The sequence below is a fragment of the Mesorhizobium sp. B4-1-3 genome, from assembly GCF_006439355.1.
Classification (GTDB): domain Bacteria; phylum Pseudomonadota; class Alphaproteobacteria; order Rhizobiales; family Rhizobiaceae; genus Mesorhizobium.
Window position 1 is genome coordinate 163,226 of sequence record NZ_VFTG01000008.1, and the last position, 44,525, is coordinate 207,750.

At 64.5% G+C, this 44,525-nt stretch carries 45 protein-coding genes (1 of these 45 cut by a window edge); 26 read left to right on the forward strand and 19 right to left on the reverse strand.

Features of this window, described 5'->3' with window-relative positions; genetic code table 11:
• Together FJW06_RS30805 and sugE are read left to right on the forward strand one after the other, a co-directional pair.
• On the forward strand, positions 1 to 85 hold the 3' portion of the coding sequence (locus FJW06_RS30805; protein ID WP_140752416.1) for a hypothetical protein. 41 nt of this gene lie to the left of the window's left edge; only the last 85 of its 126 coding nucleotides appear in the window; its start codon lies beyond the left edge, outside the window; the stop codon is at positions 83 to 85.
• A 195-nt stretch (positions 86 to 280) separates the two neighbouring features.
• A complete protein-coding gene (gene sugE / locus FJW06_RS13540; protein ID WP_140752417.1) occupies positions 281 to 595 on the forward strand; it encodes a quaternary ammonium compound efflux SMR transporter SugE in 315 nt (104 codons plus the stop codon).
• Positions 596 to 666: 71 nt separating this feature from the next.
• Here the strand turns inward: sugE and FJW06_RS13545 are convergent, their stop codons facing one another.
• A complete protein-coding gene (locus FJW06_RS13545) occupies positions 667 to 1,095 on the reverse strand; it encodes a DUF6481 family protein (protein ID WP_140752418.1) in 429 nt (142 codons plus the stop codon).
• A gap of 232 nt (positions 1,096 to 1,327) precedes the next feature.
• Here FJW06_RS13545 and FJW06_RS13550 point away from each other — a divergent pair, with 232 nt between their 5' ends.
• The 5 genes from FJW06_RS13550 (at position 1,328) to FJW06_RS13570 (ending at position 6,476) form a co-directional block, all read left to right on the forward strand.
• Complete coding sequence (locus tag FJW06_RS13550; protein ID WP_140752420.1) at positions 1,328 to 2,404, forward strand: LLM class flavin-dependent oxidoreductase; 1,077 nt, start codon at positions 1,328 to 1,330, stop codon at positions 2,402 to 2,404.
• 106 nt (positions 2,405 to 2,510) lie between these two features.
• Positions 2,511 to 3,683, forward strand: a complete 1,173-nt coding sequence (locus FJW06_RS13555; RefSeq protein ID WP_140752421.1) for an AI-2E family transporter — start codon at positions 2,511 to 2,513, stop codon at positions 3,681 to 3,683.
• A gap of 87 nt (positions 3,684 to 3,770) precedes the next feature.
• A complete protein-coding gene (locus FJW06_RS13560; protein WP_140752423.1) occupies positions 3,771 to 4,607 on the forward strand; it encodes an arylamine N-acetyltransferase in 837 nt (278 codons plus the stop codon).
• Between the two features lie 3 nt (positions 4,608 to 4,610).
• Entirely contained in the window at positions 4,611 to 5,609 is a 999-nt protein-coding gene (locus FJW06_RS13565; protein ID WP_140752425.1) for an LLM class flavin-dependent oxidoreductase, read from the forward strand.
• A gap of 66 nt (positions 5,610 to 5,675) precedes the next feature.
• Positions 5,676 to 6,476, forward strand: coding sequence for an inositol monophosphatase family protein (locus FJW06_RS13570; RefSeq protein WP_140752427.1), 801 nt, complete (start codon positions 5,676 to 5,678; stop codon positions 6,474 to 6,476).
• On the opposite strand, the gene FJW06_RS13575 is transcribed toward FJW06_RS13570, so the two are convergent.
• Positions 6,466 to 7,485 carry a LacI family DNA-binding transcriptional regulator gene (locus tag FJW06_RS13575; RefSeq protein WP_140752428.1) on the reverse strand — a complete coding sequence of 340 codons (1,020 nt, stop codon included), beginning with the start codon at positions 7,483 to 7,485 and terminating at the stop codon, positions 6,466 to 6,468. The two genes, FJW06_RS13570 and FJW06_RS13575, sit on opposite strands and share 11 nt — an antisense overlap.
• 219 nt (positions 7,486 to 7,704) lie before the next feature.
• On the opposite strand from FJW06_RS13575, the gene FJW06_RS13580 reads away from it, so the two are divergent.
• From FJW06_RS13580 to FJW06_RS13620, 9 genes are all read left to right on the forward strand, one after another.
• Entirely contained in the window at positions 7,705 to 9,300 is a 1,596-nt protein-coding gene (locus tag FJW06_RS13580) for a sugar ABC transporter ATP-binding protein (protein ID WP_140752430.1), read from the forward strand.
• On the forward strand, positions 9,297 to 10,592 hold the full coding sequence (locus FJW06_RS13585; RefSeq protein WP_140752432.1) for an ABC transporter permease: 1,296 nt from the start codon (positions 9,297 to 9,299) through the stop codon (positions 10,590 to 10,592). The genes FJW06_RS13580 and FJW06_RS13585 overlap by 4 nt, the downstream gene beginning before the upstream one ends.
• Positions 10,593 to 10,610: 18 nt before the next feature.
• Entirely contained in the window at positions 10,611 to 11,579 is a 969-nt protein-coding gene (locus tag FJW06_RS13590) for a substrate-binding domain-containing protein (RefSeq protein WP_140752434.1), read from the forward strand.
• A gap of 461 nt (positions 11,580 to 12,040) precedes the next feature.
• Positions 12,041 to 13,957: a molecular chaperone DnaK gene (gene dnaK, locus FJW06_RS13595; protein ID WP_140752436.1), complete on the forward strand. Its 1,917-nt coding sequence runs from the start codon at positions 12,041 to 12,043 to the stop codon at positions 13,955 to 13,957.
• A 201-nt stretch (positions 13,958 to 14,158) separates the two neighbouring features.
• Complete coding sequence (gene dnaJ, locus FJW06_RS13600) at positions 14,159 to 15,286, forward strand: molecular chaperone DnaJ (RefSeq protein ID WP_140752438.1); 1,128 nt, start codon at positions 14,159 to 14,161, stop codon at positions 15,284 to 15,286.
• Positions 15,287 to 15,431: 145 nt separating this feature from the next.
• Positions 15,432 to 16,037, forward strand: coding sequence for a phospholipid N-methyltransferase PmtA (pmtA, locus tag FJW06_RS13605; protein ID WP_140752440.1), 606 nt, complete (start codon positions 15,432 to 15,434; stop codon positions 16,035 to 16,037).
• Positions 16,038 to 16,158: 121 nt separating this feature from the next.
• Complete coding sequence (locus tag FJW06_RS13610) at positions 16,159 to 16,749, forward strand: NAD(P)H-dependent oxidoreductase (protein WP_181178283.1); 591 nt, start codon at positions 16,159 to 16,161, stop codon at positions 16,747 to 16,749.
• Positions 16,750 to 16,772: 23 nt separating this feature from the next.
• Positions 16,773 to 17,456, forward strand: a complete 684-nt coding sequence (gene pyrF, locus FJW06_RS13615; RefSeq protein WP_140752504.1) for an orotidine-5'-phosphate decarboxylase — start codon at positions 16,773 to 16,775, stop codon at positions 17,454 to 17,456.
• A gap of 29 nt (positions 17,457 to 17,485) precedes the next feature.
• On the forward strand, positions 17,486 to 17,773 hold the full coding sequence (locus FJW06_RS13620) for a DUF1330 domain-containing protein (RefSeq protein WP_140752444.1): 288 nt from the start codon (positions 17,486 to 17,488) through the stop codon (positions 17,771 to 17,773).
• On the opposite strand, the gene FJW06_RS13625 is transcribed toward FJW06_RS13620, so the two are convergent.
• The 7 genes from FJW06_RS13625 to FJW06_RS13655 all read right to left on the reverse strand — a co-directional run bounded on the left by FJW06_RS13625 (position 17,770) and on the right by FJW06_RS13655 (position 25,712).
• On the reverse strand, positions 17,770 to 18,828 hold the full coding sequence (locus FJW06_RS13625; RefSeq protein WP_140752446.1) for a D-alanine:D-lactate ligase-like protein: 1,059 nt from the start codon (positions 18,826 to 18,828) through the stop codon (positions 17,770 to 17,772). The genes FJW06_RS13620 and FJW06_RS13625 overlap by 4 nt on opposite strands.
• A gap of 99 nt (positions 18,829 to 18,927) precedes the next feature.
• Positions 18,928 to 19,806 (reverse strand): SMP-30/gluconolactonase/LRE family protein, encoded by an 879-nt coding sequence (locus FJW06_RS13630; protein WP_140752448.1) that lies wholly within the window; start codon positions 19,804 to 19,806, stop codon positions 18,928 to 18,930.
• Positions 19,803 to 20,438, reverse strand: a complete 636-nt coding sequence (locus tag FJW06_RS13635) for a 2-dehydro-3-deoxy-6-phosphogalactonate aldolase (RefSeq protein WP_140752450.1) — start codon at positions 20,436 to 20,438, stop codon at positions 19,803 to 19,805. Before FJW06_RS13635 ends, FJW06_RS13630 begins: the two co-directional genes overlap by 4 nt.
• Positions 20,438 to 21,370 carry a 2-dehydro-3-deoxygalactonokinase gene (locus tag FJW06_RS13640; protein WP_140752452.1) on the reverse strand — a complete coding sequence of 311 codons (933 nt, stop codon included), beginning with the start codon at positions 21,368 to 21,370 and terminating at the stop codon, positions 20,438 to 20,440. Before FJW06_RS13640 ends, FJW06_RS13635 begins: the two co-directional genes overlap by 1 nt.
• On the reverse strand, positions 21,367 to 22,134 hold the full coding sequence (locus tag FJW06_RS13645; protein ID WP_140752454.1) for an SDR family oxidoreductase: 768 nt from the start codon (positions 22,132 to 22,134) through the stop codon (positions 21,367 to 21,369). Before FJW06_RS13645 ends, FJW06_RS13640 begins: the two co-directional genes overlap by 4 nt.
• Positions 22,135 to 22,398: 264 nt before the next feature.
• Positions 22,399 to 23,748 carry an EAL domain-containing protein gene (locus FJW06_RS13650; RefSeq protein WP_140752506.1) on the reverse strand — a complete coding sequence of 450 codons (1,350 nt, stop codon included), beginning with the start codon at positions 23,746 to 23,748 and terminating at the stop codon, positions 22,399 to 22,401.
• Between the two features lie 164 nt (positions 23,749 to 23,912).
• A complete protein-coding gene (locus FJW06_RS13655) occupies positions 23,913 to 25,712 on the reverse strand; it encodes a GtrA family protein (protein WP_140752456.1) in 1,800 nt (599 codons plus the stop codon).
• 127 nt (positions 25,713 to 25,839) lie between these two features.
• Between FJW06_RS13655 and FJW06_RS13660 the strand changes: the two genes are divergently transcribed.
• The 5 genes from FJW06_RS13660 to FJW06_RS13680 all read left to right on the forward strand — a co-directional run bounded on the left by FJW06_RS13660 (position 25,840) and on the right by FJW06_RS13680 (position 31,151).
• The gene (locus tag FJW06_RS13660) at positions 25,840 to 26,844 is read left to right on the forward strand and encodes a glycosyltransferase (protein WP_140752458.1); all 1,005 of its coding nucleotides are present in this window, start codon (positions 25,840 to 25,842) and stop codon (positions 26,842 to 26,844) included.
• 113 nt (positions 26,845 to 26,957) lie between these two features.
• Positions 26,958 to 27,332: a GtrA family protein gene (locus FJW06_RS13665; protein WP_140752508.1), complete on the forward strand. Its 375-nt coding sequence runs from the start codon at positions 26,958 to 26,960 to the stop codon at positions 27,330 to 27,332.
• An 80-nt stretch (positions 27,333 to 27,412) separates the two neighbouring features.
• Positions 27,413 to 28,354, forward strand: a complete 942-nt coding sequence (gene gshB / locus FJW06_RS13670; protein ID WP_140752460.1) for a glutathione synthase — start codon at positions 27,413 to 27,415, stop codon at positions 28,352 to 28,354.
• 188 nt (positions 28,355 to 28,542) lie between these two features.
• Positions 28,543 to 29,493 carry a glycosyltransferase family 8 protein gene (locus FJW06_RS13675; protein WP_140752462.1) on the forward strand — a complete coding sequence of 317 codons (951 nt, stop codon included), beginning with the start codon at positions 28,543 to 28,545 and terminating at the stop codon, positions 29,491 to 29,493.
• A gap of 128 nt (positions 29,494 to 29,621) precedes the next feature.
• Positions 29,622 to 31,151: a YifB family Mg chelatase-like AAA ATPase gene (locus FJW06_RS13680; RefSeq protein WP_140752510.1), complete on the forward strand. Its 1,530-nt coding sequence runs from the start codon at positions 29,622 to 29,624 to the stop codon at positions 31,149 to 31,151.
• A 111-nt stretch (positions 31,152 to 31,262) separates the two neighbouring features.
• Here FJW06_RS13680 and FJW06_RS13685 read toward each other — a convergent pair whose 3' ends face one another.
• The 9 genes from FJW06_RS13685 to FJW06_RS13725 all read right to left on the reverse strand — a co-directional run bounded on the left by FJW06_RS13685 (position 31,263) and on the right by FJW06_RS13725 (position 40,197).
• Positions 31,263 to 31,862, reverse strand: coding sequence for a TetR/AcrR family transcriptional regulator (locus FJW06_RS13685; protein ID WP_140752464.1), 600 nt, complete (start codon positions 31,860 to 31,862; stop codon positions 31,263 to 31,265).
• A 30-nt stretch (positions 31,863 to 31,892) separates the two neighbouring features.
• Positions 31,893 to 32,483 (reverse strand): DUF308 domain-containing protein, encoded by a 591-nt coding sequence (locus FJW06_RS13690; protein WP_140752466.1) that lies wholly within the window; start codon positions 32,481 to 32,483, stop codon positions 31,893 to 31,895.
• Between the two features lie 427 nt (positions 32,484 to 32,910).
• Positions 32,911 to 35,091 carry a malate synthase G gene (locus FJW06_RS13695; protein ID WP_140752468.1) on the reverse strand — a complete coding sequence of 727 codons (2,181 nt, stop codon included), beginning with the start codon at positions 35,089 to 35,091 and terminating at the stop codon, positions 32,911 to 32,913.
• 264 nt (positions 35,092 to 35,355) lie between these two features.
• Positions 35,356 to 37,377 (reverse strand): hydantoinase/oxoprolinase family protein, encoded by a 2,022-nt coding sequence (locus FJW06_RS13700; RefSeq protein ID WP_140752470.1) that lies wholly within the window; start codon positions 37,375 to 37,377, stop codon positions 35,356 to 35,358.
• A 134-nt stretch (positions 37,378 to 37,511) separates the two neighbouring features.
• On the reverse strand, positions 37,512 to 38,138 hold the full coding sequence (locus tag FJW06_RS13705) for a CDGSH iron-sulfur domain-containing protein (RefSeq protein ID WP_140752472.1): 627 nt from the start codon (positions 38,136 to 38,138) through the stop codon (positions 37,512 to 37,514).
• Positions 38,139 to 38,298: 160 nt separating this feature from the next.
• Entirely contained in the window at positions 38,299 to 38,670 is a 372-nt protein-coding gene (locus tag FJW06_RS13710; RefSeq protein ID WP_140752474.1) for an endonuclease domain-containing protein, read from the reverse strand.
• 209 nt (positions 38,671 to 38,879) lie between these two features.
• Positions 38,880 to 39,227: a hypothetical protein gene (locus tag FJW06_RS13715; protein ID WP_140752476.1), complete on the reverse strand. Its 348-nt coding sequence runs from the start codon at positions 39,225 to 39,227 to the stop codon at positions 38,880 to 38,882.
• 235 nt (positions 39,228 to 39,462) lie between these two features.
• Complete coding sequence (locus FJW06_RS13720; RefSeq protein WP_140752478.1) at positions 39,463 to 39,966, reverse strand: hypothetical protein; 504 nt, start codon at positions 39,964 to 39,966, stop codon at positions 39,463 to 39,465.
• Between the two features lie 9 nt (positions 39,967 to 39,975).
• Positions 39,976 to 40,197 carry a hypothetical protein gene (locus FJW06_RS13725; protein ID WP_246674605.1) on the reverse strand — a complete coding sequence of 74 codons (222 nt, stop codon included), beginning with the start codon at positions 40,195 to 40,197 and terminating at the stop codon, positions 39,976 to 39,978.
• Between the two features lie 417 nt (positions 40,198 to 40,614).
• Between FJW06_RS13725 and FJW06_RS13730 the strand changes: the two genes are divergently transcribed.
• The 5 genes from FJW06_RS13730 to FJW06_RS13750 are packed head-to-tail and all read left to right on the forward strand — an operon-like array spanning position 40,615 to position 42,667.
• Positions 40,615 to 40,956, forward strand: coding sequence for a MarR family transcriptional regulator (locus FJW06_RS13730; protein ID WP_140752480.1), 342 nt, complete (start codon positions 40,615 to 40,617; stop codon positions 40,954 to 40,956).
• Positions 40,949 to 41,212 (forward strand): sigma factor-like helix-turn-helix DNA-binding protein, encoded by a 264-nt coding sequence (locus FJW06_RS13735; RefSeq protein ID WP_140752482.1) that lies wholly within the window; start codon positions 40,949 to 40,951, stop codon positions 41,210 to 41,212. Before FJW06_RS13730 ends, FJW06_RS13735 begins: the two co-directional genes overlap by 8 nt.
• Positions 41,199 to 41,423, forward strand: coding sequence for a helix-turn-helix domain-containing protein (locus FJW06_RS13740; protein ID WP_140752484.1), 225 nt, complete (start codon positions 41,199 to 41,201; stop codon positions 41,421 to 41,423). The genes FJW06_RS13735 and FJW06_RS13740 overlap by 14 nt, the downstream gene beginning before the upstream one ends.
• Complete coding sequence (locus FJW06_RS13745) at positions 41,401 to 41,595, forward strand: Trp family transcriptional regulator (RefSeq protein ID WP_140752486.1); 195 nt, start codon at positions 41,401 to 41,403, stop codon at positions 41,593 to 41,595. Before FJW06_RS13740 ends, FJW06_RS13745 begins: the two co-directional genes overlap by 23 nt.
• A 10-nt stretch (positions 41,596 to 41,605) precedes the next feature.
• Positions 41,606 to 42,667 carry a CHAT domain-containing protein gene (locus FJW06_RS13750; protein ID WP_140752488.1) on the forward strand — a complete coding sequence of 354 codons (1,062 nt, stop codon included), beginning with the start codon at positions 41,606 to 41,608 and terminating at the stop codon, positions 42,665 to 42,667.
• 10 nt (positions 42,668 to 42,677) lie between these two features.
• Here the strand turns inward: FJW06_RS13750 and lepA are convergent, their stop codons facing one another.
• Entirely contained in the window at positions 42,678 to 44,483 is a 1,806-nt protein-coding gene (gene lepA, locus FJW06_RS13755) for a translation elongation factor 4 (protein WP_140752490.1), read from the reverse strand.
• Positions 44,484 to 44,525 lie beyond the last annotated feature (42 nt).

A 44,525-nucleotide genomic window follows, 5' to 3' on the forward strand; every position in this document is an offset into this window, starting at 1 on the left:
GCCGAAGAAGGATGCCAAGAAGCCCGCCGCAGCCCCGGCCCCGAAGGCGCCGCCGGTCAAGGCATTGCGCATCAAGGAAAAGTAAACGGCCGGATTCCGCCGAACGGCTCGATGCAGGCTTGAACCGGCAGCATGGCCGTGCTGCCGGTGTTTTGTTGATCGCAAAACAAGAGCACTTTATATCCAAGAGGCGAGGACGACCTCGCTTCTCCGAGAAACCGGCAGGGACGACCCGCCACACCAGGCATCCCAACCGATGCTGGAATGACGGAGCGCTTCGATGTCCTGGATATTTCTTTTCGTTGCCGGCCTTTTCGAGATCGGCTGGGCGATCGGCCTCAAATATACCGACGGCTTCTCCAAACCGCTGCCGACCCTTCTTACCATTGCCTCGATGATCGTCAGCCTCAGCCTGCTCGGCCTGGCGCTGAAGACGCTGCCCGTCGGCACGGCCTATGCGGTGTGGACGGGCATCGGCACCGTCGGCACGGCGCTGCTCGGCATCTGGCTGCTCGGCGAACCGGCGACGGCTGTGCGGCTCGCCTGCATCGGCCTGATCGTTTCCGGCATCGTCGGGCTCAAACTGGTGGCCTGAGCATTTCCGGCACAAACGCGTTCAGGGCCGCTTTCGGCGACCCTGACTTTATTGTTCCGACGAGCCCGGACTTAGCGGGCGGAGAAGCCCGGAGGCGCCCTGCCGACCCGCGCCTTGCGGGCGGCGTAGCGTGCGTCACGCTTGGCCTTGCGCGCCGCTTCCTCGGCAAGCTCGATCGCGATGCGCTCGGCTTCCTCGGCCTCGCGGCGCCTGGCCTCTTCGGCTGCCGCTGCTTCCGCGGCAAGACGCGCCGCTTCGGCAATCGCCTCGCGCTCGGCCTTCTCGGCCGCTTCACGCGCCAGCTTTTCCTGCTTCAGTCTTGCCTTTTCGGCCTCGCGGATGGCGCGGGCCTCTAGGATAGCCTTGCGTTCGGCCTGGCGGGCCAGAACGGCCGGATCATCCGCCGCCGGCTTTGCCTTGAAGCGCTCGAGCAGCGCCTTCTTTGCCTCGTTCGCGGCGTTGCGCCGCTCGAAAATGTCTTTTTCCCTGTAGATAGCCAAGTGTACTTCCCTGCAGTCTATTCGCGAGGCTTACATACGCGCGAAAGCGGCGAGTTCAAGCGCCAATTCGGTATGCCAGCCATGAAAAATCCGGGCTTGTTGCCGCAGGGATACGGCGCGGCGATGCATGATGCACTGTTCACAGACCGCGCCTCTGGCGGGCGGAAAGGCGGATCGTTACCTCTAGCGCCGACACGCAACATCCACATGAACGCCCTTAGGACGCAACCAGATGGAACTCGGTCTCTACACTTTCGCCGACGTCAGCCCGGAGCCGGGTCCCGGCGCCATCGGCCCGCATGAGCGGCTGCGCAACCTCATCGAGGAAATCGAGCTGGCCGACCAGGTCGGTCTCGACGTGTTCGGGCTCGGTGAGCATCACCGCCCCGACTATGCCGCCTCCGCCCCGGTCGTGGCGCTTGCCGCCGCGGCCGAGCGCACGAAGAAGATCCGCCTTACCAGCGCGGTCACGGTGCTCTCTTCCGACGATCCGGTGCGCGTCTTCCAGCAATTCGCGACGCTCGACCTTCTGTCCGACGGGCGCGCCGAGATCATGGCCGGGCGCGGCTCCTTCATCGAATCTTTCCCGCTGTTCGGCTACAACCTCGAAGACTATGACGAGCTTTTCGCCGAGAAGCTCGACCTGTTGCTCGCCATCCGCGACCAGGTGAAGGTGACGTGGCAGGGCAAGCTGCGCGCGCCGATCAATGGCCGCGGCGTCTACCCGCGTCCGTTCCAGGAAAGGCTGCCGATCTGGATCGCCATCGGCGGCACGCCGCAATCGGCCGCCCGCGCCGGCGTGCTCGGGCTGCCGCTGGCTTTGGCCATTATCGGCGGCGAGCCGGCCCGTTTCGCGCCGCTGTTCGAGATCTACCGCGAGGCCGCGCGGCGCGCCGGCACCGATACGGCAACGCTTGCCACCAGCATCAACGTGCACGGCTTCATCGCCGAGACGACCGAGCAGGCGGCCGACGATTTCTACGGACCGCAGGCCGAGGTGATGAACCGCATCGGCCGCGAGCGCGGCTGGGGCCCGACCTCGCGCGCCCATTTCGATCAGGCGCGTGGCCCGAACGGCGCGCTCTTCGTCGGCAATCCCGAACAAGTGGCGGAAAAGATCGTCGCCCAGCACAAGATCTTCAACAACGACCGCTTCCTCTTGCAAATGGCGATCGGCACGATGCCGCACGCCAAGATCATGAAGGCGATCGAGCTCTACGGCACCAGGGTGGCGCCGCTCGTGCGCAAGGAGACGGCGAAGGCGGCGGCCGCCGCGCCGGCACCAATGTCGGGAGTGACTGGCGCCTGAGCGGCTGCAGCCGAAGGGCGTCCATGATCGCCGGCTAACGGAACCTTGGCCCGGCGGACACGTTTTCCCGGCGATTGCACCGGTTTCGGTGCTCCTGAGGGAACCGATGAAAGCCGAGCCGATCGCTTCGGACGCGAGCGCTGCCGAAAGCCATGACGCGCGCGTAGCTGCGCGAGCCGACATGCGCCTGATGCGGTCGCTGCTGATCGGGATTTTCATTCTGTTAACGGCGGCGGCGCTGTATTTCGCCCGCGCCTTCTTCATGCCGGTGATACTTGCCTTCCTGCTGGCGTTGACGCTGACGCCGATCGTGCGCTTCCTGCGCAAGCGCGGCATTCCGGAAGTGGTCTCGGCGACACTGCTGGTGCTTTTTTCCACCGTCGTTTTCGCCAGCGCCGGCTACCTGCTCAGCGGCCCGGTCATTGACCTCATCAACAACTCCTATTCGATCGGCCAGCAGCTGACGGAGCGGCTGGCGCCGTTCAAGCGGCCGCTGGAACGAATGATGGATCTCGCACATCAGTTGGAGGCGCTGACGGAGACATCTCAGGAGCCCGGCCTTCAGCGGGTCGCGGTGGCGCCTTCCGGCATCCTGTCCACGGCGGCCAGCAACATCCTCGAGGCCGGCACCGCGATCACCATCGTCTTCGTGCTGTCGCTGTTCCTGCTCGCGTCCGGCACGCTGTTCTACGAGAAGATCGTCCAGTCCTTCGCCAGCATGACGCAGAAGAAGCGGGCGCTGCGCGTCGTCTATGACGTTGAGCGCGAGATTTCGCACTATCTGCTCACTGTCTCCATCATCAACGTCAGTCTCGGCACGGTGATCGGGCTGGGTCTGTGGGGGCTCGGCATGCCCAACCCACTGGTCTGGGGGGCAATGGCGGCATTGCTCAATTTCCTTCCCTATGTCGGGGCGCTGATGACCGTGCTGATCGTCGCCGTCATCGCGCTGATCAGCTTCGACACGATCGCCTATGCGCTGCTGGCGCCTGCCTTCGTGGTGCTGTGCGACATCATCGAAGGCCAGTTCGTGACGCCGATGGTGGTCGGGCGGCGGCTTGAGATCAACGCCGTGGCGATCTTCATCGCCATCGCCTTCTGGTCATGGCTGTGGGGTTTTGTCGGCGCGCTGATGGCGGTGCCGCTGCTGGTCGTCATCAAGGTTTTTTGCGATCATTTCGAAAGCCTGAGCCCGTTCGGCAATTTCCTGGCCGCGCAGCACACGGCTGTCGTCGATGAAGAGCCGGCTGGTAACAACAACCACAATAAAGCCGCCTGAGGCTGGCCCAATCCAAACTCCGGCCATTGTTGCGACACCGGTGACCAGTGCCTATATCGGATCGGTCAAGCCGGAACCCGTTCCTGAATGAGCGACTTCGATCTCGATGGCTATTTTGCCCGCATCGGTTATGGCGGACCGGCCGAGGCGTCGCTCGCCACGCTTCAGGCGCTGCACGCCGTCCACCCGCGGGCGATCCCGTTCGAGAACATCGATGCGCTTATGGGCGTTTCCGTCGGCCTCGACGTGGCTTCGCTGCAGGACAAGATTTTTCGCCAGGGCCGCGGCGGCTATTGCTTCGAGCACAATCTGATCTTCATGCACGCGCTTGCCGCGCTGGGCTTCACGGTCAGCGGGCTCGCCGCCCGCGTGCTCTGGGGCCAGCCGGAGGATGCAATCACGGCGCGCAGCCATATGCTGCTGCGCATCGAGCTTGGCGGCCGCGCCTACATTGCCGATGTCGGCTTCGGCGGCCTGACGCTGACGGCGCCGTTGCTTTTGCAAGCCGGGCTGGAGCAGCGGACGCCGCACGAAACCTTCCGTCTCGTCGAGACCGGCGGACAATTCCGCCTGCAGGCCGATATCGGCGGCGCCACTTCCGCCGGCAAGTGGCGCACGCTCTACCGCTTCGACATGAGTCAGGCCTACGAGGCCGACTACCGGGTCGCCAGCCATTTCCTCTCGACGCATCCGAGCTCGCATTTCCTGTCGACGCTGGTCGCCGCGCTGGCCTTGCCCGACCGGCGCTATGCGCTGCGCAACAACCGGCTGTCGACGCATCATGCCGGTGGCCGCGGCGAGCAGCGCGAGATCGCGACGGCCACTGAGCTCACCCACGTGCTGGAGAACCAGCTCGCCATCGTCATTCCAGACCGCCCCGCCTTCGAGGCGAGGCTGAAGGAAAAACGCATCGTGGAGACCTGACCAATGACGGACCTTTCGGTTCTCGACCTGTCGCCGATCGCGCAAGGCAGCACCGCCTCGCAATCGCTTGCCAATTCGCTCGACCTCGCCCGCCATGCCGAGCGCCTTGGCTACAAGCGCTACTGGCTGGCCGAGCACCACAACATGCCGGGCATTGCGAGCGCCGCCACGTCGGTCGTGATCGCGCATGTCGCCGCAGGCACCAAGACGATCCGCGTCGGCGCCGGCGGCATCATGCTGCCCAACCACGCGCCGCTGGTGATCGCCGAGCAGTTCGGCACGTTGGCCGCGCTTTTTCCCGGCCGCATCGACCTCGGCCTCGGCCGCGCGCCGGGCACCGACATGCTGACAGCGCGGGCGCTAAGGCGCAACCTGGAGTCCGCCGACAATTTCCCGCAGGACGTGATCGAGTTGATGGGCTATTTCCAGCCGGCCGAGGAAGGCCAGCGCATCCGCGCCGTGCCCGGCGAGGGCCAGACTGTGCCGGTCTGGATCCTCGGCTCCAGCCTCTACGGTGCGCAGCTTGCCGCCCTTCTCGGCCTGCCCTATGCCTTCGCCTCGCATTTCGCGCCGGCCGAGCTCGATCATGCGCTGGAGGTTTATCGCACGCGCTTCCAGCCCTCGGCTCAGCTCGACAAGCCCTATGTCATGCTCGGCCTCAATGTCTTTGCCGCGCCGACGGACGCCGAGGCGAAGCTTCTGTTCAGCTCGCTGCAGCAGGCCTTCGTCAACCTACGCAGCAGCCGGCCCGGGCAATTGCCGCCGCCGGTCGAGAATTACGACCGCGATCTCGATTCCGTGGCCAAGACCATGCTTGCCCAGGCGCTGTCCTGCGCCGTCGTCGGCTCGCCGGAGACGGTGCGCCAGGGCATCGACGCCTTCATCCGCCGCACCGGCGCCGACGAATTGATGGTGACGGCGCAGTGCTTCGACCATGCCGCGCGGGTGCGCTCCTTCGAGATTCTCGCCGACGTGCACAAATCGATGTCGAAGGCGGCCTGACGGCGCCATGGCTTCTGACATGCTCGTCTGCTAAGGGCAGGCTCCCTGCCCAAGCGCGAGCTTATCATGACCAATGACCTCGACGACCGCATGCACTTCGCCATCGACCTGGCGCGGCGCGCCGGCGAGCTGGGCCTCAAATATTTTCGCGATTTCGACAATCTGACCGTCGAGAGCAAGGGCCACCAGGACCTGGTTTCCGAGGGCGATCGCGAGCTCGAGCTGTTCATCCGCGCGGCGATCGCCGAGGCTTATCCGCAAGACGGCATCGTCGGCGAGGAGCACGCGGCGGTGGCCGGAACGACCGGTCACGTCTGGGTGATCGATCCTATCGACGGCACCGCCAATTTCGTTCGCGGCATTCCCGCCTGGTGCGTGGTGATCGCCTGTGCCAGGGATGGCGAGACGGTGGCCGGCGTCATCCATGAACCCTCGACCGACGAGACGTTCTACGCCCGCCTGGGCGGCGGTGCCTTCCTCAACGGCAAGCCGATCAAGGCCAGCGATGCGGCGTCGCTTTCCGAGGGCGCCGTCGGCACCGGGCTTTCCAACCGCGTTTCGACCATGAATGTCGTCGTGCTCATCGGCCTGATCATGGGCGAAGGCGGCGTCTTCTACCGCAATGCCTCCGGAGCGCTGATGCTTGCCTATGCGGCCTCCGGCCGGCTGCTCGGCTATATCGAGGAGCACATGAATGCCTGGGATTGCCTGGCCGGCATGCTGCTGGTCGAAGAGGCCGGCGGGACGGTGCTGAAAGCGGATCCGAAGACGGTGCTTGGCCACGGCACGCGGGTGATCACCGGCGGCAGGCACATCTTCCGAAAGCTGCAGGCGCTGTGCGCAGAGGCCTTCGAACCTACGCGCTGACGCTCTGCGCCACCGCGCCCAGCGGCCGGCAGGAATTGCGGATCATCAGCCGGCCCTTCAGCACGAGCTTGCGCGGCGGCGCGTCGCGATTGCCGACCAGCCGGTCGAGCAGGAGGTTCGCCGCCTGCTCGCCGATCGCCTGCACCGGCTGCGCCACGGTGGTCAGTTGCGGCACGAACACGTCCGACCAGGGAAAATCGTCGAAGCAGGCGACCGAAATGTCCTCGGGACAGCTGAGGCCGATGTCGCGGATCGCCTTCATGGTGCCGATCACCATCGGGTTGTTGGCCGAGAAGATCGCGCTTGGCCGGTCGTGCAGCGACAAGAGCTGCATGGTGGCGTTGTAGCCGTCGATCTCGTGGAAATTGCCGGAGCGTATGAGCTCCTCCGCCACCGGCAGGCCGGCCGCCTGCAGCGCCTCGCGATAACCGATCATGCGATCGTGCATGGGGGATATGTCGGATGTGCCGGTGATGTAGCCGATGCGGCGGTGGCCAAGATGGATGAGATAGGTGACGGCGTCGAACACCGCGCGCTGGTTGTCCAGCACCACTGCGTCAGTGTCGACGCCCTCGCACAGACGGTCGAGCAGCACCACCGGCACGTTGGCGTCCTCGACGATGCCCTTCAAAATGCCGCCGTCGCCGACGCGCGCCACGATCAGCCCGTCGACCATGCGGTCGAGCAACAGGCGTATCTGCTCGTCCTGCGTGTTCAGGTCCTCGTCGGTGCAGCACAGCATGACGGCATAGCCGGCGCGGTCGAAGGCCTGCTGGATGACCGAGACGACATCGGTGAAGAACGGGTTGGTGATGTGCGGCACGGTGAGGCCGATGGTGCGCGTGGTGCCCATCTTCAGGCTGCGGGCGATGGCATTGCGCTTGTAGCCGATGTCGCGGATCGCCTGCTCGATGCGTTGCGTAAGCTCGGGACTGACGGTGGCGGTGCCGTTGAGCAATGCCGACACGGTGGCCACCGACACGCGCGCCGCCTCGGCTACGTGCAGCATGGTCGGCGCCGTGGATTTCCGCTGTTTTTGCCGCCCTGACACCGTCATTTTCGAAACGTTTAGCCGCCCTTATTTAATTAAACCTACGTAAAGTCGCCACTTTTCGCAAGAATTGAAAATGCACCAATCCTCAATGACCAGATATGCGCTTGACACGTTCGAAACGTTTAGATTAGCGTTCTGACATTCGAAGACGACGGAGGGAGGCCGTCCTTTGCCATGCAGCGCGCGGATTCCATCACGACTGGCAATGCGACCGCCGATGGTCCCGCCGTCGTTCTGAGCGCGACCGGCATTTCCAAGCGATTTGGGGGCATCGCAGCGCTGTCCGACGTGAGCCTGGACCTCAGGCCGGGCGAGGTGCATGCGCTGATGGGCGAGAACGGCGCCGGCAAGTCGACGCTGATGAAGATACTCTCGGGCGTCTACACGGACTACGAAGGTGCCGTGGCGGTCGACGGCCAGACGGTCCGTTTCACCGGCGTCCGCGACGCCGAGGACGCCGGCATCGCCATCATCCACCAGGAGCTCAACCTCGTCCCCGAGCTCAGCGTCGCCGACAACATCTTCCTCGGCCGCGAAAAGCTGATCGCCGGGCTGGTCGTCGACCGCAAGGCGAGCAGCCGCGCGGCAGGCGCGCTGCTTGAGCGTCTCGGCATCGAACTCGACCCGGAAGCGCGCATCGGCACGCTGAGGGTCGGCGAGCAGCAGCTGGTGGAGATCGCCAAGGCGCTGTCGAAGTCGGCGCGCATCCTTATCATGGACGAGCCGACCTCGGCGCTGTCGCCGGCCGAATGCGAGCGGCTATTCCGCATCATCCGCCAGCTCGCGGCAAGCGGCGTCGCCATCGTCTACATCTCGCACCGCATCGACGAGGTCATGCATCTGGCAAGCCGGGTGACGGTGCTGCGCGACGGGCGCCATGTGTTGACGCAGGACATGGCGGCGCTGAGCGAAGACGCCATCATCTCGGCCATGGTCGGGCGCGACCTCCTGGCGTCCTCCGATCACCAGCGCGGCCCGGGCGGCAAGACAGCGCTCTCGGTCAGGGATCTGTCGCTGTCCAAGCCCGACCGGCATGGCTGGCGCACGGTGATCGAGGGCGTGAGCTTCGACCTTTCGGCGGGCGAAATCCTCGGCATAGGCGGGCTGCTGGGTTCCGGCCGCACCGAAATCCTGGAGGCGATCTTCGGCTCCAGCGATGGCCGCACCGGCGGCGAGATCAAGCTCGACGGCGTGCCGGTCGAGATCGGCTCGCCGCGCCAGGCGCGCCGGCTCGGCATCGCCCTGGTGACCGAGGACCGCAAGACGCAAGGCCTGCATCTCACGGCCTCGATCACCGACAATGTCGCGCTACCTTTGGTCGGCGCGCTGGCGCGCTTCGGCCTGCGCTCGCGTTCGGGCGAGCAGGGCCTTGCGCGAGAGGCGGTGAGCGCGCTCGGCATACGCTGCGAAAGCATCGAGCAGGCGGCCGGCACGCTGTCGGGCGGCAACCAGCAGAAGGTGGTGATCGGCAAATGGTTGGCCACGCGGCCGCGCGTGCTTCTGCTCGACGAGCCGACGCGCGGCATCGATGTGGGCGCCAAGCGCGAGATCTACGACCTCATCTTCAAGCTCGCCGGCGACGGGCTGGCGATCGCCGTGATCAGCTCGGAGCTGCCCGAGCTCCTGCATCTGGCCGACCGCATCCTGGTCATGGTGGAGGGCCGCCAGCGCGGAATCCTGTCCCGCGCGGAGGCCAGCGAGGAAGCGATCATGCGGCTTGCCGCGCCCAGACTTGTCACACCAAGACGTTCTACGAGATCTGCCGCATGAACCTCTTCAGCCTTCTCTCCCGCACCAAGCTTTACTGGGGGCTGATCGCCATCTTCCTGATCGGGGTGTTCGGCTCGCCGATCAGCTCCAAGGGCAACAACATCTTCCTGTCCTACGGCAACCTGCTCGACGTGCTGCGCCAGGTGTCGACGACCGGCCTCATCGCCACCGGCATGACGGCGGTGATCCTGACCGGCGGCATCGATCTTTCCGTCGGCTCGCTGATGGCAATCTGCTCGGTCGTCTGCGCCATGCTGCTCACCGTGCCGGGCGTCACGCCGTCGGCGGCGCTCGGCGTGCCGACGACCGCGCTGGTGGCTCTCTGCCTCGGCGCGCTGGTCACGCGCTTCATCCTGCTCAATATCGAGAAATCCCGCGCCGGGGCGCAAGCCGGCCGCGACGTGCGGCTCGACACGGCGCGCGGACTGGTCATCCCGGGGATCGTCGGCGTGGTGCTGTGCTGCCTTTCGCTGTGGTACCTGCTGCCGCAGGTCGAGACCAAGTTCGGCGTGCTCGGCGTGCTTCTGGTGGCGCCCTGCGTCGGCCTGCTGTTCGGCACCATCAACGGCTTCATCATCGTCGCCGGCCGCCTGCAGCCCTTCATCGTGACGCTGGCGATGATGGTGACGGCGCTTGGCATAGCGCGGCTGACCGCCGGCCAGAACAATGCCGTGCTGCCGGTCTATACAGGCTCCAACGCCACCGAGGACTTCGAGATCCTGCGTTCGCTGGTCTTCGGCGTCGTGCCGATGCCGGGCCTCTTCTTCCTCGGCGCGGTCGTGATCTATGGCGCGGTGCTGCGCTTCACCCCCTTCGGCCGCTATGTCTACGCCATCGGCGGCAATGAGGAGGCGGCGCGGCTGTCCGGCATCGCGGCCGGACGCGTCAAGATCGCCACCTATGCCGTGTCCGGCCTGCTCGCAGGCATCGCGGCCGTGCTTTACGTGGCGCAGTACCGGCAGGGCAAGCCGGACGCCGGCGCCGGGCTGGAGCTCGACGCCATCGCCGCCGTGGTCATCGGCGGCACCAGCCTGATGGGCGGGCGCGGCAGCCTGATCGGCACCTTCTGCGGCGTGCTGATCTTCGGGCTGCTCTCCAACATCCTGCAGCTGCACAATATCAATTCGAACCTTCAGCTGGTGCTGAAGGGGGCGATCATCATCGGCACCGTGCTCGTTCAGGAGCGCAACGCCGGCGACATCTTAAGCTATCTGCGCCTGCCCAACGGACGGACGGCGCAAAAGGAAACGGCCGCGGCGAAGCGGCCGTCACAGGAGACCTCGTCTCTATAATCCGGAGGAAACAGGACCATGAAACGACGTGATATGCTGAAGCTCGCCACCTTCGCGGCGGCGCTTGTGACGACCACCGCGCTCTTTTCCGGCAATCATGCCTTCGCCGAAGGCAAGAAGTGGAAGATCGGCTTCTCGCAGGTGACGACCATCGAACCCTGGCGCGCCCAGTTCAACAAGGACATCATCGCGGAGGCCGCCAAGCATCCGGAAGTCGAGCTGATCATCACCGACGGCGAGGACAAGACCGAAAAGCAGGTGGCCGACGTCGAGAACCTGATCCGCCAGGAGGTCGACGCGCTGCTGGTGTCGCCGAAGGAATCGGCCGGTCTCACCGGCGTGGTGCAGCAGGCGATCGACGCCAAGATCCCGGTCTTCGTGCTCGACCGCAATGTCGACACCAAGGACTACACGCAGTTCGTCGGCGGCGACAACAAGCTGATCGGCCGCGCGGCGGGCGAATATGCCGTCGAGCTCCTGGGCGGCAAGGGCAAGGCCGCCGGCAACGTCGTCGAGATCTGGGGCGGCATGGGCACGCAGCCGGCGCATGACCGCCATGACGGCTTCCATGAATTCACCGACAAGGAGCCGGGCATCAAGTACCTGCTCGACCAGCAGTCGGGCGACTGGAAGCAGGACCAGGCCTACAACATCATGGCCAACGCGCTGAAGACCAACGAGAAGATCGACCTCGTCTACGGCCACAACGATCCGATGGCCTATGGCGCCTATCTCGCGGCCAAGGATGTCGGGCGCGAGAAGGACATCAAGTTCATCGGCATTGACGGCCTGCCCAACGAAGGCGTGCAGATGGTGAACAAGGGCGAGCTGACGGCGACCTTCACCTATGTCACGCCGGGCGCCGAGGGCTTGCGCCAGGCGATCAAGTTCCTGAACGGCGAGAAGGTCGAAAAGACCATGACGCTGCCGACGGAAAAGGTCACCAAGGAGAACGCCGCCAAGATCCTCAAGGACAACGGGCTCTAAGCTTAGGATATCCTGCCGGGCCATGCGCCCGGCAGGGCTGCCCGAGCGCGAGGCGCTCCCCCACGGCTTGCCGCCGGATGCGCGAAGCGTCGCCGCAATGCCGATTTCCCGCTCTTTCGCGACCGAAAGTCACGCCTGCCGAGGCGAGCCTTGCCTCCGCCGGATGGCGGCTCCGAGCGTCGCCAGCAGCGCCGTATCTAAAAAAGACAGCCGGAACAATGCGATAGCGCGGGCTCGCGCCGATCTTGCTGCAAAGCGCGGCGGATCGCGTGCCGGCCCTTGCCGAGACAATGAACAGCTTGCGCAGAATGCTTGCGCCTCGTATCGCCTGTTCTTATATACGCGCCAGCCGTCCGGCCCTGAAAAGCGGGGATCGTGACGGGATTTCTTGTGAACAGGGGCTTTCGTCGGAACGCCTTTTCAAGGGTCCTGAGAGCCTGCTTAGAGGAGAGACCAGAACAATGGCAAAAGTTATCGGTATCGATCTCGGCACCACCAATTCCTGTATCGCCATCATGGATGGCAAGGATCCCAAGGTGATCGAGAATGCTGAAGGCGCGCGCACGACGCCTTCCATCGTCGCCATATCGAGCGACGGCGAACGTCTCGTCGGCCAGCCGGCCAAGCGCCAGGCGGTCACCAATCCTGAAAACACCATCTTCGCGGTCAAGCGCCTGATCGGCCGCCGCTATGACGACCCGGTCACGGAGAAGGACAAGAAGCTTGTCCCCTACAAGATCGTCAAGGGCGACAATGGCGACGCCTGGGTCGAGGCCGGCGGCAAGAAGCAGTCGCCCAGCCAGATCTCGGCCATGATCCTGCAGAAGATGAAGGAGACGGCGGAAGCCTATCTCGGCGAGAAGGTCGAGAAGGCGGTCATCACCGTTCCGGCCTATTTCAACGACGCCCAGCGCCAGGCGACCAAGGATGCCGGCAGGATCGCCGGCCTCGAGGTGCTGCGCATCATCAACGAGCCGACGGCCGCCGCGCTTGCCTACGGCCTGGAGAAGAAGGACGGCAGGACCATCGCCGTCTATGACCTTGGCGGCGGCACCTTCGATATTTCGGTGCTCGAAATCGGCGACGGCGTGTTCGAGGTGAAGTCGACCAATGGCGACACCTTCCTCGGCGGCGAGGACTTCGACATGCGGCTCGTCGAATATCTGGCGGCCGAGTTCAAGAAGGAACAGGGCATCGACCTCAAGGCCGACAAGCTTGCGCTGCAGCGCCTGAAGGAAGCGGCCGAGAAGGCCAAGATCGAGCTGTCGTCGACGACGCAGACCGAGATCAACCTGCCCTTCATCACCGCCGACGCCAGCGGCCCGAAGCACCTGACGATGAAGCTCACCCGGGCGAAGTTCGAAAGCCTGGTCGAGGACCTCGTGCAGCGCACCATCGAGCCCTGCAAGGCTGCACTCAAGGATGCCGGCCTGAAGGCTGGCGAGATCGACGAAGTGGTCCTGGTCGGCGGCATGACCCGCATGCCCAAGATCCAGGAGATCGTGAAGCAGTTCTTCGGCAAGGAGCCGCACAAGGGCGTCAACCCGGATGAAGTGGTCGCGCTCGGCGCCGCCATTCAGGCCGGCGTGCTGCAGGGCGACGTCAAGGACGTGCTGCTGCTCGACGTGACGCCGCTGTCGCTGGGCATCGAGACGCTGGGTGGCGTGTTCACCCGGCTGATCGAGCGCAACACGACGATCCCGACCAAGAAGAGCCAGACCTTCTCGACCGCCGAGGATTCGCAGTCGGCGGTGACGATCCGCGTCTTCCAGGGCGAGCGCGAAATGGCGGCGGACAACAAGCTGCTCGGCCAGTTCGACCTGGTCGGCATCCCGCCGGCTCCGCGCGGCGTGCCGCAGATCGAGGTCACCTTCGACATCGACGCCAACGGCATCGTCAACGTCTCGGCCAAGGACAAGGGCACCGGCAAGGAGCATCAGATCCGCATCCAGGCTTCTGGCGGCCTGTCCGACGCCGACATCGAGAAGATGGTGAAGGACGCCGAGGCCAATGCCGAGGCCGACAAGAAGCGTCGTGCCCTCGTCGAGGCGCGCAACCAGGCCGAGGCGCTGGTGCATTCGTCCGAGAAGTCGCTGAAGGACTATGGCGACAAGGTCTCGGAGGCCGATCGCACCGCGATCTCGGACGCGATCGCCGCGCTGAAGACGGCGGCCGAGGGCGACGACCCGGCCAACATCGAGGCCAAGTCGCAGGCGCTCGCCGAAGCGTCGATGAAGCTCGGCCAGGCCATGTACGAGTCCTCGCAGAAGGAGGCGGCCGAAGCCGATGCCAAGGCGGATGCCGCCAAGGATTCGGACGTGGTCGACGCCGACTTCGAGGAAATCAACGAAGACGACGACAAGAAGAAGTCGGCCTGAGCCGGCCGACGGCGGATCATGCGAAAAGCCCGGCGCAAGGCCGGGCTTTTTTGCAACCCTGCCCGAAAAAGTGACGAAAAACCCGGAGCAGCCCCGGCTTAGTACTAGCATCCGGGAAACATCGCTCCTAAATCCAAGACCATGCCGGCAGAACTTGCCAACAATGCTTGAAGACATTGAGCATCCGGACAGCGGGAAAAAATGAAAGCTGATTTCTACGAAACGCTGGGCGTGCAAAGGGGCGCCGACGACAAGGAGCTCAAGAGCGCTTTCCGCAAGCTCGCCATGCAGTTCCACCCCGACCGCAACCCCGGCGACCATGCCTGCGAGCACAAGTTCAAGGAAATCAACGAAGCCTACGAGACGCTGAAGGACCCGCAGAAGCGCGCCGCCTATGACCGCTTCGGCCACGCCGCCTTCGAGGGCGGCATGAACGGCGCAGCGCACGGCTTCGGCGCCGGCGGTTTCGCCGACATCTTCGAGGACATTTTCGGCGACATGATGGGCGGCCGTCAGCGCCGCTCGTCGGGCGGCCGCGAGCGCGGCGCCGATCTACGCTACAACATGGAAATCACGCTGGAAGAAGCCTTCTCCGGCAAGACCGCGCAGATCCGCGTGCCGGCCTCCATCTCCTGCTCGGAATGCTCCGGCAGCGGCGCCAAGCCCGGCACGCAGCCGGTGACCTGCTCGATGTGCCATGGCCACGGCAAGGTGCGCGCTACGCAAGGCTTCTTCTCGATCGAGCGGACCTGCCCGCAATGCCAGGGCCGCGGCCAGACGATCAAGGACCCCTGCCCGAAATGCGCCGGCCAGGGCCGTGTCACCGAGGAGCGCTCGCTGTCGGTCAACATCCCGGCCGGCATCGAGGACGGCACCCGCATCCGGCTTGCCAATGAGGGCGAGGCGGGCCTGCGCGGCGGACCGTCCGGCGACCTCTATATCTTCCTGGCGGTGAAGCCTCACGAATTCTTCCAGCGCGACGGCGCCGATCTCTATTGCAAGGTGCCGATTTCGATGACAACGGCCGCGCTTGGCGGCTCCTTCGAGGTCACCACGCTGGACGGCACGCAGACCAAGGTGAAAGTGCCGGAAGGCACCCAGAACGGCCGCCAGTTCCGGTTGAAGGGCAAGGGCATGCCGGTGCTGCGCCAGCCCAATGTCGGCGACCTCTATATCCAGACGGCGGTCGAGACGCCGCAGAACCTGACGCGCCGCCAGCGCGAATTGCTGGAAGAGTTCGAGCAGCTCTCCTCGAAGGACAACTCGCCCCAGTCGAGCGGCTTTTTCGCCCGCATGAAGGACTTCTTCGAGTCGTTCGGCGAAACCTGATCCTCACAGCCCTATTGCGCACGGCTTGGGAAGGGGCGATCCGCTTCCCAAGCGTCATCAACATCTTATGCCAGCTTGACGCCTTGCCTTGTCCCACCCACCTGCTAAGTAGCGGATCGGGGGCTGAGCATTGAGGAGAGCTCTGATGGCACGTAGTCCCGGGTTGCGCAAAGCGCTGGCCGAAAAATTCGACGACGAGCTGAAGTTCTTCAAGGGCTGGATCGACAAGCCCAAAACGGTCGGCTCGATCGTTCCCACCAGCTCCATCACCGCCCGCAAGATGGCCTCGATCGTCAATCCGAGATCGGGCCTGCCGGTGCTCGAGGTCGGGCCTGGCACCGGCGTCATCACCCGCGCCATCCTCGCCCAGGGCGTGAAGCCCGAAAACCTCTACGCGGTCGAATATTCGACCGACTTCGTGCGCCATCTGCGCGGCCTCTACCCCGGCGTCAACGTGATCGAGGGCGACGCCTTCAATCTCGATGCCACACTCGGCGACAAGCGCGACATGATGTTCGATTCGGTCGTCTCCGGCGTGCCGCTGCTCAATTTCCCGGTTGCCCAGCGCATCGCCTATGTCGAAAGCCTGCTCGACCGCATTCCCGCCGGACGGCCGATCGTGCAGCTGACCTATGGCCCGCTGTCGCCGATCCCCGCCGGGCGTGGCGACTACACGGTCGAGCATTTCGATTTCATCTTCCGCAACATCCCGCCGACGCAGCTGTGGATCTACCGCCGCGCGGCGCATTAGGGCCAAGTGAGTAGGGGAGTAAGGCAGTAGGGGAATAGGGAATGAACATTCAGCTTCCGCACTATCCCTACTGCCCTATTCCCTTACTCCCCTACTCCCCGGGCGAAGCAGGCCAACGGCAGTGATCCCACGAATCCTCGTCTTCGCCGGCTCGGTCCGGACCGGCGCTTATAGCGGCCGGACCGCCGATGTGGCGCAGAAGGAACTCGCCATGCAGGGCGCGGAGGTGACGCGCATCTCGCTCGGCGACTATCCGCTGCCGATCATGGACGAGGACCTGGAAAAGGAAAGAGGCATCCCCGAGAACGCGATCAAGCTCGGCCGCCAGATCGCCGCCCATGACGGGCTCTTGATTGCGACGCCCGAATATAACGGCTCGATCCCGCCGCTCTTGAAGAATTCGATCGACTGGGTGAGCCTGCTCCGCAGCGAGGGCAGTCGTTCGTTCAGGCCGCTTTACGGCAAACCCGTCGCTCTATGCTCATCCTCGGAAGGCAAATTCGCCGGCATACGCTGCATCAACCATCTGCGCGCGGTGCTGGTGCGCTGCCAGATGGAGGTGATCACCCCGGAATGCTCGGTCTCCGAGGCCGGCGAAGCCTTCGCCGAGGACGGACAATTCAGGGACGCCAGACTACACCAAGCGATGGAGCGCCTATGCCGTACACTGATCGAAACTTCGCGCATGCTGTCGACCCGGATCGAGGCGTGATCAATTTCGCGGAGGCGAACACGATGCGAGACAGGCTGATCGTGGGGTTGGACCTTCCGACGCTGAAAGAGGCCGAGAAGGCGGTGCGCGAGCTCGAAGGCGCTGTTTCCTTCTACAAGATCGGCTACCAGCTCGCCTTTGCCGGCGGGTTGGACTTGGCGCGGGAACTGGCCAGCGGCGGCACCAAAGTGTTCCTCGACATGAAGCTGCTCGATATCGACAACACGGTCGCCAAGGGGGTCGAGAACATCGTCAAGATGGGCATGACGATGCTGACGCTGCACGCCTATCCCAAAACCATGAGAGCGGCTGTCGAGGCGGCCAGGGGCAGCGAGCTCTGCCTGCTCGGCGTGACGGTTCTGACCTCGATGGACGAGCAGGACGTGATCGACGCCGGCTATGAATACGACCCACACACGCTGGCGCTGCGGCGCTCCGAACAGGCGCTGCATGCCGGCATGGGCGGCATCGTCTGCTCGGCGGAGGAGGCCGAGGCGGTGCGCCGCATCGTCGGCCCGGATCTGGCTGTGGTGACGCCCGGCATCCGGCCGTCGGGCAGCGACCACGGCGACCAGAAGCGCGTGGTGACGCCGGCGCAGGCGATCCGCAACGGCTCCAGCCACCTAGTCGTCGGTCGGCCGATCGTCGCCGCGCCGGACCGCCGCGCGGCGGCCGAAGCGATCCTCGCCGAGATGCAGTCGGCCTGAAGACCGAAAAGAAAGACAGGAGAAAGAGAATGCCGAAGGGATATTGGATCGCCCGTGTCGATGTGCACGACGCCGAGGGCTACAAGGACTATGTCGCCGCCGCGAAGCTCGCCTTCGATCGCTTCGGCGCGAAGTTTCTGGCGCGCGGCGGCGAGCATGAAAAGGCTGAAGGGCAGGGCCGCGCCCGCAACGTGATCATCGAGTTCGAATCGCTGGCCGTGGCGCATGATTGCTACCACTCGCCGGAGTACCAGCGCGCCGCCGCGATCCGCCAGAAAGTGGCCGACGGCGAGATCGTTCTGGTCGAAGGCGTTTAGCGAAAGAGCCTATTGGCCGCCGTTTCTGCCATCGCATCGGCGAGCTCCATGCCCCACTTTCTGCGGCAATAGTCGCGAAAATCGAAGCAGGGCAGGCCGGGGCAGACTTCGAACTCGATGAGATGCACGGTGTCGTCGGCCTCGACCCGGAAGTCGACGGAAAAGACGTCCTTCAGGCCAAGACCGCTTATCAGCTTCTGCGCGATGGCGCGGATTTTCCGATCCGCCTCCGGCTGACTGGCGCCGACCGCCTCAAGCTCCGGCTCGGCATAGGTGCCCGCATCCTTCGCCGCCTGGCCGGTCTCGCCATAGAGTGCCATCGAGTCGGCCATGGTCTGGAAGTCGCCGCCGGAATCGACGAAGAATATGCCCAAAGACTCGACGCCGGCCTCGGGCTTCAACCCAAGGAAGCTCGCGCGCACATTGCGCCCCGCGACATAGGGCTGGACGACGACGTCGTCCCGATAATGCGAAAAAACGCGCCGGCTAAGCTCCAGCGCATGGCCGAGATCGGCGATGCGCGAATCCGGCCAGATGCCGATCTTGGCGCCGAGCCGGTTGGGTTTCACGAACCAGCCCTTGGGCGAGGCCGGCGGCTCGACCAGCCATGCGCCGTTGCGCGCCAGGCCTGCTGCCGGCACCGGCAGGCCGAGCGCGCCGAGCACGGCGCCGGAGCGAAGCTTGTCCTGGCAGAGCGCGAAAAGGGAATCGTCGGCGCCGATGGTGCGCAGGCCGTTGAGGCGGGCGAGCGCGGGCGAGGCGCCGCCACGAAAATAGGCAATGCCGTCCGTCAGCGTCCAGACCAGCGTCGTCGCCGGATCGGCCTTCGCCAGGACCGCTGATGCGTCATCGAGCTCGACAGCTTGGAAGGCGAGGCTGCGCTTCTCGCAAGCCTCGGCGAGCTGGCTGAACTCCGGCTTGAGATCGGTCGATTGCGCCAGATAGGACGAGATTTCCAGGGCACGATCCGCCGGGTATCCGTCGGCGGATAGGCGGTCGAGGCAGGCCTTCTCCGGCTCGTAGACGAGAATGAGGGTCGGCTTGTCACGCGACATGAACGGTCTGCCCTGGTCGAAATCAGCGCGCTACCATCGCACGGCCGCGGTAATCGGCTTGCGGGAAACCGACCGGCGCGGGTGGTTGCGTGACAGCGCTCAGGCGATCAGCACGCGCGGCTCGAAGCGTCCTTTGACCGGAATGTCGAGCAGGAAGGTCATGCCGGCCTGCGGGTCGAGCGCCCGCTGCTTCTCGTCCTTGCCTTTCCAGGCCGAGGTCACCGCCAGCCGGTCGGCCTCCTTGCCGACAAAAGCCGGGCAGGAAGCCTGCGTCACCGGCATGGCGATCTCGCGCAGCAGCGTGCCGTCCGGCGCATAGGCCTTTACCGCCTTACCGCCCCAGACGGCGTTCCACAGCACTCCATCGCGGTCGACGACCGAACCGTCGATATAGCCTTTCGAGGAGCGATGATCGACGAAGACTTTCACCTCGCCGGCCGGCAGGCCGGTCGCCGGATCGCAGGCGACGCGCATCAGAAGCCCGGTCGCTGTGTCGGTGTAGTAGGCAATCGTTCCGTCCTCTGAAAAACAGATTGAGTTCGAGACGGTGATGCCGGAAAACAGCCGGCGCAACTCGCCCTTGAAGAACCAGTAGATCGAACCGGCACCCTTCTCCTCGCCCTTGCCCATCGTGCCGGTCCACAGCGCGCCGCAGGGATGGACACGCGAATCGTTGGAGCGCGTCAGCGGATTGTCGGCCTCGATCGACGTGTGCAGCGTCAGCCTGCCGGTTTTCACATCTCGGACCTGCAGGCCAATCTCGGTGGCGATGAGCTGGCGGTCGTCGTCGATGACGGCGATAGCGCTGGCCATGACGCCGAGATCATGGATTTTCAGCTTCCCGGCGAGTGGCTTTTCCAGAAGCTTGCCATTGACGATGTCGAACCAGAACAGCGTGTCGGTGGCGGGATCGTAGCTCGGGCCTTCGCCGAGCTCGCAGATATGGTCCGAAAAAACCGAAACGCCGTCCATCGTCATCCTCCGAAGGCCTCATCCCAGGCGGCAACCGCGGCGCGGGCGCGCTGCCCCACCTCCTCGATGCTGGCGCCTGGCTTGTAGAGGCTCGAACCCAGGCCGAAGACGCTGACGCCGACCGCCTTGTAGCCGGCAAAATCCTTGTCCGAGACGCCGCCGACCGCGCCGATGACCGTCGTTGCCGGCAGCACGGCGCGAATGGCGGCGATGCCGCTCGATCCAAGCACGCTCGCCGGGAAGAATTTCAGCGCCGAAGCGCCGAGCCGGATCGCCTGGAAAGCTTCGGTGGGCGTGAACACGCCCGGCATCGTCACCATCCCGTGGTGCATCGCGCGACCCATGACCTCGGCATCGATGTTGGGGCTGACCAGCAACCGTCCGCCGGCCTCGTGCAAGGCCTCGACGTCCGTCACCGTCAGCACGGTGCCGGCGCCGATCAGCGCGCTTTGCGGCAGCGCCTCGACCAGATCGGCGATGGAGACGAATGGCTCCGGCGAATTGAGCGGCACTTCGATCGCCTCGATGCCGGCGTCGTGGATCGCCTTGCCGATCGCTACCGCCTCGGAAGGCTTCAGGCCGCGCAGGATGGCGACAAGGCCGCGCTTGAGCTTCGGGAAGGGTGCGGTCTGGCTCATCAAGCGCCTCCAATCATGCCGTTCTCGCGCGCGGCCTCGACGAGGCCGGCGCGCACCGCTTCATCGGCGTCCACGGTGCGGAAGGCAAGCCCGGCAAGGCCGAGCGCCGCGCCATAAAGCATGGCCAGTGCGCCCGAGGCGACCAGCACGACCGGCGCCTCGCTTGCGCCATAGCGGCGCTTCGCCGAGGCGATCTCGCCGCCGATCAGCAGCCCGGACAGGCATGCCGCCGCATCGGCGGGCTGCAGATCCAGCAGAAGCCCGGCAGCCCGGATGGCGAACAGCTTCGAGGAGATGTCGCCGCCTTCGCCCAGGGCCCGCTCGCACCATTGCCGGAAGAACGGGCTGTCCGTGGCGACCGGCGCCGGGTGCTCGCCCAGCGAGTGCTTCAGGATCGAGTGCGTGGCCAAGACGGAAAATAATTCCCCGGTCGGCCAGGTGCCGAAGCCCGCTACCGCGCCATCTTCGACTGCGACCCATTTCGAATGCGTGCCGGGCATGCAGACGAGATGCCGCCCCTTTGCCGGCAAACCGGCGCCGGCAAGCTGGGTTTCCTCGCCGCGCATGACATCCGGCGCATCGGCGAGCCGCTGGGCGAGGCCAGGCACGATGCGGATGTCGCGGCGCGAGCCCTCAATGCGGGCGGCGCCGCGCAAAATCGCGCCGATCGGCGCCGGCACGGTGACGTAAGGCGCCTCGATCCAGCCCTGCCGCGAGCCAGCCATGCCGCAGATGATGACCGGCAGCATGTCCGGCGCGCCCATCGCGGCAAGATGGCCTTCCAACACGTTCGAAAAGCCGTTTTCGCGGGCGGTGATCAGCCCGTCGTCGCCGCGCCGCTCGGCAAGCACCTTGCCCGTGCCGTCGAGCAGCCAGGCTCTGAGCCTGGTCGTGCCCCAGTCGAGCGCGGCGACGGCGGCTGTTGCGCTCACAGGAAGCCTCCGTCGACGATCAGCATTTGCGCGGTCAGCATGCGCGAGGCATCCGACGCCAGGAACAGCACCGTACCCACCATGTCTTCGGGCTGCATGACATCCTTGATGCACTGCTTGGCGACGTGTGCGGCGAGCGCCTCGTCGGTGACCCAGAGCTCGCGCTGCCGTTCGGTGATGACCCAGCCTGGCGCCACCGCGTTGACGCGGATGCGGTCCTGCCCGAGCTTGCCGGCCAGGCCTTTCGTCAGGCCGAGGATGCCTGCCTTGGCGGCGGTATAGGCCGGCATATCGGGATGGTTGATCAGGTAGGAGGTGGAGGTGAAGTTGATGATCGAGCCGCCGCCGGCGCGCTTCATGCCGGGCGCCACGGCTTGCGCGGTGAAGAAATGCGGCCGCAGGTTGATGGCGAGGTTGTTGTCCCAGAACTCGACGGTGACGTTTTCCACCGCGTGACGGTCGTCGAGCGCGGCATTGTTGACCAGCACCGTCACGTCGCCATGGGCTTCGGCAGCCTTCGCCGCGGCGGCGCGCAACGCCTCGATGTCGCGCAGGTCGGCCTTGAGATAGAGCGGACGGCGGCCAAGCTCCTTCTCCAACCGGTCGGCAAGGGCCATGCTTGGCTTGTCAGCAATGTCGATGAACGCGACCCTGGCGCCCTGCCGCACAAAACCTTCGGTCAGCGCCGCGCCGATGCCGGAGCCGCCGCCGGTGATCAGCACCGAGGCACCGTCGAGGTCGGCGAAACGCGCCGATGGCATCATGATCTCTTCTCCCTTTGGCCGGCGCGCATCCTAGCCAGACAAAGCGCGGGGGCAAGGGAGAAACGTCGGATTTCGGAAGCTTATGTCCGACAAATGAGCGCTGCCCCTCGCCCAGCCTCCGCTTCGCTCGGCTGACCTCTCCCCGAGGGGAGAGGAGATTGCCGGCTTCGGCGCCAGTCTCTTCTCCCATTGGGGAGCAGGTGGCCGCGAAGCGGCCGGACGAGGGGGCCGGCGCAGTTTATGCGGTTAGGCGCCGCGAATTGGTCAGATCGCCTTGGCGTGCAGCGCGCCGCGATAGGAATCGCGCAGATAGCCGAGCGTGGCATCGGCATCGGCCGGCTTGCCGAACAGGTAGCCCTGCCCGCCGGCGCAGCCGAACTGCACGAGGCGGTCGGCCTGCGCCTCGTCCTCGATGCCTTCGGCAACGACATCCATGCCGAGCCCTTCACACATGGCGAGGATAGCGCGGATGATGTGCTCCGAGGGCCGGTCGTCGAGGATGGAGGAGACGAAGGCGCGGTCGATCTTGAGCTTGTCGAAATGGAACTCGCGCAGACGGCCGAGCGACGACTGGCCGGTGCCGAAATCGTCGAGCGAGACGCGGATGCCGACGCGGCGCAGGTCCTCGACGATCTTCTCGGCCGAGGCCGGATCGTTCATCAGGCCGGTCTCGGTGATCTCGATCTCCAGCCGGCGCGGATCGAAGCCGGTGCGGTCGAGGATCGCCAGGATATGCAGGCCAGTGTTCTGGTCGACGAGCTGCGAGGGCGACAGGTTGAAGGACAAAAACAGTTCCTTCGGCCAGCTGCGCGCCGCCTCGGTCGCCTTGCGCAATACCAGCTGCGATAGCGGGCCGATGATGCCCCGTTCCTCGGCGATCGGGATGAAGACCGATGGCGGCACGACTCCGAGGTCGCGGTCGGTCCAGCGCGCCAGCGTCTCGAAGCCGATGGTGCGGCGGTTGTTCAGGTCGACGATCGGCTGGAAATGCGGCTCGACCTCGCCGGCGGAGACAGCGCGGCGTAGCGCCTGCTCGATGCGGGTGACGCGCTTGGCCGCCTCCTCCATCTCGCGGGTGTAGACGACGACGCGGCCGCGGCCGGAGCGCTTGGCGTGATAGAGCGCGGTCTCGGCCTTGTTGAGGAGGATCTCGGTGGTCTCGTCACCGGAATAGAACAGCGAGCAGCCGACCGAAGCCGAGAGCCTCGCGGTGCGCTCGCCGACGTCGTAAGGGGCCGACAGGATCTCGATCAGCATGCGCGACGTCTCTGCGGCCTGCTCCTCCGAGAACACCATCGGGTAAAGATAGGCGAACTCGTCGGCGCCGATGCGGCAGACGGTGGAATAGCCGTCCATCGAGGCGCGCAGCCGCATCGCCACCTGGACCAGGATGTCGTCGCCGGCCTTGTGGCCAAACAGGTCGTTGATCGGCTTGAAGCCGTCGAGGTCGAGGATGCCGACGGTGAAGGGCGCGGGATCGTCGGCGCGGTCGCTGATCAGGCGATCGACCTTGTCGAAGAAGCGACGATGGTTGCCGAGCCCGGTCAACGAATCCGTGAAGGCCAGATCCGTATTTTCCTTGCCTGGCTGACCAGTGCCAAACGTCGTTTGCATCATGCCCCTGTTCTTATGGCGATATTTCTCTTCAGACTGGCAGCAAAGCGTTTAGGAAAAGTATCGAGAAAACCGATTTTCCGAAGGTCCCCAAAAAAGGTCGCACGTCGAAGCTCTTGAGCGGCTCCCCACGGAACCCGACGCGCACTTTCCTGGAATTGCTCTTAGCCGGCTTGCCTGACACGATAGAGGGAGATCGGGCTGCCTTTGCTCCCGCTGACCGGCTCGAGCCATTCCGGCACCGAACCGCGCAGCAGGCCGGCCAGGAAGCCCTGCGGCGCCTTCCGGGTCAGGATCATGGTCTCGACATTGCCGGGGCAGATGGCGATGAGGCCGACGCGGTGCGCCTCGACGATTGCGCGCGCGTCATCGGCCGAGCCGAGAAAGGCGTCCAGCACCAGGAGATTGCCGGCGATATCGCGGTGATAGGGGCCGGCGAAAACGCGATGGCCGCTATAGGCCAGAACCGGCGCCCCGAGGTTGGAGATCGTCAGCACCGTGGTGGCGGCCATGCCGCCGAGCGGCGCGAAACTGGCCTTCTTCTCGCAGGTCTTGTCCGTGGTGCCGCCGTCGGCGACCGCTTTGCCTTTCTCGAACGCCACCGAGGCGGCTGCTGCGACGCCTGTCCAGACCGGGTTGATCGAGACCAGCCAGACGGCCGCCAGGCGCAGCGCCACGCCAAGCGAGGAGCCGCTTTCGGCACGCGCCCGCCATTTGGCGATCCAGGCCGATAGCGGAACGACCGCGAAGGCGATCGAGAAGGTGGTGCCGCGCACCTGCCAGGCGCCGACCACGAAAGCGACGGCAAGCAGTGCGGCGACGAGGCTGTCCTGCCGCCGCCAGCCGCCGCGGCGCAAACGCAGCGCCATCAGGATAATCGCGACCAGCGGCGTCGCGTAACGTGCGGCCACACGCGCCGGATCGCGGACAAGCAGCGTGAACAGCGACTGGGCCTCGTCGACATGGTCGAGCCACAGTTCCTTGAGGCGCGGATCGAGCGAGGCGTAGGGCGCGGAGAGGCACTGTGGGAATAGCGCCACCACGACCACGCCGAGGACGACGCCCAGCACGGCGAGCGACGCAAGCCTGCGCCGCCAGCTGCCGGCGGCGGGCTCGACAGAGGCGATGGCCGCCAGCCCCACGCCGCCAATGGCCGCGACGACGAACTGCGCGACCGAGAAGGCATCGCACTGCGCCGCGCCCCATGTGGAAGGCGAAACCGTCGTGACGAAGACCAGCGCTGCGACGCCGGCGAAGCCGAGGCCGAAATCCCGGGCGATCGCCCGTTCGCCGCCCGGATCGGCGACGAACAGCAGCGACACGCAAACGCCGATGGTGCCGACGTAAGGCACGGTTTCCATGCCGATGGCGAGCGTCAGCGCGGCGCAGAGGCCGGACAGCAGCGCGGCCCAGCGCCGCGCGGGCGCCTCGAGCAGCAAAGCCAGGCTCGCCATGGTGAGCATCAGCTGGACATTGTGGTGGTCGAGCGCGCCGGGGTCGTAGATGCCGATGAAATAATAGCCGGCGGCGCCGACCAGGATGGCGGGCAGCACCGCGCCACCGCCGCCGAAGCTGCGCGCGGCGCGGGCGGTGAAGAACAGGGTCGACCAGAAGAGCAGCGCCGGCCACAGCACCTGCGCCACGTCCTCGCCGAGCGGCTCGCTGCCGGTGAGCGCCGAGGCGGCAAGCGTGATCATGGCGATCGGCGCGTCGACCAGCCGCGACCAGTGCATGACGAAGCCGCCTTCCAGCCCCATCCGGTATTGGTGCAGGTCGAACCAGCCCTGGCCGGCCAGCAGGTCGCGGACCTCGACGAGGCGCAGCAGATTGTCGTTGTCGCCGCCCGCATCGGTCAGTTGGCCAAATCCGGCCCACGCATCGACGGCGAAGGCGAACAGGGCGGCCAGCAGCGCCAGCGCGAGGTCGGATTTCCAGGTGGCGGCGCCGTTCTCGGCTGTGCCCATTGCCATGGCCTTTGAAGGGAGAGGAACGGCTTAAACCTAGCCTTAACGGCTTCAATAAATAGTAAAACGGCTCGATGGGGCCGGCACAAAGGCGGCCGGAGGCTGGGTCGAGCGCCCGGAGACAGACATGCCGCATGCAGTCCGCCACGAGCCGGTCATCGCCGTGCTCCTGCCTTGCTACAATGAAGAGCTGACGATCGGCGAGGTCGTGCGGCGCTTCCGCGAGACGCTGCCTTCGGCGGCGATCTATGTCTACGACAACAATTCCAAGGATCTTACGGCGCTGAAAGCCCGCGCCGCGGGCGCCACCGTCGTGCGCGAGCCGCGCCAGGGCAAGGGCAATGTGGTGCGGCGCATGTTCGCCGACATCGACGCCGACATCTATGTGATGGCCGATGGCGACGGCACCTACGCGCCGGAGGATGCGCCGCAGCTGATCAACGTCCTGCAGACCGAACGCTCCGACATGGTGGTGGGCACCAGGCGCGGCGTGAACGACGATGCCGGCCGCAACGGCCACGCATTCGGCAATCGCGTCTTCAACCGCCTCTACAAGGGCCTGTTCGGAACCGACTTCACCGACATCTTTTCCGGCTACCGGGTGTTTTCGCGCCGCTTCGTCAAGAGTTTCCCCGCCGTCTCCGGCGGCTTCGAGATCGAGACCGAGATGTCGGTGCATGCCTCGCAGCTGAAGCTGCCGGTGAGCGAGATCGCACTCGATTACGGGCGCCGCCCGGAGGGCTCTTCGTCGAAGCTGTCGACCTTCCGCGACGGCGCCAGGATCCTGTGGATGTTCGCGATGCTGGTGAAGGAGACGCAGCCGCTGCGCTTCTTCGGCACCTTCGCGCTGTTCTTCCTGGCGGCCAGCATCGGCCTGATGACCCCGGTGCTGATCGAATTCGCCGAGACGGGGCTGGTGCCGCGCATGCCGACCTGGGTGCTGTCGATCGGCATGCTGCTTCTGGCCATGCTCTCGATGATGACCGGCTTCATCCTCGATTCCGTGTCGCGCGGCCGAGCCGAGCAGAAGCGCATCTTCTACCTGTCGATTTCCTCCGGCCGGGCCGAGCGTCCGGCGTTCGGGCAGGCCTTGCCGAAGAGTGAGCCTGGCAAGGCCCCACGGGCGGCCTAGAGCATGATCCCGAAAGGTGGGAACCGGTTTTCGGAGAAAGATCATGCTCCAACAAAGAGTTAGATCGTGAGGGCGATTCAACGAAACGCCATCACGATCTAGTGGGCGGCATGGTGGGCCGCCTCTTCCGCTTCGTCTTCGCCGGCGGCACCGGTTTCGTCGCCGATGCCGCGGCGCTCTGGCTGCTGCTCGCCGCCACGCCGCTCGGTCCGCTCGCGGCGCGCGTGCTGTCCATCGGCTTCGCGCTCTGCGTCACATGGCAAGTGAACCGCCGTCTCACCTTCGCGCCGTCTAGCCGGGGCATCGCGCAGGAAGGTGCCCGCTACGGCGGCGTCGGCATTGCCACCAGCGTCGTCAATTACCTGGTCTACTGCGCTGTCCTGTTCGCGCTGCCGGCCCTGCCGCCGCTGGCGGCGCTGGCCTTTGCCTCGATCCTCGCCATGGCGCTATCGTTCCTCGGCTATTCAAGGCTGGTCTTCGACCGGTAGAGCTGCTGCACCAAGCGAGCACGATTGGCAGAAGCCGCCGATTTCCTTATATCGACAGCTGGACTCGCCGGAGAGGAAAAATGCCGCTGAAGATCGCCGTCCAGATGGACCATGTCTCCACCGTGTCGATCGCCGGCGACACCAGCTTCGCGCTGTCGCTGGAGGCGCAGCGGCGCGGCCACAAGCTTTTCCACTACACGCCCGACCGGCTGTCGATGCGCGATGGCAAGGTGTTCGCGCGCGTCGAGGAGATGCAGGTGCGCGACGAGAAGGGCAACCATTATTCGCTCGGCGAGAAGGTGCGCACCGACCTCTCCGAGGTGGACGTGGTGCTGCTGAGGCAAGACCCGCCCTTCGACATGAACTACATCACCACCACGCATATATTGGAGCGCATCCATCCGAAGACGCTGGTGGTCAACGACCCGGCCTGGGTGCGCAACAGCCCGGAAAAGATCTTCGTCACCGAATTCCCGGACCTGATGCCGGAAACGCTGATCACCAAGGATCCTCAGGAGGTGGCCGCCTTCCGCAAGGAATTCGGCGATATCATCGTCAAGCCGCTCTACGGCAATGGCGGCGCCGGCATCTTCCATCTGCTCGAGGCCGACCGCAATCTCGCCTCGCTGCTCGAGATGTTCGGCCAGCTGTTCCGCGAGCCCTATATCGTGCAGCGCTATCTCAAGGACGTGCGCAAGGGCGACAAACGCATCATCCTGATCGACGGCGAGCCGGTCGGCGCCATCAACCGCGTGCCGGCCGAGCACGATTCCCGCTCCAACATGCATGTCGGCGGCCGCGCCGAGAAGACCGAGCTGACCGAGCGCGAGCGCGAGATCTGCGCCCGCATCGGACCTTCCCTGAAAGAACGCGGCTTCATCCTCGTCGGCATCGACGTGATCGGCGACTATATGACCGAGATCAACGTCACCTCGCCGACCGGCGTGCGCGAGGTGCAGCGTTTCGGCGGCGCGGATATTGCCGCCCTGTTCTGGAATTGCGTTGAGGAGAAGCGGGGGTAATTCTCTTCATGATGCAGGCGGCGCTCCAGGCATCGGGCCCGTCGTGTCGCCGAATAAGGTAACTGGGGCCCCCGCCTGCAGATGAGCTATTTGAGGGGGGATGCTAACGTGCTGCCTGTGATCGTGAACGCTCTCACGCTTTATCCGCAGCAGGGCCTGGCTTCCTGTTTTCCAGGATTCGCAATTTCATGGTGATTGTTACCGCAAGCGACAACAACTTTGTGCCCGCGCTTTTCTTGTTCGTCTTTTCTGCTTGGATTCACAATCGCGAGGCGAAATTCGTCGTCATAGACGCAGGAATGGAGCCTGCGAGCGTGATAGAGCTTCGCCTTTTTTGCGAACGAAATGGAATCGACTGTCGGATCGTCCGAGCAGACGCCAAGCGGATTTCCGATCTGCCGACAAGAGGCAAGCTGCTGACGACTGCCGCATATGCCCGAATACTCATTCCCGAGATATTGCCTGATTGCGACAAGGCCATCTACATGGACGCGGATACGCTGGTGGTATCCGATCTCGGCGGCCTCTGGTCGGCGGATTTGGGCGACAATTTGGTCGCCGGCGTGGTTGACGGCTTCGTCGAGCAGGAGGAACTCGACGACATCGAAATGTCCCGGAACGAATATATCAATTCCGGCGTTCTGGCCATGAACCTCGTCGCCTGGCGCAGGGAAGGCATCGCTGACAGGGTCTTTGCAAGAGTTCGCGAAACCGCCAAGTCGCGATACCTCGACCAGACAGCCTTGAATACGGTGGTGCGCGGACGGGTTCTTTTCCTGGGTAGGGAATGGAATTTCTTCTCGGAGCGGTATTTGGAAATCGAACGGCGGCTTCCCAAGGTGATCCACTATGCGGGATCGGCCAAGCCCTGGCGCTACAGGCGCGTGCCTTTCGCCGATGTTTTCAATTTCTACAGAACCTTGTCGGGATTGGATATTCCAGAAGGGACGCTGATCTTGAAATCCGCCCGTCGGCGAAAGATGATCCTTGGCCTTATCGGGCTGCGAAAAAAATACTGGTCAGCCGCCTTGGCAACTCACTACTACCGCCGTCGATTCACCAAGCCGCATCTGCGAGGTCTGGGTAAGATGTTTTCGAAGATTCCGTTGCCGCCCCAACATTCGACTGCTGCGCCGTAACGGATGCGCAGGCGCCTGCGTTCTCGTAATGTTCTTGCCCAAAGCGAAAATCTGTGGTTGTCTGGCCCGATTTCACTCGCGGCCTGATCGCCGGGCCACGCGAGCCGGTATCGGGGGCTTGGGACAAAATGGTGGCGCGGGTTCGCACGGTGGCTTTCCAGGGCATCGAGGCCTTGCCGGTCGATGTCCAGGTAATGGTCGGGCCGGGTAAGGTCGGCATGCAGATCGTCGGCCTCCCGGACAAGGCGGTGGCCGAGAGCCGCGAGCGCGTGCAGGCGGCGCTGCATGCGTCGGGCCTATCGATGCCGTCGAAGAAGGTGACGGTGAATCTCGCGCCGGCGGACCTGCCCAAGGAAGGCAGCCATTACGACCTGCCGATCGCGCTCGGGCTGATGGCGGCGCTTGGCGCCATTCCTGGCGACATGCTGGCCGGCTATGTGGTGCTTGGCGAATTGTCGCTCGACGGCACCATCACGGGCGTCGCCGGCGCGCTGCCGGCGGCGATCGGCGCCAATGCCGAAGGCAAGGGCCTGATCTGTCCCTTCGCCTGCGGGCCGGAGGCGGCCTGGGCGGGCAAGGATTTCGACATCCTTGCCCCGCGCAGCCTGATTGCCGTTGCCAACCATTTTCGCGGCACGCAGGTGCTGTCGCGGCCCGAAGCCGGCATCCAGCTTGCCGCGCGCGACCTGCCGGATCTCGCCGACATCAAGGGCCAGGAAAGCGCCAAGCGGGCGCTCGAGGTGGCGGCCGCCGGCGGCCACAATCTGCTTATGATCGGTCCGCCCGGCGCGGGCAAGTCGATGCTGGCGCAGCGCCTGCCTTCGATCCTGCCGCCGCTGGCGCCCAAGGAGCTTCTCGAAGTCTCGATGATCGCCTCCGTCGCCGGCGAGCTCGGCGAGGGCAAATTGACCGACCGGCGGCCGTTCCGCGCACCGCATCACTCCGCCTCGATGGCGGCGATGGTCGGCGGCGGATTGCGCGCGCGTCCGGGCGAGGCCTCGCTCGCCCATCATGGCGTGCTGTTCCTCGACGAATTGCCGGAATTCGCGCCGCAGACGCTCGATGCGCTGCGCCAGCCGCTGGAGACGGGCGATTGCATGATCGCGCGCGCCAACCACCGCGTCACCTATCCGGCGCGCATCCAGCTGGTGGCGGCGATGAATCCGTGCCGCTGCGGCATGTCGGGCGAGCCCGGCTATCGCTGCCTGCGCGGCGACCGCTGCCGCACCGAATACCAGGCGCGCATTTCCGGCCCGCTGCTCGACCGCATCGATCTTCGGATCGAGGTGCCAGCGGTCTCGGCAAGCGACCTGATCCGGCCGGACAAGGCCGAGACGAGCGCTGCGGTGGCGCAGCGCGTGGCGCGTGCGCGCGCCATGCAGCGCGAGCGGCTGGAACGGCTCGGCGCTGCCGCCACCACCAACGCGCAATGCCCGCCTTCGATCATCGAAGAGATCGCCAAGCCCGATGCCGCCGGCCTGACGCTGCTCAAGGACGCCAGCGAAAAGCTCGGCTTCTCGGCGCGGGCCTATCACCGCGTCTTGAAGGTGGCGCGCACGCTGGCCGACCTCGACGCCAGCGAAACCGTCGGCCGCATCCATCTCGCCGAGGCGATTTCCTATCGCATGAGCGCCGAGCGGATGGCGCAGGCGGCGTAGTCGGAAAGCATCGCAGCCACGCCGGACTCGCCGAGGCCGATCTCACGTCAATCCGTCGTTTTTGAAGCAATTCCGACGGAAGGTTACGGCGAAAGCGTCGAACCTAACGGCTCACCCTTTTCCTGGAATTGCTTCAGGGACCAGCTTCTGCAGCATCGGCGCCAGGATCATGCCGAAGGTCAGGACATCGCCATAGGCCCGCGCCGAAATCATCGCCCCGTGCACGGTCGCCATGAAGGCTTCCGCCTCGACGCGCGGCGCGGCGGCAACCGTCAATGTTCCCTGCTCGGCGCCGCGCTCGAAGACTCGGGTCAGCCACCCCGAGAGAAACTGAAAATAGGCCCGGACCTCCACGGCAACCTCGGGCGGAAGGGCCGGAAGCTCGCTGGCGAGCAACGCGCACACGCAGATCGGCCTGCTCGCGTCCTCGATGCATTGCGCCCAGAAGCCGGTATAGGTCCGCAGCAACTCGGGCGGCCCGGGCGCATTGCGCTCAAGCTCCGTCATGCCCGCCACGGCGTCCTCGAGGTAGCGCCTGACGAGGGTCTGCACGAGGTCGACCTTGCTCGGGAAATGATGATGGATGCTCGCCTTGCGGATACCGACCACCTCGGCGATATCGGCGTAGCTGAACCCGTTATAGCCGCCGGCGACGATGAAGCGTTGCGCGGCGGCCAGGATGTCATCGGCGGTGTTCGAGAGCCTGTCCATAAGAATGCCTAACCTCGGGCGAAGGAAATCTCAACGCGCGGCCTGCGGCGACTTACGAAGGAAATCGCTCACCGAAAGCCAGACGGCGGACACCAGGAAATAGAAGGCACCGAAAGCGGCATAGGGCGCGACATTGGCGATGCCGATGGTCTCCGCGCTGCGGGCCATCTTGACGAAGAAGAGACCGGCCAGCGCCGATTGGGCGCCGCTCAGGATCATCGCCCACTGGGCGCCGTTGGTCTTCCAGCGACGCAGGGCGGTGAGCAGCTGAAACGCTCCGGAGAGCGCGGCCCAGACACCATAGACCGCCAGCACCGCGTTCATGCTGTGGCCAAGCGCGACAGCGACGGCGATCGCGGTGATGATGCTGAAGACGAAATTGAGCAACTGCGTCCTGTTGCGACCGAGGCCGCCGCTGCGCTGCGCGTCGAGATAGTTCGCAAGCGCGTCCCATAGCGGATAGGCCACCAGCATGACGGCGGCGAGCGGTCCCACCGTCTTTGCGACGGTAAAAGCCGCCAGGACCCAGGCCGCGGACACGGCAAAGCGGAGATAATAATAGGTTTTGAGCCAGCCGTTTGAGGACAGGGCGGGGCTTTCAACGCTCGTTTGTGCAGACATGACGGATACCTTTCTTTGGTGCCTGTATCTACCTACTAGTAGGTAGATTACAATCTGTCAAGCCATTCGCTGGACGACCTCATGAGCGTCCGCTCCTCTTTGGAACACGTTCGCATTCGCACCCGGAAATCTGCGTGGTATGGTGGAACGGATCCGCGGGGCGAGGGATGATTTCAGTTCTGCCGGCGCGCAGCGCCGAAGGTTTGGAGACCATGGCCATGCTCTGCGGCAAAGGTCCGGCCCGCTCGGTGCTGATCCACACCACCTTCTATATGGAAAGGGCCATTGCCGTGTACAGCGCGTTCGGCTTCAGGCCCTGTGCGCCGTTTCGCGACACGCCCGCGCATGTCAGGCACACGGATGTCTCCTGTCGCGCACGATCAAAGGCGGGTGAGGGCCGCAAACCGCCGGCTGCAAGCCGGCAGCCTCAGGCAGAGCCCTGCCTGTCCCGCGCCTTCAACTCCAGCCGCCGCGCATGCAGCACCGGCTCGGTATAGCCGTTGGGCTGCGCGGTCCCCTTGAACACCAGGTCGCAGGCGGCCTGGAAGGCGATCGACTTGTCGAAGTCCGGCGCCATCGGGCGGTAGAGCGGGTCGCCGACATTCTGGCGGTCGACGATCGCCGCCATGCGCTGCAGCGAATCTCTCACCTGGATTTCCGAGCACACCTTGTGGCGCAGCCAGTTGGCGATGTGCTGCGAGGAGATGCGCAGCGTCGCGCGGTCCTCCATCAGGCCGACATCGTTGATGTCGGGCACTTTCGAGCAGCCGACGCCCTGGTCGATCCAGCGCACGACGTAACCCAGGATGCCCTGCGCGTTGTTGTCGAGCTCGCGCTGGATCTCGTCCGGCGTCCAGTTCGGCCGTACCGCGACCGGCACCGACAGAATGTCGTCGAGCTTGGCCTTCGGCCGGTTCCTCAGCGCCGTCTGCACGGCATGAACATCGACCTTGTGGTAATGCGTCGCATGCAACGTCGCGGCCGTCGGCGACGGCACCCAGGCCGTGTTGGCGCCGGCCTTGGGATGGGCGATCTTCTCAACCAGCATCGCCGCCATCAAATCGGGCATCGCCCACATGCCCTTGCCGATCTGCGCATGACCGGCAAGCCCGCATTCGAGCCCCGTATCGACATTCCAGGCCTCATAGGCGGAAATCCAGGCCGCCTGCTTCATGTCGCCCTTGCGGATCATCGGGCCGGCTTCCATCGAAGTGTGGATCTCGTCGCCGGTGCGGTCGAGGAAGCCGGTGTTGATGAACACAACGCGCTCCTTCGCGGCGCGGATCGCTTCCTTGAGGTTGACGGTGGTGCGCCGCTCCTCGTCCATGATGCCCATCTTGATGGTGTTCTTCGCCATGCCGAGCAGCGCTTCGACGCGGTCGAAGATTTCCACGGCGAAGGCGACCTCTTCCGGCCCGTGCATCTTCGGCTTCACGACATACATCGAGCCCGCGCGGGAGTTCGCGCGCCGCCCGTTCGGGCCGACATCGTGCAGCGCGACCAGCGCGGTGATCGCCGCATCCATGATGCCTTCCGGCACCTCGTTGCCATCGCGATCGAGGATCGCCGGACTGGTCATCAGGTGGCCGACATTGCGCACCAGCATCAACGAGCGGCCGGGCAGCGTAAGCGTGCCACCGCCGCGCGAGGTGTAGGTGCGGTCCGGGTTGAGCTTGCGGACGAAGGTCTTGCCGCCCTTGGTGATCTCTTCCGCCAGGTCGCCCTTCATCAGTCCGAGCCAGTTGCGGTAGACGACGACCTTGTCCTCGGCATCTACGGCCGCGACCGAATCCTCGCAGTCCTGGATGGTGGTCAACGCCGCTTCGAGGAGGATGTCGGCGATGCCGGCCGGATCGGTCCTGCCGATCTGGTTGGCGCGGTCGATCACGATCTCGATATGCAACCCGTTCTTGACCAGCAGCACTGCTTCCGGCGTGGCGGCATCGCCGCGATAGCCGACGAACTGCCTTGGATCGGCAAGCGTCGTGGCGCCCGCGCCCTCGCCCGCCTTGAGCGCGCCATTGGCCACCGACAGCCCGTTGACGCCGGCCCATTTGCCGGTGGTCAGCGGCACCGACTGGTCGAGGAAATCCTTCGCCCAGGCGATCACCTTGGCGCCGCGCGTGGGGTTGAATCCCTTGCCCTTCTCGGCGCCGCCGGTCTCGGGGATGGCGTCCGTGCCGTAGAGCGCGTCATAGAGCGAGCCCCAGCGCGCATTGGCGGCGTTGAGCGCATAGCGGGCATTCATCACCGGCACGACGAGCTGCGGCCCGGCGACGACGGCGATCTCGGGATCGACATGCTCCGTCGAGACGCTGAAGGCCGGCCCTTCCGGTACCAGATAGCCGATCTCCTTCAGGAACGCCTTGTAGGCCTCCATGTCGAGCGGCGCGCCGTTTTCGCGGTACCAGCCGTCGAGCTTTTCCTGCATGGCGTCGCGCTTGGCGAGCAGCGCGCGGTTCTTCGGCGCCAGATCGTGCACGATCGCCGAAAAGCCTTCCCAGAATTTTTCCGGTTCGATGCCGGTGCCGGGCGTGGCTTCCCCGGCCACGAAGTCATGGAGCTCCCGGGCAATCCGCAACCCGGCGATCTCGATGCGATCGGTCATCTGCACGTCTCCAGATATAGCTTTTGCCGGGCCTTTGGCATGTTTGGGGGGCAAGGGTCAATTCGGCTTAGGGTTTAGCCTGCCTTCTCCCCGTTTACGGGGAGAAGGTGGCGGCAGCCGGATGAGGGGCGGCGCCGGCGTTGACAATTAGCATGCGTTGATCAGCCGATTGAAGTCGAGGCGAACAACGACATAAGCTGGCGCTGCCCCTCATCCGCCCTCGGGCACCTTCTCCCCGTGGAACGGGGAGAAGGAAAGGCTGCGCTACACCGCAATCCGCGGCCGTCCCGACGCCACCGCCACCACATGCGCCTCGATGAACATGCGCTGGCCCTCGACGGTCGAGACCTTGAACTCGGTGGCGACGTCGACCTCGGCGCTGTCGGTGCCGGCATCCTTGGCGCGCTCGGCCGCGATCGAGCGCACATCGGCCTCGGCCGCTGCGATCGCCTTTTCCTCCTCGGTGAAGTCGCGCACCGTCTGGCCCGACGCCAGCCGGAACAGGCCTTCCTTGGGCTGGCTGACGCGGGCCTCGGCCGAGACGCGCACCTGGCCGACCACGGCACCGAGCGCGTTGGCGACGTCGGTGTCCTCCGGCACGATGCAGCCATTGCCGACCAGCGGCGGCAGGCCGGCATAGTGCAGCGGCGCCGACGCGCCGAGACCGATGACCGGGCGGTCGAGCGCGACGGTGAAGCGGGCGATGCCGGGATGGGCGTCGACCGCGCGCTGCACCAGCGCATGCGCGACGGTCGCCGCGCCGTCGAGCCCGTCCTCGGCAAAGGCGGTTTCCAAAATGTATTCGGCCGACCAGCGGGTGAGCGTGACCAGCACGCGCTGCGAAATCTCCTCCGGCGTCGCCGCGATCGTCTGGCCGCGGCCGTCGCGCCGGCGCGCGAAAAGCTCGGCGCCGAGGCGCGCGGTGGCGGCATCCCAGTTCGACTGCTTGCCCAGCACATGGGCGGCGTCGGACGGTGTGAAGCCTGAGATATGCACCAGGCCGCGCGCGACCAGGCGGTTCAGCGTGGCGTTCTGGGCGTTGGACGAGAGCAGCCGGTCCAGCGCCAGAGGGACAGCGCCGATCGTCTCGTAGAGCTTCGCTTCCGGCCCGGTGAGGCCGGCGGCGAGCCGGTCCGGCACGCCGGTGCGCAGGGTAAAGCGTCCGTCCATGCGGCCCGGGTTCGGCGCGCGCAGCTGCCGCTCAAGCTCGGCGGTGACCGCCTCGCCATGCACCAGGCCCGCCAGCGCCAGCGGCACCAGGCGGCGCGGGCCGAGCAGGATTTTCGGATCGAGCGCGCCGTCTTCCAGCGCCACTTCCGAGTCGCCGCCGAGGCCGAAGGTGCGCATGGCGACCGCCTCTACCATGGTGCGGAAGCCGCCAACGGTGGCGCCTTCCGGATCGAGCCGCGGCCGGCCGCCATCGAGAACGGCGACATCCGTCGTGGTGCCGCCGATGTCCGACACCATGGCGTCGTCCAGCCCGGTCATGTGGCGCGCGCCGACCAGGCTGGCGGCGGGGCCGGACAAAATGGTCTCGATCGGCCGCTGGCGGGCGAAGGCGGCCGACACGAGCGCGCCGTCGCCGCGCACCACCATCAGCGGCGCCGAGATGCCGCGCTTGGCGAGGAACCCTTCGGTCGCCGCGACCAGCCGGTCGATCATCGAGATCAGCCTTGCGTTGAGCAGCGTTGTCAGCGCGCGGCGCGGGCCGCCGAGCTTGGCCGACAATTCATGGCTTGCGGTGACCGGCAGGCCGGTCTTCTCGCGGATCAGGTCGCGGGCGGCAAGCTCATGCGCCGGATTGCGGGTGGCGAAATAGGCGCAGACGGCGAAGCCCGACACCGAGCCGCCCAGTTCCGGCAATGCCGCCTCGAGGCCGGACAGGTCGAGCTTGGCCGCATTGCCGTGCACGTCGTGGCCGCCGGGGCAGAACACCACCGGATCGGTGCCGAGCGCCGTCTTCAGCCCGTCGCGGGCAAGGTCGGCCTCGGAAAAGCCGATCATCACCAGCGCCACGCGCCCGCCCTGGCCCTCGACCAGCGCGTTGGTGGCGAGCGTCGTCGACATCGAGACGAGCTTTATCGAGGCAGGATCGCTCCGGGATTTTTCCAGCACCGCATCCACCGCACCGGAAATGCCGACGGCGAGATCGTGGCGGGTGGTGAGCGACTTGGCCTTGGCCAGCACCTTGCCCTTGGGTCCGCCCTCTTCCGACCACAGCACCGCATCGGTGTAGGTGCCGCCGGTGTCGATGCCGAGGAAGAGGGGGCGAGGCTTGGCGATCATTTGCGGGCATTCCGGGGTCGAGGGCTTGTTGCGAAGCCCTTAGCCGATACCGGCCGGCGGATAAAGAAGGGAGGGGTGGGCCAGTGAGGTTAGCCAATCTCCCCCCTCGTGGGGGAGATTGGCGGCTTCGACACCTACCCCACAAACCCCACCCTCTTGTGGCTCCCGTCGCAGAACGGCTTGTTGGCCGAATGCCCGCAGCGGCAGAGGAACACCTTGGTGGTGCGCGCGATCGTATGCCCCGTGCCGGTGACGATCTCGGCATTGCCCTCGACCTTGAGCGGGCCGTTGACGGTCGGCGTCACCGTCAGCGGGCCGTCACGCGTCTCCAGCGCCTGCGCCTCCTTCAGCGGCGGCTCCCCGGTGGCGGCGAAGCCGGCCTTGATGTGGCTGTTGTCGCAGAACGGTTTGTTCTGCGACAGGCCGCAGCGGCAGAGCGTGGCGCGGAACAAGGTTTCCTCGCCAAGCACGATCTCGGCATGCACGGCCAGCGGGCCGTTCTCGCGCACGCGCACGGTGTTGACCACCGGCGGCTTCTCCTGCGGCCCGCCGTCCTTGCGATTGTAGGTCACGGCCCCCGACGGGCAATTCTCCGCCAGCGCCACGACCCGTTCCACGCTCGCCGCGTCGGGATGGATCCACTCGCCCGGCGCGTTGGGCACGAAGACATGCGGATTGCCGAGCACGCAATTGCGCGAATGGATGCAGCGCTTGCCGCTGAAAGAAACGTCGATCTTCTCGCCTTCGACCGTGCCAGCCATGTGGCTCTCCTCCTGGTGGGTTGAGGCAAGGCTAGGGCGGCGGTGCGAAGGGCGTCAAGCGACAAACTCCACCTTCTCCCCCTGTGGGAGAAGGTGGCTCGGCGCGCAGCGCCGAGACGGATGAGGGGTGCTCCAGCTTGGCGAAACCGCCTAAGCCCCGCTACCGCCAGGGCTGCAGACTCTCGTCCCGCACATAGGCGATGATGGTGTCGCACACCGCATCGAGCTCTTTCAGCATATCATCGTTCCAGAACCGCAGCACGCGAAAACCCCTGGCCTTCAATTCGGCGTCGCGTTCCCTGTCATGGCGCGACTCCGCATGCTGGCTGCCATCGATTTCGACGATGAGTCTGGCCTCGGCACAGACGAAATCCGCCACGTATCGGCCGATCGGCACTTGCCGCCTGAACTTGATGTTGTCCAAACGGCGACCGCGCAATTCTTGCCACAGGCGATCTTCCGGCTCTGTCGGCTCACGGCGCATAGACCGGGCGAAATTCCGTTTGGCCGGGGTTACGGGTTGGTGCGGCATGGCAGGAGATTAACCGATGTTGTGGACTTGAACATCCGGCGCCTCGCTCCGCTGGAACACCCCTCATCCGTCTCGGCGCTTCGCGCCGATCCACCCCCGGCCCTTCGCAGGCTCAGGGCGTTCGAAGCTCAAAAAGCCAAGCAGTTGGCTTTTCGTCCGCTGCGCGGACCGCTTCTCACCCCACAAGGGGAGAAGGGGAGGATCGGCGCCTACTCCGCCAGGTCCACCGTCTCGGTCGAGTGGTCGGTGCAGATGAAGCAGCAGGTGTCGCAGGGCCGGTCGTTGTCGGGGCCGACGCCGGCGGTGACGGAATCGTCGCCGTTCACCCAGGCGCCCCAGCAGATATGCTCGCCCGGCTCGCAGGAGATCGGCACGGACTTCTTCGCCTTCGGCCGGATGAGGAACACCTTGTCGTCGCCCGGCCAGACTTTTTGGCTGTCGCGGCTGAACAGTTCCAGCGCCACCCCGTCGGAGCGCTGGTTGCGCACGAACACCGACATGTCGGCGGCGAAAGCCGGCGCGGTGAGGAGAAGGAATGCGAGCAAAGCGCGAATCATGGCGAGGTCCCCCGGAGGAGTAGAGCATGGGTGGAGGCAGGGCGCGACCTCCCCTTCCCCCCTTGTGGGGGAAGGTGGCCGAGCGAAGCTCGGACGGATGAGGGGTGCTCCAGCTTGGCAAGGCGTTCATCCAGTCAGAATTCGCCAGCGTCTCACTCCGCTGGACCACCCCTCATCCGTCTCGGCGCTGCGCGCCGAGCCACCTTCTCCCACAAGGGTAGAAGGGAAGTCGGCCCTACCTCCTCACCACCACATGCGGCGCGAATGTCTTCACCGCATCCACCAGATCCTCGCCCCGCACATCGAGCGAGGAGATCTCCATATGCACGGTGTTCCGGCCGATCAGGCCGAAGGCGTTAGCGGAGGAATAGCGGATCGCGTCGGGCGGCTCCTCGGTGAGCTCGAAATTGAGCATCGCCGCGCCCTTGCCGCCGGCGGCAAGCCGCACGCTCTTCACCTTGCTCCACGGCACCAGCACGTCGCCGGCGCGACTGTCGCGGAAACCTTGGCTGTCCAGGGTCACCTTGACCGAAGTGTCGAAAGCGCCGCGGGCGATGAACACACCGAGCCCGAGGCAAGCGGCGGCGAGCAGCGCGATCCACATCACATGCCCGCCATCCGCGCCCGAAGCCAGGCCCTGCAGCGCGCCGAAGGCGAAAACGCCGCCGATCAGGAACGGCCCCACGGAGGGCAGGATCTTTCCCGACGCACTGTTGCGGAGTTCGAGCGGCGCGGCCATGTTGCCGGCTCAGCGTCTGGATGCGCCGGTGAAGACCCCCGCCGCGACGAGATCATTGCCCAGCCGCTGGTATTTCATGGTGAGGAGTGCTGCGGCGACGACGACGCCCACGCCGTCGATGGTCCACAACGTCTCGCGCAGCGCATCGCTGGTAACGAACGTGCCCGCCATGCCCAGCGCGCCGCCAACGGCGAGGCCGATCGCAGCGACGGTTTCAGAGGTGGAGCGCATGTGATGTCTCCCCGGGCCGGCATGAGAGTACTGCACGATGCGCAGTTCTCAAGGGAGATGTAAGGTCCGAACTCCCAGTCTCACCACCAACCAAAAAATCCAACGACTTTTGCACACCCAGCTATCAACCAGTCCGAATCATATTTCGTCGATAGGGCATCGAGCACGACTGAAACCGGGAGTTATTAACGTCGGTCATTTTCAATACGTTACCTTGTCCCCAGATTCCACTGGGCAAAGTAACGCTAACCTTCGGATTTGCAACACTTCGTAACCGATTGAAATTCCTAGCAGTTTCTCACATGTGACCTCACGCTCCATCTTATCGGGCTGCAAGGGCCTGGAACACTTGACGAATCTTCGTTGTATAGAAGCCAATATTCCCTATATGTTCTTTGCAGACTGGCGGAGGATTATATGGCAAATAGCGACGTTTATCTGAGAGCGATGATGTCACTAGTCGCTCGACAGACATTTTCACCGGAACGGCTCTCCGAAATCGTATCCCCGATGGCCAATGCGAACACCTATGAAACATTTAATCTCTGCGACGGAACCCGAACGCAGAACGAGATAGCCAATTTGCTTAAAATGGATCGAGGCAACCTGAGTCGATCGGTCAATAAGTGGATCGACGAAGGGGTCATGATCAAAGTTACAGACGATGGAAAAGACCGCCCTGTCCATGTTTATCCCATACCAGATCGATTTATACAGAGTGCGAAAAAGAAAGAGGGAGCGAAGAAAAAGGATGGCTGACTACAGCCTTTCAAGCAAGATTGATACGCTAATTCGCCTTCAGGCCCACCTCGCCGTTGCAGGACTGACCTCGCAAAATCAGAAGATCCTATTCCTAGGTCGAGTTGGCCTCAACACAGCAGAGATAGCAGATATTCTCGGAACCACCGTGAACACAGTTAGTGTGGCGCTTTCGAACGCGCGCAAGGACGGAAGCTTAAAGAGATCGACAGCGAAGTCGGGCCGAGGAAAGGGGGAGAAGGATGGCAAAGAGTGAGGCTGAGAACGGCAAACTAAGTTCTTTGGAGAAATTGTTGATACTTGGTCTCGTGAGGCAAGGATTGAAGCAGTCTCATATCGCCGCAGCTCTCGGTATTCATCGCACAAGCCTGAGCCGTAGCTTTCCAAAGGGATTGTTAGCAGAGGTCGCGGGCATCAAAGCAGCCAAAAATCAGGATATAGAAGATGGACAAGAAGCAAGCGGATGAGCTCATCGCGGAAATGCGGTCGATCAAGAAACTTCTGATTTTGCAGCTGCTTCGCAACGAAGTTTCGCAGAAGCAAATCGCGTCGATGTTGGATATCAGCGAGGCCACCATGAGCCGAATGATGCCAAGGGCCGCAGGTAAAACAAAGAAGATTCCTGATGTAGTGAGCTAGAAGAAGGTCGATGTCGAAACCAATTAATGTTTCAGATCTGAACTCCAACTATCAAGAGAACATCGAGCGGTGGGCTCTGGAGTTGTCGAACAGCTCTCGCAGACTTAATGTCTTTGAAGCTTTATATCGGGGTAGAAGACAGTCGAAAACGGTCTCAGAGATCGCGAAAGCAGCTAACTTACCAGAGCAAGCGGTAAGAGATGCCGGCCATCAGCTACGCGCTCTCGGGCTTTGCGGTCACGAGGAGAGCAAAGCGAAAGGCGACAGAGTTTTTCTATACACCAGACTGGCGCATATCTCGTCTATACGAGATCGGATTGTTCGATTGGCGCGCAATCCATCAAGGATTGCCAAGCTTCCGACAAAACGAAAGGTATTGATATCGAAGGGCTCGGTCGTAAATTTTTCAAAGTTAAGCCCCGGTAAGCATTTCAGGTCGCTGACTCAATCCAAACGCTCGAGAGGTTCCAAAGCGCCGAAAGCGAACCTCAAGATCGTCTTTTTAGCTACAAATCCGGACGCGGATATTAGAACTGATATCGAGATGCGTGACATCTTCTATGCGGTTCGTCGCACGACGTTCCGAGAGAGCGTTGTGTTGAAGCATGTACCGGCCGCACGCCTTAGCGATTTGCTCTCAGAGCTAAATGAGTTCAGGCCCGACGTGGTACATTTCTCCGGCCACGGCGGGGGTGAGGCAATAGTATTTGAAGATGAAACTCAACGTTCGGGAGGCGCTGTGATCGACTACGACATCGTTGCGAGCTTCATCGACGCAACGGATACTCCACCCAAATTGCTGGTTCTTAACGCCTGCAGCACTTACGATGGCGCGGACGTTTTTCTTGAATCTGTGGAAGTAGTGATTGCAATGCTAGACGTGATTGATGATTCGGCAGCCGGATATTTTGCCACGCAATTTTACTCCGCCATCTGCGAGGGCCAATCCATAGGGTCTGCGTTGAAACAGGGTAAAGCTGTGCTGAAAGCTGGGGGTTTCCCTGATGCCGAGCTACCAAAGGCTTTTGTACGTACCGGTCTCGACCTCGCAACATACAAGTTGTTGGGCTAGATTAACCCCCTCAATCCCCCATCTTCAAGGCCTGGATAAACGCCTCCTGCGGGATATCCACCTTGCCGAACTGCCGCATCCGCTTCTTGCCCTCTTTCTGCTTGTCGAGCAGCTTGCGCTTGCGGGTCACGTCGCCGCCATAGCATTTGGCGGTGACGTCCTTGCGCAGGGCCGAGACGGTCTCGCGGGCGATGATGCGGCCGCCGATGGCCGCCTGGATCGGGATCTTGAACAGATGCTGTGGGATCAGCTCCTTCAGCTTCTCGCACATGGCGCGGCCGCGCTTTTCCGCCGCCGAGCGATGCACCAGCATGGATAAAGCGTCGACCGGCTCGTCATTGACCAGGATCGACATCTTCACCAGGTCGCCCTCGCGATAGTCGGTCAGGTGATAGTCGAAGGAGGCGTAGCCCTTGGAGATCGACTTCAGGCGGTCGTAGAAATCGAACACAACCTCGTTGAGCGGCAGGTCGTAGGTCAGCATGGCGCGTTTTCCTACGTAAGAAAGATCAGCTTGGATGCCGCGCCTGTCCTGGCAAAGCTTCAGGATGCCGCCGAGATAGTCGTCGGGGGTGAGGATCGTGGCGCGGATCCACGGCTCCTCGATCGAGGCGATCTTGACCACGTCGGGCATGTCGGCCGGGTTGTGCAGCTCCTTCACCGTGCCGTCGATGAGGTTCATGCGATAGACGACGCTGGGCGCCGTGGCGATGAGGTCGAGGTTGAACTCGCGCTCCAGCCGCTCCTGGATGATCTCCAGATGCAACAGCCCGAGGAAGCCGCAGCGGAAGCCGAAGCCGAGCGCGGCCGAGGTCTCCATTTCATAGGAGAAGCTGGCGTCGTTGAGGCGCAGCTTGCCAACGGCGGCGCGCAGGTCCTCGAAATCGGCGGCGTCGACCGGGAACAGGCCGCAGAACACCACCGGCTGCGCCGGCTTGAAGCCAGGCAGCGCCTTGGCGGTCGGGCGGCGGTCCTCGGTGATGGTGTCGCCGACGCGGGTGTCGGCCACTTCCTTGATCGAGCCGGTGAAGAAGCCGAACTCGCCGGGGCCGAGCTCGTCGACATTGACGCGGGCCGGCTTGAACACGCCGGTGCGCTCGACGAGATATTTGGCACCCGTGCCCATCATGCGGATGGTCTGGCCCTTCTTCATCACGCCGTCGATGATGCGCACCAAGACGATGACGCCGAGATAGGCGTCGTACCAGGAGTCGACCAGCATCGCCTTCAGCGGCGCGTTGATGTCGCCCTCGCGCGGCGGCGGTAGCTGGTGCACGATCGCCTCCAGCACGTCCGGCACGCCCTGGCCGGTCTTGGCCGAGATCAGCACGGCGTTGGAGGCGTCGAGGCCGATCACCTCCTCCACCTGCTCGCGGATGCGCTCCGGCTCGGCGGCCGGCAGGTCGACCTTGTTCAGCACCACGACGATCTCGTGGTTGTTGTCGATGGCCTGGTAGACATTGGCGAGCGTCTGCGCCTCGACGCCCTGGGACGCGTCCACCACCAAGAGCGAGCCCTCGCAGGCAGCCAAGGAGCGCGACACTTCATAGGCGAAGTCGACATGTCCGGGCGTGTCGATCAGGTTCAGCACATAATCCTCGCCGTTCCTGGCGCGGTAGTTGAGCCTGACCGTCTGGGCCTTGATGGTGATGCCGCGCTCGCGCTCGATATCCATCGAGTCCAGCACCTGCTCCTTCATGTCGCGCTCCTCCAGCGCGCCGGTGAGCTGGATCAGCCGGTCGGCAAGCGTGGATTTGCCATGGTCGATATGGGCGACGATGGAGAAATTGCGGATGTGGTCGAGCGGCGTCGTCATGCGGCGCGCTTTAGCAGGGGCGGGGGTGAGGGGCAAGCGGCG

Excerpts from the sequence above, each read along its gene's own strand:
- sugE (WP_140752417.1), top strand. The coding sequence starts at position 281 with ATGTCCTGGATATTTCTTTTCGTTGCCGGCCTTTTCGAGATCGGCTGG.
- FJW06_RS13550 (WP_140752420.1), top strand. The coding sequence starts at position 1,328 with ATGGAACTCGGTCTCTACACTTTCGCCGACGTCAGCCCGGAGCCGGGT.
- FJW06_RS13555 (WP_140752421.1), top strand. The coding sequence starts at position 2,511 with ATGAAAGCCGAGCCGATCGCTTCGGACGCGAGCGCTGCCGAAAGCCAT.
- FJW06_RS13560 (WP_140752423.1), top strand. The coding sequence starts at position 3,771 with ATGAGCGACTTCGATCTCGATGGCTATTTTGCCCGCATCGGTTATGGC.
- FJW06_RS13565 (WP_140752425.1), top strand. The coding sequence starts at position 4,611 with ATGACGGACCTTTCGGTTCTCGACCTGTCGCCGATCGCGCAAGGCAGC.
- FJW06_RS13570 (WP_140752427.1), top strand. The coding sequence starts at position 5,676 with ATGACCAATGACCTCGACGACCGCATGCACTTCGCCATCGACCTGGCG.
- FJW06_RS13575 (WP_140752428.1), bottom strand. The coding sequence starts at position 7,485 with ATGCTGCACGTAGCCGAGGCGGCGCGCGTGTCGGTGGCCACCGTGTCG.
- FJW06_RS13580 (WP_140752430.1), top strand. The coding sequence starts at position 7,705 with ATGCAGCGCGCGGATTCCATCACGACTGGCAATGCGACCGCCGATGGT.
- FJW06_RS13585 (WP_140752432.1), top strand. The coding sequence starts at position 9,297 with ATGAACCTCTTCAGCCTTCTCTCCCGCACCAAGCTTTACTGGGGGCTG.
- FJW06_RS13590 (WP_140752434.1), top strand. The coding sequence starts at position 10,611 with ATGAAACGACGTGATATGCTGAAGCTCGCCACCTTCGCGGCGGCGCTT.
- dnaK (WP_140752436.1), top strand. The coding sequence starts at position 12,041 with ATGGCAAAAGTTATCGGTATCGATCTCGGCACCACCAATTCCTGTATC.
- dnaJ (WP_140752438.1), top strand. The coding sequence starts at position 14,159 with ATGAAAGCTGATTTCTACGAAACGCTGGGCGTGCAAAGGGGCGCCGAC.
- pmtA (WP_140752440.1), top strand. The coding sequence starts at position 15,432 with ATGGCACGTAGTCCCGGGTTGCGCAAAGCGCTGGCCGAAAAATTCGAC.
- pyrF (WP_140752504.1), top strand. The coding sequence starts at position 16,773 with ATGCGAGACAGGCTGATCGTGGGGTTGGACCTTCCGACGCTGAAAGAG.
- FJW06_RS13620 (WP_140752444.1), top strand. The coding sequence starts at position 17,486 with ATGCCGAAGGGATATTGGATCGCCCGTGTCGATGTGCACGACGCCGAG.
- FJW06_RS13625 (WP_140752446.1), bottom strand. The coding sequence starts at position 18,828 with ATGTCGCGTGACAAGCCGACCCTCATTCTCGTCTACGAGCCGGAGAAG.
- FJW06_RS13630 (WP_140752448.1), bottom strand. The coding sequence starts at position 19,806 with ATGACGATGGACGGCGTTTCGGTTTTTTCGGACCATATCTGCGAGCTC.
- FJW06_RS13635 (WP_140752450.1), bottom strand. The coding sequence starts at position 20,438 with ATGAGCCAGACCGCACCCTTCCCGAAGCTCAAGCGCGGCCTTGTCGCC.
- FJW06_RS13645 (WP_140752454.1), bottom strand. The coding sequence starts at position 22,134 with ATGATGCCATCGGCGCGTTTCGCCGACCTCGACGGTGCCTCGGTGCTG.
- FJW06_RS13650 (WP_140752506.1), bottom strand. The coding sequence starts at position 23,748 with ATGCAAACGACGTTTGGCACTGGTCAGCCAGGCAAGGAAAATACGGAT.
- FJW06_RS13655 (WP_140752456.1), bottom strand. The coding sequence starts at position 25,712 with ATGGGCACAGCCGAGAACGGCGCCGCCACCTGGAAATCCGACCTCGCG.
- FJW06_RS13660 (WP_140752458.1), top strand. The coding sequence starts at position 25,840 with ATGCCGCATGCAGTCCGCCACGAGCCGGTCATCGCCGTGCTCCTGCCT.
- gshB (WP_140752460.1), top strand. The coding sequence starts at position 27,413 with ATGCCGCTGAAGATCGCCGTCCAGATGGACCATGTCTCCACCGTGTCG.
- FJW06_RS13675 (WP_140752462.1), top strand. The coding sequence starts at position 28,543 with ATGGTGATTGTTACCGCAAGCGACAACAACTTTGTGCCCGCGCTTTTC.
- FJW06_RS13680 (WP_140752510.1), top strand. The coding sequence starts at position 29,622 with ATGGTGGCGCGGGTTCGCACGGTGGCTTTCCAGGGCATCGAGGCCTTG.
- FJW06_RS13685 (WP_140752464.1), bottom strand. The coding sequence starts at position 31,862 with ATGGACAGGCTCTCGAACACCGCCGATGACATCCTGGCCGCCGCGCAA.
- FJW06_RS13690 (WP_140752466.1), bottom strand. The coding sequence starts at position 32,483 with ATGTCTGCACAAACGAGCGTTGAAAGCCCCGCCCTGTCCTCAAACGGC.
- FJW06_RS13695 (WP_140752468.1), bottom strand. The coding sequence starts at position 35,091 with ATGACCGATCGCATCGAGATCGCCGGGTTGCGGATTGCCCGGGAGCTC.
- FJW06_RS13700 (WP_140752470.1), bottom strand. The coding sequence starts at position 37,377 with ATGATCGCCAAGCCTCGCCCCCTCTTCCTCGGCATCGACACCGGCGGC.
- FJW06_RS13705 (WP_140752472.1), bottom strand. The coding sequence starts at position 38,138 with ATGGCTGGCACGGTCGAAGGCGAGAAGATCGACGTTTCTTTCAGCGGC.
- FJW06_RS13710 (WP_140752474.1), bottom strand. The coding sequence starts at position 38,670 with ATGCCGCACCAACCCGTAACCCCGGCCAAACGGAATTTCGCCCGGTCT.
- FJW06_RS13715 (WP_140752476.1), bottom strand. The coding sequence starts at position 39,227 with ATGATTCGCGCTTTGCTCGCATTCCTTCTCCTCACCGCGCCGGCTTTC.
- FJW06_RS13720 (WP_140752478.1), bottom strand. The coding sequence starts at position 39,966 with ATGGCCGCGCCGCTCGAACTCCGCAACAGTGCGTCGGGAAAGATCCTG.
- FJW06_RS13725 (WP_246674605.1), bottom strand. The coding sequence starts at position 40,197 with ATGCGCTCCACCTCTGAAACCGTCGCTGCGATCGGCCTCGCCGTTGGC.
- FJW06_RS13730 (WP_140752480.1), top strand. The coding sequence starts at position 40,615 with ATGGCAAATAGCGACGTTTATCTGAGAGCGATGATGTCACTAGTCGCT.
- FJW06_RS13735 (WP_140752482.1), top strand. The coding sequence starts at position 40,949 with ATGGCTGACTACAGCCTTTCAAGCAAGATTGATACGCTAATTCGCCTT.
- FJW06_RS13740 (WP_140752484.1), top strand. The coding sequence starts at position 41,199 with ATGGCAAAGAGTGAGGCTGAGAACGGCAAACTAAGTTCTTTGGAGAAA.
- FJW06_RS13745 (WP_140752486.1), top strand. The coding sequence starts at position 41,401 with ATGGACAAGAAGCAAGCGGATGAGCTCATCGCGGAAATGCGGTCGATC.
- FJW06_RS13750 (WP_140752488.1), top strand. The coding sequence starts at position 41,606 with ATGTCGAAACCAATTAATGTTTCAGATCTGAACTCCAACTATCAAGAG.
- lepA (WP_140752490.1), bottom strand. The coding sequence starts at position 44,483 with ATGACGACGCCGCTCGACCACATCCGCAATTTCTCCATCGTCGCCCAT.